This is a genomic window from Mycobacterium sp. PS03-16, from assembly GCF_004570325.1.
Taxonomy (GTDB): Bacteria; Actinomycetota; Actinomycetes; order Mycobacteriales; family Mycobacteriaceae; genus Mycobacterium.
In genome coordinates this window covers 1-55,874 of the sequence record NZ_SPQO01000024.1, presented here as the reverse complement: position 1 = coordinate 55,874, position 55,874 = coordinate 1, and the positions used below count along the sequence as shown (strand labels likewise).

56 protein-coding genes (1 of these 56 running past the window's edge) are annotated in these 55,874 nt (G+C 71.7%); 21 read left to right on the top strand and 35 right to left on the bottom strand.

Features of this window, described 5'->3' with window-relative positions:
* On the top strand, positions 1–1,481 hold the 3' portion of the coding sequence (locus tag E4P42_RS19130) for an N-acetylglutaminylglutamine amidotransferase (RefSeq protein ID WP_135127649.1). 325 nt of this gene lie to the left of the window's left edge; only the last 1,481 of its 1,806 coding nucleotides appear in the window; its start codon lies beyond the left edge, outside the window; it ends in the stop codon at positions 1,479–1,481.
* Complete coding sequence (gene ngg, locus E4P42_RS19125; protein WP_135127648.1) at positions 1,478–3,259, top strand: N-acetylglutaminylglutamine synthetase; 1,782 nt, start codon at positions 1,478–1,480, stop codon at positions 3,257–3,259. The genes E4P42_RS19130 and ngg overlap by 4 nt, the downstream gene beginning before the upstream one ends.
* Before the next feature lie 6 nt (positions 3,260–3,265).
* Here ngg and E4P42_RS19120 read toward each other — a convergent pair whose 3' ends face one another.
* From E4P42_RS19120 to map, 3 genes are all read right to left on the bottom strand, one after another.
* Positions 3,266–3,829, bottom strand: a complete 564-nt coding sequence (locus E4P42_RS19120; protein WP_135127647.1) for an alpha/beta fold hydrolase — start codon at positions 3,827–3,829, stop codon at positions 3,266–3,268.
* Positions 3,830–3,890: 61 nt separating this feature from the next.
* Entirely contained in the window at positions 3,891–4,559 is a 669-nt protein-coding gene (locus tag E4P42_RS19115) for a hypothetical protein (RefSeq protein WP_135127646.1), read from the bottom strand.
* Complete coding sequence (gene map, locus E4P42_RS19110) at positions 4,556–5,413, bottom strand: type I methionyl aminopeptidase (RefSeq protein WP_135127645.1); 858 nt, start codon at positions 5,411–5,413, stop codon at positions 4,556–4,558. The genes E4P42_RS19115 and map overlap by 4 nt, the downstream gene beginning before the upstream one ends.
* Positions 5,414–5,473: 60 nt before the next feature.
* On the opposite strand from map, the gene E4P42_RS19105 reads away from it, so the two are divergent.
* Positions 5,474–5,881 carry a PaaI family thioesterase gene (locus E4P42_RS19105; RefSeq protein ID WP_135127644.1) on the top strand — a complete coding sequence of 136 codons (408 nt, stop codon included), beginning with the start codon at positions 5,474–5,476 and terminating at the stop codon, positions 5,879–5,881.
* 15 nt (positions 5,882–5,896) lie between these two features.
* On the opposite strand, the gene E4P42_RS19100 is transcribed toward E4P42_RS19105, so the two are convergent.
* The 3 genes from E4P42_RS19100 to E4P42_RS19090 form a co-directional block, all read right to left on the bottom strand.
* On the bottom strand, positions 5,897–6,502 hold the full coding sequence (locus E4P42_RS19100) for a DUF1707 domain-containing protein (RefSeq protein ID WP_135127643.1): 606 nt from the start codon (positions 6,500–6,502) through the stop codon (positions 5,897–5,899).
* A 16-nt stretch (positions 6,503–6,518) separates the two neighbouring features.
* The gene (locus E4P42_RS19095; RefSeq protein ID WP_135127642.1) at positions 6,519–8,339 is read right to left on the bottom strand and encodes a penicillin-binding transpeptidase domain-containing protein; all 1,821 of its coding nucleotides are present in this window, start codon (positions 8,337–8,339) and stop codon (positions 6,519–6,521) included.
* Between the two features lie 82 nt (positions 8,340–8,421).
* Positions 8,422–9,030 carry a TetR/AcrR family transcriptional regulator gene (locus E4P42_RS19090; protein ID WP_135127641.1) on the bottom strand — a complete coding sequence of 203 codons (609 nt, stop codon included), beginning with the start codon at positions 9,028–9,030 and terminating at the stop codon, positions 8,422–8,424.
* A 78-nt stretch (positions 9,031–9,108) separates the two neighbouring features.
* Here E4P42_RS19090 and E4P42_RS19085 point away from each other — a divergent pair, with 78 nt between their 5' ends.
* Positions 9,109–9,672, top strand: a complete 564-nt coding sequence (locus E4P42_RS19085) for a peroxiredoxin-like family protein (protein ID WP_135127640.1) — start codon at positions 9,109–9,111, stop codon at positions 9,670–9,672.
* Positions 9,673–9,682: 10 nt separating this feature from the next.
* Here the strand turns inward: E4P42_RS19085 and E4P42_RS19080 are convergent, their stop codons facing one another.
* Genes E4P42_RS19080 through dxr form a run of 5 tightly spaced genes read right to left on the bottom strand, consistent with a single transcriptional unit; the run spans position 9,683 to position 14,881 of the window.
* Complete coding sequence (locus tag E4P42_RS19080) at positions 9,683–10,354, bottom strand: GNAT family N-acetyltransferase (protein WP_135127639.1); 672 nt, start codon at positions 10,352–10,354, stop codon at positions 9,683–9,685.
* 34 nt (positions 10,355–10,388) lie between these two features.
* Positions 10,389–11,243: a GNAT family N-acetyltransferase gene (locus E4P42_RS19075; RefSeq protein ID WP_135127638.1), complete on the bottom strand. Its 855-nt coding sequence runs from the start codon at positions 11,241–11,243 to the stop codon at positions 10,389–10,391.
* Between the two features lie 52 nt (positions 11,244–11,295).
* Positions 11,296–12,477, bottom strand: coding sequence for a flavodoxin-dependent (E)-4-hydroxy-3-methylbut-2-enyl-diphosphate synthase (gene ispG / locus E4P42_RS19070; protein WP_135127637.1), 1,182 nt, complete (start codon positions 12,475–12,477; stop codon positions 11,296–11,298).
* 8 nt (positions 12,478–12,485) lie between these two features.
* Positions 12,486–13,700 carry an RIP metalloprotease gene (locus tag E4P42_RS19065; protein WP_135127636.1) on the bottom strand — a complete coding sequence of 405 codons (1,215 nt, stop codon included), beginning with the start codon at positions 13,698–13,700 and terminating at the stop codon, positions 12,486–12,488.
* Positions 13,697–14,881 carry a 1-deoxy-D-xylulose-5-phosphate reductoisomerase gene (gene dxr, locus E4P42_RS19060; RefSeq protein ID WP_135127635.1) on the bottom strand — a complete coding sequence of 395 codons (1,185 nt, stop codon included), beginning with the start codon at positions 14,879–14,881 and terminating at the stop codon, positions 13,697–13,699. The genes E4P42_RS19065 and dxr overlap by 4 nt, the downstream gene beginning before the upstream one ends.
* 189 nt (positions 14,882–15,070) lie before the next feature.
* Here dxr and E4P42_RS19055 point away from each other — a divergent pair, with 189 nt between their 5' ends.
* The 4 genes from E4P42_RS19055 to E4P42_RS19040 all read left to right on the top strand — a co-directional run bounded on the left by E4P42_RS19055 (position 15,071) and on the right by E4P42_RS19040 (position 18,339).
* Positions 15,071–15,754, top strand: coding sequence for a fasciclin domain-containing protein (locus tag E4P42_RS19055; protein ID WP_135127670.1), 684 nt, complete (start codon positions 15,071–15,073; stop codon positions 15,752–15,754).
* A 205-nt stretch (positions 15,755–15,959) separates the two neighbouring features.
* Positions 15,960–16,556 carry a fasciclin domain-containing protein gene (locus tag E4P42_RS19050; protein ID WP_135127634.1) on the top strand — a complete coding sequence of 199 codons (597 nt, stop codon included), beginning with the start codon at positions 15,960–15,962 and terminating at the stop codon, positions 16,554–16,556.
* 129 nt (positions 16,557–16,685) lie between these two features.
* Positions 16,686–18,014 (top strand): deoxyribodipyrimidine photo-lyase, encoded by a 1,329-nt coding sequence (locus E4P42_RS19045; RefSeq protein ID WP_135127633.1) that lies wholly within the window; start codon positions 16,686–16,688, stop codon positions 18,012–18,014.
* 70 nt (positions 18,015–18,084) lie between these two features.
* Complete coding sequence (locus E4P42_RS19040) at positions 18,085–18,339, top strand: DUF2631 domain-containing protein (RefSeq protein ID WP_135127632.1); 255 nt, start codon at positions 18,085–18,087, stop codon at positions 18,337–18,339.
* 2 nt (positions 18,340–18,341) lie between these two features.
* On the opposite strand, the gene E4P42_RS19035 is transcribed toward E4P42_RS19040, so the two are convergent.
* A complete protein-coding gene (locus E4P42_RS19035; RefSeq protein WP_135127631.1) occupies positions 18,342–19,703 on the bottom strand; it encodes an FAD-binding oxidoreductase in 1,362 nt (453 codons plus the stop codon).
* Between the two features lie 48 nt (positions 19,704–19,751).
* A complete protein-coding gene (locus E4P42_RS19030) occupies positions 19,752–21,188 on the bottom strand; it encodes a wax ester/triacylglycerol synthase family O-acyltransferase (RefSeq protein ID WP_135127630.1) in 1,437 nt (478 codons plus the stop codon).
* A gap of 178 nt (positions 21,189–21,366) precedes the next feature.
* On the opposite strand from E4P42_RS19030, the gene E4P42_RS19025 reads away from it, so the two are divergent.
* On the top strand, positions 21,367–22,056 hold the full coding sequence (locus tag E4P42_RS19025; protein WP_135127629.1) for a DUF427 domain-containing protein: 690 nt from the start codon (positions 21,367–21,369) through the stop codon (positions 22,054–22,056).
* On the opposite strand, the gene E4P42_RS19020 is transcribed toward E4P42_RS19025, so the two are convergent.
* Positions 22,040–22,960 carry an LLM class F420-dependent oxidoreductase gene (locus E4P42_RS19020; protein WP_209305814.1) on the bottom strand — a complete coding sequence of 307 codons (921 nt, stop codon included), beginning with the start codon at positions 22,958–22,960 and terminating at the stop codon, positions 22,040–22,042. The genes E4P42_RS19025 and E4P42_RS19020 overlap by 17 nt on opposite strands.
* A 112-nt stretch (positions 22,961–23,072) precedes the next feature.
* Here E4P42_RS19020 and E4P42_RS19015 point away from each other — a divergent pair, with 112 nt between their 5' ends.
* Both E4P42_RS19015 and E4P42_RS19010 read left to right on the top strand, forming a co-directional pair.
* Complete coding sequence (locus tag E4P42_RS19015) at positions 23,073–23,999, top strand: LLM class flavin-dependent oxidoreductase (RefSeq protein WP_135127628.1); 927 nt, start codon at positions 23,073–23,075, stop codon at positions 23,997–23,999.
* Between the two features lie 49 nt (positions 24,000–24,048).
* Positions 24,049–24,423 carry an NYN domain-containing protein gene (locus E4P42_RS19010; RefSeq protein WP_135127627.1) on the top strand — a complete coding sequence of 125 codons (375 nt, stop codon included), beginning with the start codon at positions 24,049–24,051 and terminating at the stop codon, positions 24,421–24,423.
* A 15-nt stretch (positions 24,424–24,438) separates the two neighbouring features.
* On the opposite strand, the gene E4P42_RS19005 is transcribed toward E4P42_RS19010, so the two are convergent.
* On the bottom strand, positions 24,439–25,620 hold the full coding sequence (locus E4P42_RS19005; protein WP_135127626.1) for a CaiB/BaiF CoA-transferase family protein: 1,182 nt from the start codon (positions 25,618–25,620) through the stop codon (positions 24,439–24,441).
* 132 nt (positions 25,621–25,752) lie between these two features.
* Between E4P42_RS19005 and E4P42_RS19000 the strand changes: the two genes are divergently transcribed.
* The 3 genes from E4P42_RS19000 to E4P42_RS18990 all read left to right on the top strand — a co-directional run bounded on the left by E4P42_RS19000 (position 25,753) and on the right by E4P42_RS18990 (position 28,101).
* Complete coding sequence (locus E4P42_RS19000; RefSeq protein WP_135127625.1) at positions 25,753–26,871, top strand: phosphotransferase; 1,119 nt, start codon at positions 25,753–25,755, stop codon at positions 26,869–26,871.
* A gap of 91 nt (positions 26,872–26,962) precedes the next feature.
* Positions 26,963–27,517, top strand: a complete 555-nt coding sequence (locus E4P42_RS18995; protein ID WP_135127624.1) for a TetR/AcrR family transcriptional regulator — start codon at positions 26,963–26,965, stop codon at positions 27,515–27,517.
* A gap of 38 nt (positions 27,518–27,555) precedes the next feature.
* Entirely contained in the window at positions 27,556–28,101 is a 546-nt protein-coding gene (locus tag E4P42_RS18990; RefSeq protein WP_135127623.1) for a putative immunity protein, read from the top strand.
* Between the two features lie 16 nt (positions 28,102–28,117).
* Here E4P42_RS18990 and rlmN read toward each other — a convergent pair whose 3' ends face one another.
* The 4 genes from rlmN to pyrH are packed head-to-tail and all read right to left on the bottom strand — an operon-like array spanning position 28,118 to position 31,551.
* On the bottom strand, positions 28,118–29,281 hold the full coding sequence (rlmN, locus tag E4P42_RS18985; RefSeq protein ID WP_135127622.1) for a 23S rRNA (adenine(2503)-C(2))-methyltransferase RlmN: 1,164 nt from the start codon (positions 29,279–29,281) through the stop codon (positions 28,118–28,120).
* A gap of 25 nt (positions 29,282–29,306) precedes the next feature.
* On the bottom strand, positions 29,307–30,185 hold the full coding sequence (locus E4P42_RS18980; RefSeq protein WP_135127621.1) for a phosphatidate cytidylyltransferase: 879 nt from the start codon (positions 30,183–30,185) through the stop codon (positions 29,307–29,309).
* Entirely contained in the window at positions 30,185–30,742 is a 558-nt protein-coding gene (frr, locus tag E4P42_RS18975) for a ribosome recycling factor (protein ID WP_135127620.1), read from the bottom strand. Before frr ends, E4P42_RS18980 begins: the two co-directional genes overlap by 1 nt.
* A gap of 44 nt (positions 30,743–30,786) precedes the next feature.
* Positions 30,787–31,551, bottom strand: a complete 765-nt coding sequence (gene pyrH, locus E4P42_RS18970; protein WP_135127619.1) for a UMP kinase — start codon at positions 31,549–31,551, stop codon at positions 30,787–30,789.
* 179 nt (positions 31,552–31,730) lie between these two features.
* Between pyrH and E4P42_RS18965 the strand changes: the two genes are divergently transcribed.
* Together E4P42_RS18965 and E4P42_RS18960 are read left to right on the top strand one after the other, a co-directional pair.
* On the top strand, positions 31,731–32,693 hold the full coding sequence (locus E4P42_RS18965; RefSeq protein WP_135127618.1) for a D-glycerate dehydrogenase: 963 nt from the start codon (positions 31,731–31,733) through the stop codon (positions 32,691–32,693).
* Positions 32,690–33,808 carry a glycerate kinase gene (locus E4P42_RS18960; protein WP_135127617.1) on the top strand — a complete coding sequence of 373 codons (1,119 nt, stop codon included), beginning with the start codon at positions 32,690–32,692 and terminating at the stop codon, positions 33,806–33,808. The genes E4P42_RS18965 and E4P42_RS18960 overlap by 4 nt, the downstream gene beginning before the upstream one ends.
* Positions 33,809–33,877: 69 nt before the next feature.
* Here the strand turns inward: E4P42_RS18960 and E4P42_RS18955 are convergent, their stop codons facing one another.
* The 3 genes from E4P42_RS18955 to rpsB all read right to left on the bottom strand — a co-directional run bounded on the left by E4P42_RS18955 (position 33,878) and on the right by rpsB (position 37,070).
* A complete protein-coding gene (locus E4P42_RS18955) occupies positions 33,878–35,281 on the bottom strand; it encodes an amidase (protein ID WP_135127616.1) in 1,404 nt (467 codons plus the stop codon).
* Between the two features lie 98 nt (positions 35,282–35,379).
* A complete protein-coding gene (tsf, locus tag E4P42_RS18950) occupies positions 35,380–36,195 on the bottom strand; it encodes a translation elongation factor Ts (RefSeq protein WP_135127615.1) in 816 nt (271 codons plus the stop codon).
* 11 nt (positions 36,196–36,206) lie between these two features.
* Positions 36,207–37,070 (bottom strand): 30S ribosomal protein S2, encoded by an 864-nt coding sequence (rpsB, locus tag E4P42_RS18945; protein ID WP_135127614.1) that lies wholly within the window; start codon positions 37,068–37,070, stop codon positions 36,207–36,209.
* A 289-nt stretch (positions 37,071–37,359) separates the two neighbouring features.
* On the opposite strand from rpsB, the gene E4P42_RS18940 reads away from it, so the two are divergent.
* Positions 37,360–37,881, top strand: coding sequence for a murein hydrolase activator EnvC (locus tag E4P42_RS18940; RefSeq protein WP_135127613.1), 522 nt, complete (start codon positions 37,360–37,362; stop codon positions 37,879–37,881).
* Between the two features lie 48 nt (positions 37,882–37,929).
* Positions 37,930–38,925, top strand: coding sequence for a TIGR03621 family F420-dependent LLM class oxidoreductase (locus tag E4P42_RS18935; protein ID WP_245234115.1), 996 nt, complete (start codon positions 37,930–37,932; stop codon positions 38,923–38,925).
* A gap of 54 nt (positions 38,926–38,979) precedes the next feature.
* Here E4P42_RS18935 and E4P42_RS18930 read toward each other — a convergent pair whose 3' ends face one another.
* The 3 genes from E4P42_RS18930 to E4P42_RS18920 all read right to left on the bottom strand — a co-directional run bounded on the left by E4P42_RS18930 (position 38,980) and on the right by E4P42_RS18920 (position 42,036).
* Positions 38,980–39,882 (bottom strand): tyrosine recombinase XerC, encoded by a 903-nt coding sequence (locus E4P42_RS18930; RefSeq protein ID WP_135127667.1) that lies wholly within the window; start codon positions 39,880–39,882, stop codon positions 38,980–38,982.
* A 59-nt stretch (positions 39,883–39,941) separates the two neighbouring features.
* On the bottom strand, positions 39,942–41,102 hold the full coding sequence (locus tag E4P42_RS18925) for an alpha-hydroxy-acid oxidizing protein (RefSeq protein WP_135127612.1): 1,161 nt from the start codon (positions 41,100–41,102) through the stop codon (positions 39,942–39,944).
* A 76-nt stretch (positions 41,103–41,178) separates the two neighbouring features.
* On the bottom strand, positions 41,179–42,036 hold the full coding sequence (locus tag E4P42_RS18920; protein WP_135127611.1) for a siderophore-interacting protein: 858 nt from the start codon (positions 42,034–42,036) through the stop codon (positions 41,179–41,181).
* Positions 42,037–42,232: 196 nt separating this feature from the next.
* On the opposite strand from E4P42_RS18920, the gene E4P42_RS18915 reads away from it, so the two are divergent.
* Complete coding sequence (locus E4P42_RS18915; RefSeq protein ID WP_135127666.1) at positions 42,233–43,147, top strand: zinc-binding dehydrogenase; 915 nt, start codon at positions 42,233–42,235, stop codon at positions 43,145–43,147.
* Between the two features lie 8 nt (positions 43,148–43,155).
* Here the strand turns inward: E4P42_RS18915 and dprA are convergent, their stop codons facing one another.
* The 3 genes from dprA to E4P42_RS18900 are packed head-to-tail and all read right to left on the bottom strand — an operon-like array spanning position 43,156 to position 46,156.
* Positions 43,156–44,280, bottom strand: a complete 1,125-nt coding sequence (gene dprA, locus E4P42_RS18910) for a DNA-processing protein DprA (RefSeq protein ID WP_135127610.1) — start codon at positions 44,278–44,280, stop codon at positions 43,156–43,158.
* Positions 44,277–45,788, bottom strand: a complete 1,512-nt coding sequence (locus tag E4P42_RS18905; RefSeq protein WP_135127609.1) for a YifB family Mg chelatase-like AAA ATPase — start codon at positions 45,786–45,788, stop codon at positions 44,277–44,279. Before E4P42_RS18905 ends, dprA begins: the two co-directional genes overlap by 4 nt.
* The gene (locus tag E4P42_RS18900; RefSeq protein WP_135127608.1) at positions 45,788–46,156 is read right to left on the bottom strand and encodes a YraN family protein; all 369 of its coding nucleotides are present in this window, start codon (positions 46,154–46,156) and stop codon (positions 45,788–45,790) included. Before E4P42_RS18900 ends, E4P42_RS18905 begins: the two co-directional genes overlap by 1 nt.
* Positions 46,157–46,386: 230 nt before the next feature.
* Here E4P42_RS18900 and E4P42_RS18895 point away from each other — a divergent pair, with 230 nt between their 5' ends.
* Together E4P42_RS18895 and E4P42_RS18890 are read left to right on the top strand one after the other, a co-directional pair.
* Entirely contained in the window at positions 46,387–46,791 is a 405-nt protein-coding gene (locus E4P42_RS18895; RefSeq protein ID WP_135127607.1) for a hypothetical protein, read from the top strand.
* 190 nt (positions 46,792–46,981) lie between these two features.
* Complete coding sequence (locus E4P42_RS18890) at positions 46,982–47,806, top strand: DUF1206 domain-containing protein (protein ID WP_135127665.1); 825 nt, start codon at positions 46,982–46,984, stop codon at positions 47,804–47,806.
* A 62-nt stretch (positions 47,807–47,868) separates the two neighbouring features.
* On the opposite strand, the gene E4P42_RS18885 is transcribed toward E4P42_RS18890, so the two are convergent.
* The 7 genes from E4P42_RS18885 to E4P42_RS18855 form a co-directional block, all read right to left on the bottom strand.
* Entirely contained in the window at positions 47,869–48,264 is a 396-nt protein-coding gene (locus tag E4P42_RS18885; protein ID WP_135127606.1) for a heme-binding protein, read from the bottom strand.
* Positions 48,265–48,362: 98 nt separating this feature from the next.
* Complete coding sequence (locus tag E4P42_RS18880) at positions 48,363–49,169, bottom strand: acyl-CoA thioesterase II (protein WP_135127605.1); 807 nt, start codon at positions 49,167–49,169, stop codon at positions 48,363–48,365.
* On the bottom strand, positions 49,166–50,386 hold the full coding sequence (locus E4P42_RS18875) for a CoA transferase (RefSeq protein WP_135127604.1): 1,221 nt from the start codon (positions 50,384–50,386) through the stop codon (positions 49,166–49,168). Before E4P42_RS18875 ends, E4P42_RS18880 begins: the two co-directional genes overlap by 4 nt.
* A gap of 20 nt (positions 50,387–50,406) precedes the next feature.
* Positions 50,407–52,608 carry a thiamine pyrophosphate-dependent enzyme gene (locus E4P42_RS18870; protein WP_135127603.1) on the bottom strand — a complete coding sequence of 734 codons (2,202 nt, stop codon included), beginning with the start codon at positions 52,606–52,608 and terminating at the stop codon, positions 50,407–50,409.
* Positions 52,609–52,625: 17 nt separating this feature from the next.
* On the bottom strand, positions 52,626–53,810 hold the full coding sequence (locus tag E4P42_RS18865) for an acyl-CoA dehydrogenase family protein (RefSeq protein ID WP_135127602.1): 1,185 nt from the start codon (positions 53,808–53,810) through the stop codon (positions 52,626–52,628).
* Between the two features lie 20 nt (positions 53,811–53,830).
* Positions 53,831–55,060, bottom strand: a complete 1,230-nt coding sequence (locus tag E4P42_RS18860) for an amidohydrolase family protein (protein ID WP_135127601.1) — start codon at positions 55,058–55,060, stop codon at positions 53,831–53,833.
* The coding region (locus tag E4P42_RS18855) for an FUSC family protein (RefSeq protein ID WP_167759544.1) at positions 55,057–55,874 on the bottom strand (818 nt) is incomplete at its 5' end. The genes E4P42_RS18855 and E4P42_RS18860, both read right to left, overlap by 4 nt.

Here is a 55,874-nt window from a genome sequence, read left to right as displayed (position 1 = left end):
ACCACTGGGGCGACCGCTTCGTCGACCACCTGTACGGCATGTTCGCGTTCGCGATCGTCGAGCGCGACACCGGCCGGGTGCTGCTGGGCCGCGACCGGCTCGGCATCAAACCGCTCTACATCGCCGAGGACGCGCACCGCATCCGGTTCGCCTCCTCGCTGCCCGCGCTGGTCGCCGGCGGCGGCGTCGACACCCGCATCGACCCGGTCGCGTTGCACCACTACCTGAGCTTCCACTCCGTCGTGCCGGCACCGCTGACCATCCTGCGCGGGGTGAAGAAGGTCCCGCCGGGGTCGCTGGTGGCCGTCGAGCCGAACGGCCGCGTCACCACCACCACGTACTGGTCGCCCGAGTTCACCCGGCACGCCGACCGCGCCGACTGGTCCGAGCGCGACTGGGAGGACGCGGTGCTGACCGCGCTCCGCACCGCGGTGGAACGGCGCCTGGTCGCCGACGTGCCCGTGGGTTGCCTGCTGTCCGGCGGCGTGGACTCCAGCCTGATCGTCGGCCTGCTCGCCGAGGCCGGCCAGACCGGGCTGCAGACCTTCTCGATCGGCTTCGAGGCCGTCAACGGGGTGGCCGGCGACGAGTTCCGGTACTCCGACATCGTGGCGGAGCGCTTCGGCACCGATCACCACCAGATCCGCATCGACACCGCCCGCATGCTGCCCGCACTGGACGGCGCGATCGGTGCGATGAGCGAGCCGATGGTCAGCCACGACTGCGTGGCGTTCTACCTGCTCAGCGAGGAGGTCTCCAAGTACGTCAAGGTGGTGCAGTCCGGGCAGGGCGCCGACGAGGTGTTCGCCGGCTACCACTGGTATCCCCCGATGGCCGAGCCCGGCGCGGCGTCGCTGGACGGCGCGGTGGCCAGCTACCGGGCGGCGTTCTTCGACCGCCATCCCGACGCGGTGCGCGGGCTGATCACCGACCCGTACTTCGCCGCAGGTGACCCGAGCGGTGCGTTCGTCACCGAGCATTTCGCGCGGGCGGGTGCGGAGACCGGCGTGGACCGCGCGCTGCGGCTCGACACCACGGTCATGCTGGTCGACGACCCGGTCAAACGCGTCGACAACATGACGATGGCGTGGGGCTTGGAAGGCCGCGTCCCCTTCCTCGACCACGAACTCGTCGAACTCGCCGCGACCTGCCCGCCCGCCTACAAGACCGCCCAGGGCGGCAAGGGCGTGCTCAAGGAGGCGGCGCGCCGGGTGATCCCCGCCGAGGTGATCGACCGGCCCAAGGGCTACTTCCCGGTCCCGGCGCTCACCCACCTGGAAGGCCCGTACCTCGACCTGGTGCGCGACGCGTTGTTCGCCCCGGCGGCCAAGGAGCGCGACCTGTTCCGTCCCGAGGCGGTCGAGCGGCTGCTGGCCGACCCGAACGGCCGGCTGACCCCGCTGCGCGGCAACGAACTGTGGCAGATCGCGCTGCTGGAACTGTGGCTGCAGCGCCACGGCATCACGGGGCCGGCCGCATGACCGACCTGGAGCCGCACACCGAGCGGATGTCCGACCACACCGAGGCCATCACCATGGGCCTGCACGACGCGTCGCCGCAGCACCTCGTCGACGCGATGGCCGACGACGTGGTCCTCGAACTCGGCTGGGGCCGGCTCATCTTCGGGCAGACCTTCGCCGATCCGGAGAAGCTGGCACAGGTGCTGCAGCACGAGGGCCCGGGGCGGCGGGACATCTGCATCTACGCCCGCGAGTCGCATGTGCTGGTGGCGCGGTCCCCGTCGGAGCTGTTCATCGACCCCAGCCACACCTACCGGCTGCGATTCACCGAGGACGACATCCCGGGACGCGAACCCATGGGGTTCACGGTCCGCACGCTGACCGAGCCGTCGGACGCCGACGCGATGAACCGGGTGTACGTGCAGTGCGGGATGGTGCCCGCCCCGACCGAGGTCATCTGGACCAACCACCGCGACACCGACGCCGTGGAGTACCTCGTCGCGGTGCGCGACGACGACGGCACCGTGGTCGGCACGGTCACCGGCGTCGACCACAAGCGGCTGTTCAACGATCCGGAGGACGGGTCGAGCCTGTGGACGCTGGCCGTCGACCCGACGTCGAGCCTGCCGGGGGTGGGCGCCGCGCTGACCCGCGCGCTGGCCGGCCTGTTCCGCGACCGCGGCCGCGCCTACATGGACCTGTCGGTGGCCCACGACAACGCCGCGGCGATCGGGCTCTACGAGAAGCTGGGTTTCCAGCGGGTGCCGGTGCTGGCCGTCAAGCGCAAGAACGCGATCAACGAACCGCTGTTCACCCATCCGCCGGAGACGGTCGACGACCTCAACCCGTATGCGCGCATCATCGCCGACGAGGCCATGCGCCGCGGGATCTGGGTCGAGGTGCTCGACGCGGGTGCCGGTGAGATGCGGCTGAGCCACGGGGGGCGCAGCGTCATCACCCGCGAATCGCTGTCGGAGTTCACCTCGGCGGTGGCGATGAGCCGCTGCGACGACAAGCGCCAGACCCGGCGCATCGTCTCCGACGCCGGCATCGTCGTGCCCAAGGGTCGGCTGGCCACCTTCGACGAGGAGGACCACGCGTTCCTCGCCGAGGTCGGCGACGTGGTGGTCAAACCCACCCGGGGCGAACAGGGCAAAGGCATCACGGTCGGCGTCGACGGCCCCGAGGAACTGGACGCCGCGCTGGCGCGGGCCCGCGAACAGCATCCTGACGTGCTGATCGAGCAGCGGGCCGAGGGTGACGATCTGCGGCTGGTGGTGATCGACGGCAAGGTGGTGGCCGCGGCGCTGCGCATGCCCGCCGAGATCCTGGGCACGGGCAAGCACACCATCCGCGAGCTCATCGAGACCCAGAGCCGGCGGCGCGCGGCCGCCACCGGCGGTGAGTCGCGCATCCCGATGGACGCGGTCACCGAGGGCACCGTCACCGAGGCCGGCTGGTCCTTCGACGACATCCTGCCCGAAGGGGAACGGCTGCGGGTCCGCCGGACGGCCAACCTGCATCAGGGCGGCACCATCCACGATGTGACCGCCGAGGTGAACCCGGAGCTGTGCCGGGTGGCGGTGGCCGCCGCCGAGGCGATCGGCATCCCGGTCACCGGGATCGACCTGCTGGTGCCCGACGTCCGGGGCTCCGACTACGTCTTCGTGGAGGCCAACGAGCGGCCCGGGCTGGCCAATCACGAACCTCAGCCCACCGCAGCGGCTTTCGTCGACTTCCTGTTCCCCAACCAGCCCGGGTTGCCGCAGGCGTGGACGCCGGAGGAATCCCCCTCCTAGCCCGGGCTACCAGGTGCTGGTGCGCATGACGATCTCGGCGGCCAGCTGCGCGGTCGCGTCGGCCGCATTGCGCCGGCCGAGCAGCTCGACGAGCCGGAAGTCGCCGTAGACGAAGCGCTGGCTGGCCTGAGCCACGGCCCGCGACGCGGGGCTGCTGACCAGCGCGGTGGTGTTCATCTCCACCGGCGGGCAGGTTTCGTCGCGGATCGCGCCGGACTGGTCGGCCACGCGCGGGTGTCCCCGGTCGATCACCACCAGCCCGATGAACCGGTCGAGCCGGGTGGCGGCCAGCTCCCAGGCGAGTTCCCCGCCCAGCCGGTCACCGACCAGCAACGCCCACCGGACGTCGAGCGCGTCGAGCACACCGATCACCGCCTTGCCGGTGAGCCGTGGATCGGGTCCGATCACCACCGTGCGCAACGAGGCGGTGTGCAGGCGCTGGCACACTCCGTTGTAGGCCGACGGCGCATGCTGGGCCGCCCCCAGAAGCACGACCGCGGAACCGTTTTCCGGGCCCGCCACGTCCACCGGTACGGGGAATCCGTCAACGGTGTTCATGGAGGAGAGCATTCGGCCACGCTACCGGCAACGGCGGCTGCGCGGGCCGGAATCCGCGGGTTGCGCCCGCGGTTCACCCGGCGCCGATCCGCTCGGCCTGGCGTCCGGAGATCTCCAGAAATGTTTGCGGCAGCGCACCTTTCGCGGCGATCGACGGGTTGGGTGTGGGGAACGCGATGCCGAAGACCGCCATGGTGCCGATGTTCTCGAAACTGAAGTAGACACTGCTCTCGGTGCCGCCCAGCGTCATGGTCTGCCGGTAGACCAGCGCATCGGGCCGCGGCGTCGGTATCCGCGTGGTGGTCATCGGGATGCCCTCATCGGCCGGGTCGAAGTACGTCTCGAACCGGGCGCACCGCTGGGCGGTGGCGGCGAGCCGGTCGAGGTCCAGTGACCAGGTGAGCACGGTCATCACGGTGCGCGCGCCGTCGTAGCCCACGACGTACTCGGCCGCGCTGCCCGGCCCGCGCACCGCGTTGTCCTCGATCACCTTGGTGAGGCCGTCCGCACAGCCCTCGGGGAACGAGAGCATGGGCGGCGCGCTGGTCGGGCCGCCGCGACCACTCGGTTCGTCGGGGATGCGGGCGTATTCGACGCCGTCGGGGAAGTCGGCGGCGGTCAGCAGCACCCTCTCCAGCCGGGCGCCGGGCCACGTCGCCGACCCGGTCACCGTGGTGGTGCAGCCTGTCGCCGCGGCGACCAGGACGACACCGACCAGGGCCCGGGCCCGTCGTGTGGTCACGGGAGAGTCAGGATCTCCGCGCCCGTGTCGGTGACCACCAGCGTGTGCTCGAATTGGGCGGTCCACTTGCGGTCCTTGGTGGCGACGGTCCAGCCGTCGTCCCAGATCTCGTAGTCCAGCGCGCCCAGATTGATCATCGGCTCGATGGTGAAGGTCATGCCCGGCTCGAGCACGGTCTCCACCGACGGCTGGTCGTAGTGCAGCACCACCAGCCCGTTGTGGAAGGTGGTGCCGATCCCGTGGCCGGTGAAGTCGCGAACCACGTTGTAGCCGAACCGGTTCGCATACGACTCGATCACCCGGCCGACCACCGACAGCGCGCGGCCCGGTTTGACCGCCTTGATGGCGCGCATCGTGGCCTCGTGGGTGCGTTCGACGAGCAGCCGATGCTCCTCGCTGACGTCCCCGGCCAGGAACGTGGCATTGGTGTCGCCGTGGACGCCGTCGATGTAGGCGGTCACGTCGATGTTGACGATGTCACCGTCCTCGATCACCGTCGAATCCGGGATGCCGTGGCAGATCACCTCATTGAGCGACGTGCAGCACGACTTGGGGAAACCCTTGTAGCCCAGCGTCGACGGGTAGGCGCCGTGGTCGACCATGTACTCGTGGGCGATGCGGTCCAGGTGATCGGTGGTCACACCCGGCGCCACGGCCTTCCCGGCCTCGGCGAGCGCCTGCGCGGCGATCCGGCCCGCGACGCGCATCTTCTCGATCACCTCGGGCGTCTGCACCCACGGTTCGTTGCCCTCGTCGGCGGTCGGCCGCCACGCGTACTCGGGGCGCGCGATCGTCTTGGGTACCGGCAGTGTCGGCGACAGCTCACCGGGCTGCAGGGCGGTGCGGACAGGCATGACATCCAGGATAGCCAGGAGAACATCACTCTCCGGTGCGGAGAATGTAGCGTCTGAGGGATGTTGACCGAGCCGAACTCCACCGACCGCGCCCGCGATCACCTGCTGGGGCGGATGGGGATGCGCGATGTGCTGGTGACCGACGACCGGCTGGTCATCGAGGTGGACAACCGCCCGGACATGACGAACATCCGCGGCGCGCTGCAGGGCGGGCTGGTCGCGACGCTGATCGACGTCGCCGCGGGACGGCTCGCCGGCCGGCACGTCGCCGCCGGGCAGGACGTCACCACCGCCGATATGACCGTGCACTACCTGGCGCCGGTGCTGGCCGGGCCGGCGCGGGCGGAGGCGACGATCGTGCGGGCCGGGCGGCGGCTGATCGTCACGGCCGTCGACGTCCACGACGTCGGCGGTGACCGGTTGGCGGCACGGGCGACGCTGAGCTTCGCGGTGCTCGGCCCGCGCTGACCGGGCGGAACCGGGTCAGGCCCGGTCGCCGAGGAACCGGGGCCGGCGCAGCCACCCGGTCTGCGGGCCGCGGATGTCGACCGAGCCCCACACCACCTTGCCGGTGAGCACCACGTGCGGCCGGCCCTCCGCCGGGGCGTCCCGGCGATGGTCGGTGGCACTGCCGACCACGACCTCGACGTCGTCGATGGAGGCGCTCGCCCCGTCGGGCAGGCGCAGGCTCAATCCGCCGAACCGCAGGTCGAGTTCGATGACGACCATCGGCCCGGCGAAGCGGGCCCGGGTGAGGTCCAGATCGATGGAGCCCATGCGGCGGTGCAGCGCCAGCCGGGTCGGCACGATCCACTCGCCGTGGCGTTTGAGCGATCCGAACACGCCCCGCAGCTCCACCCGGTCGGTGGCCGAGGTGACGATCGCGCCCGGCCCGGGCAGATCCTCGACCAGGGCGTCGAGGTCGGAGCGCAACCGCGCCGCGGACACCGCGGCCGAGCGTTCCTCGAACTCCTCGATGTCGATCAACCCGAGCGCGACGGCGTTGTGCAGCCGACGCAACGTGCCGTTGCGGTCGGCGTCCGAGATGCGCATCGGCGTCACGTCGCCGTTGTTGCCGGGGGTGGTCATCGCCTTCCCAGGCTACTCAGGCGAGGTAGTCGGGCGGCAAACCGTCGAGCATCCCCTTCAGCATCCGCACCGCATACTCCGAGCTGCCACCCCCGACGATCAGCGCGGCGAACGCGAGGTCGCCGCGGTATCCGGCGAACCACGAGTGCGAGCCGCCGGCGAACTCCGCCTCACCGGTCTTGCCGCGGACGTCACCGGCCCCGGCCAGGTCGTCGGCGGTGCCGTTGGTCACCACCAGCCGCATCATCGGGCGCAGGCCCTCGACCATCTTGGGGGTGATCGGCGACCGGTCTCCGGTGACGACGGTCTCGCTACCCTCGATCAGCCGGGGCACCGGGGTCTGACCGGCGGCCACGGTCGCGGCGACCAGCGCCATACCGAACGGGCTGACCAGCACCTTGCCCTGGCCGAACCCGTCCTCGGTGCGTTCGGCGAGGTTCACCGTCGGCGGCACCGATCCGGACACCGTCTTCATGCCCTCGATCCGGTAGTCCGGGCCGATGCCGTACTGCGCGGCCGCGGTGGTCAGGCCGCGCGGCGGCATCCGGCTGGCCAGTTCGGCGAAGGTGGTGTTGCACGAACTCGCGAAGGCGCGCGACAGCGGGACGGTGCCCAGGTCGAACCCGCCGTAGTTCGGCACGGTGCGGTGGCCGATGTCCATGTGACCCGGGCACCCGAGCAGCGTGTTCGGCGTGGCCATATCGCGTTCGATGGCCGCGCCCGCGGTGACGATCTTGAACGTGGACCCGGGCGGGTACAGACCCATGGTGGCCAGCGGGCCCTCGGCGTCGGCGGCGGCGTTCTGCGCGACGGCGAGGATCTCCCCCGTCGAGGCCTTGATGGCCACGATCATGGCCTGTTTGCCGGTGATGTTCACCGCGTTCTGCGCGGCGGACTGCACCGACCGGTCCAGGCTGATGGTGACCGATGGCGCCGGGTCGCCGGGCACCTCGGTGAGGACGTCCACGTCGACGCCGTTCTGGTTGACGGTGACCACGCGCCAGCCGGCGCGGCCGTCGAGCTCGTCGGCGACCTCCTGCCTGACCTGATCGATGATCGCGGGCGCGAACTGCGGGTCGGTGGGCAGCATCGCCGCATGCGGGGTGATGACCACCCCGGGACGCTGGTTGAGCAGACCCACCACGCGGTCGTGGTCGGCCTGGTTGAGGATGAGCAGGCTCATCGGCTCGGCCATGGAGCTGGCCTGCTCGGCGAGGCGCTGCGCGTCCAGCGCCGGGTCGAACGGCCGGAGCGCATCGGCCACCACCCGGGCCGTCGACATCAGCTCGGCGCCGGCGGCCTTGGCGTCCAGCGCGATGTGGTAGCGGTAGCCGGGCACCAGCACGTCGGTGCCGCCGCGTTCGTTGACCGACGCCCGCGGCGGCGGGTCGGCGCGCAACGCGAACGTCTGGTTCTCCCCCAGCCGCGGGTGCAGACCCGTTGCGCTCCACCGCACTTCCCACCGGCCCTCGTCACGCACCATGTTGAGCTGACCGTCGTAGGTCCAGGTGCGGTCCTTGGGCAGGTGCCAGGTGTAGCGGTAGGTGATGCTGCCGGTGTCCAGCGTGTACTTGCTGCCGATGATCTGGGCGTCGAGCCCGGTGGCCTGCAGCCCGGCCCACGCCTCGTTGAGCGCGGCCCGCGCGTCGGCGGGATGGTCGGCCAGTTCGGCCGCCGCGGCGGTGTCGCCGGTGGCCAGCGCCGCGAAGAACTCCTCGGCCGCGGGTTCGGGCCCGTCGGGCCGGGGCGTGCAGCCGGCCAGGCCGAGGCTGCCGAGCACGGTGGCCACGGCGAGTAGACCGGTGACCCGTGTTACTGCTGTGGTTTTCGTTGCCATTGGGGCTGATGTTAGGTAACTGTCGACGGCTTTCCCGGGAGGCGCACCGTGACGGCACCGTGACCGACCGGCACCCGTGCCGTTACAGCCCCAGACCGCGGAGCACGATGTCGATGCCGCGGCGGAACTCCTCGTCGGCGGTCAGCTGCGCCGCGTCGACGGCCGTCCGCGCGAGCAACGGAAAGTCCTCGTCGGACAGGCTCGCCAGCGCCCGGGTGCCGGCACCCGCCAACGACGCGAAGTGTTCGACCTCGAGGGCCCCGAAGACGTAGGCCAGGATCGCCCGGAAGGCCAGCACGCGGCGCCGGCCGGCGAAACCCGCGTCGGTGAGCACCGCGAGCACCGCCTCGCCCCACTGCAGTGATGCGGGCGTGCGGTGCCGGTGGATCAGCAACAGCGGGATCACCGCCGGATGCGCGGCCACCGCCGTGCGGACCCGCTCGGCGAGCGTGGCGACGCGCCGGCCGGGTGACCCGCGCGAAACCGTCAGATCGATGCCGGCGAGGACGCGGTCGACCACCAGCGCCTCGAGTTCGACCCGGTCGGCGACATACCGGTAGAGCGACATGGTGCCCACGCCGAGCCGGCGCGCGACCGTGCGCATCGACAGCGCCGCCAGACCGTCCCCGTCGGCGACGGCCAGTGCGGCGTCGGCGATCTGCTGCGGGGTCAGCGACCGGGGGCGGGGCATGGCGATTGACAGCGTACACCGTACGGTTATAGCGTGGGCCGTAGGCGTACACCGCACGCTCATATCTTGGGAGTCACCATGGCCACACCTCGACCGCCGGCGCGGGTACCGGCAGGCCCGCTGCACACCGTCACCGGCGCGACGGTCACGCTGTCCGACCCGGACCACCTGACGCACATCCAGTTCCGCCGGTTCGCCGGCTGCCCGATCTGCAACCTGCACCTGCAGTCCTTCGTCCGGCGCCACGACGAGGTGCGCGCCGCCGGCGTGCGGGAGATCGTGTTCTTCCACTCCCCAGCCGACGACCTACGGGCCCACACCGACGGTCTGCCGTTCGCGGTGATCGCCGATCCGGACCGGCGGCACTACCGGGCCTTCGGCGTGGAGTCGGGTGCCCGCGCGCTGGCCGACCCCCGCGCATGGGGCGCCATCGTCCGCGGGGTCGCCGCGACGGCGCGCGGCCGTTTCCGGGCTCCGGCCGCCCATCAGCCCGGCGGACGCCTCGGCCTGCCCGCGGACTTCCTCGTCGACCCGGCCGGGGCCGTCAGCGCCGCCTCGTACGGCGTCCACGCCGACGATCAGTGGTCGGTCGACGAGGTGCTGACCCTCGCGCGCGACACCCCCCGGCCGGGCGCGCGCTGAACCCGCCCGCTCAGGCGCCGGCGGCCGGCGCCCGGACCACCAGCGGCACCGCCGGGAAGTACGCGGCCATCTCCGTGCGGGACGCCCGCAGGGCCGCGGTGCCGTAACCGCGCTTGCGGTGGTCGGGGTGGATCCAGATGCGCACGTTGACCTCACCGCCGGCCAACTCGCCGAACACCATGCCGATCTTCTGCGGCCCCACGGTCGCGACCAGCCAGACCGCCTCCTCGGCCTCGACCCGCTCGACCGCGGCGCGGATCTCGTCGTCGAGCGCCCCGGCCGGCGCGCCTGAGCCGTCACCCGCGGCCCGCACGTCACCGGTGCGCGCGGCGAACACATCCCGGTCGTCGGCGGCCGAGAACGGTCGCAGCACAACAGATTCGGAGCGGTGAGACCGCTGCTCGTCGCCCATGGTGAAGCTCAGCTGGGTGTTGAGATCCTCCAGTTCGGCCGCGATGCGCCGCCGCGACACCTTGGTGAGCCGGTCGAACGACAACCGCAACACGGCCTCTCCGCCGATCGCCGACGTCCCCAGCAGCGCGGCGATGTTCTCGATCGCCGCGTCGTAGTCGTCGGACGCCACGATCACGTCGAGCACCTCATGACGACGTTCCAGCGCGCGCATCAGCGCATCGGCGATCTCGCGGCGGGCGACGCGGCGCTCGTGGTCGGCATCGGTCATGAGCGAAGCGTAGCCCCCGCCGCGGCGCCGCAACTCAGTCGAGCAGAACCGTCGCGAACGTCCCGACCTGGCGGAAGCCGATGCGGGCGTAGGTGGCCCGGGCCACCGTGTTGTAGCCGTTGACGTAGAGGCTGGCGGTGCGCCCACCCCGCACCACGGCCGAGGCCAGCGTCGCGGTGCCTGCGGTGCCCAGGCCCTGACCGCGCCAGTCGGGATGCACCCACACGCCCTGGATCTGACCGACCGCGGGCGACTGCGACCCGACCTCGGCCTTGAACACCACCTGTCCGCGTTCGAAGCGGGCCCAGGCCCGGCCCGCCGCGATCAGCCCGGCAACCCGGCGCCGGTATCCGCGACCGCCGTCGCCGAGGCGCGGATCGATACCGACCTCACCGATGAACATGTCGATGGCCGCGACCAGGTAAGCGTCGAGTTCCTCGATACGCACGGGCCGCACCGCCGGGTCGAGACGGCACTGCGGCGCCGTGTCGAGCGCCATCAGCGGTTGATCGTCGCGCACGTCGCGCGCCGGACCCCAGGCGTGTTCGAGCCGCTCCCACATCGGCAGGACCAGTTCGGCGCGGCCGACCAGCGACGAACAGCGCCGCGCGGAGCTCATCGCCTTGTCGGCGAATGCGGTCATGTCCGCGGCATCGCCGCGCAGCGGGATGAGATTCGCACCGGCGTAGCACAGGGAGTGGGCGGCGGTACGGCGCGTCCACAGTTCCCCGCCGATCGCGCTGGGCTCCACGCCGCTGTCGGCCACCCGGGAGGCGACCATGCACGAGCCGACGGGGTCGTCGTCGAGCACCCGCCGCACGGCGGCGACGTCACGGACCACCGACACCCGTCGGTCGTCGACGAGGCGGAAAAGCGGCGGAGCCGACATCGGGACTGCTTTCTGCTGAAGCGAGGCGGTGAGCCCACTCACCGCGTCATGTTCAGCTTACGGTCACAACCGGTGAACCGCTGGCACTTGCCTCGCCGTCGGCGCTGTCGGCCCCCATCTCCTCGGCGATGCGCATCGCCTCCTCGATCAGGGTCTCGACGATCTGCGCCTCCGGCACGGTCTTGATCACCTCGCCCTTGACGAAGATCTGGCCCTTGCCATTGCCGCTGGCCACACCGAGGTCGGCCTCGCGGGCCTCACCGGGTCCGTTCACCACGCAGCCCATCACCGCGACGCGCAGCGGCACCTCCATGCCCTCGAGCCCGGCGGTGACCTCGTTGGCCAACGTGTACACGTCGACCTGCGCGCGACCGCACGACGGGCAGGACACGATCTCCAGGCCACGGGGCCGCAGGTTGAGCGATTCGAGGATCTGGTTGCCGACCTTGACCTCCTCGGCGGGCGGCGCGGACAGCGAGACACGGATCGTGTCCCCGATGCCCTTGCTCAGCAGCGCCCCGAACGCGACGGCCGACTTGATCGTGCCCTGGAATGCCGGCCCGGCCTCGGTCACCCCGAGGTGCAGCGGATAGTCGGTCTTCGCCGCCAGCAGCTCGTAGGCGGCGACCATGACGACGGGGTCGTTGTGCTTGACGCTGATCTTGATGTCGCCGAAGCCGTGCTCCTCGAACAGCGACGCCTCCCACATCGCGGACTCCACCAGCGCCTCGGGCGTGGCCTTGCCGTACTTCTCGAGGAACCGCTTGTCCAGCGAGCCGGCGTTGACGCCGATGCGGATCGGGATGCCCGCGTCACCGGCGGCCTTGGCGACCTCCTTGACCCGGCCGTCGAACTCCTTGATGTTGCCGGGGTTCACCCGCACCGCTGCGCACCCGGCGTCGATCGCGGCGAAGATGTACTTGGGCTGGAAGTGAATGTCGGCGATCACCGGGATCTTCGACTTCTTCGCGATGATCGGCAGCGCGTCGGCGTCCTCCTGGCGCGGGCACGCCACGCGGACGATGTCGCAACCCGACGCGGTCAGCTCGGCGATCTGCTGCAGCGTGGCGTTGATGTCGTGGGTCTTGGTGGTGCACATCGACTGCACCGAGATCGGGTGGTCGCTACCGACGCCGACGTCGCGCACCATCAACTGGCGCGTCTTGCGCCGCGGGGCGAGGGTCGGGGCCGGGGCGGCCGGCATGCCGAGCCCGATGAGTGGGCCGGAGGTCATGAGGTCTCCTATTGGAACAACCTGATCGGGTTGACCAGGTCAGCGGTCACGGTCAGCAGCATGTAACCGGCCACCACGACCAGGACGACGTAGGTGGCGGGCATGAGCTTGAGGTAGTTCACCGGCGCCGCGGCCACCATGCCGCGGGCCGACCGGATCATGTTGCGGATCTTCTCGAACACGGCGATCGCGATGTGGCCGCCGTCGAACGGCAGCAGCGGCAGCAGGTTCACCGCGCCGAGGACGAAGTTCAGCTGGGCCAGGAAGAACCAGAACGCCACCCACAGGCCCGCATCGACGGTGTCGCCGCCGATGATCGATGCGCCGACCACCGAGATGGGCGTTTCGGGGTCCCGCTCGCCGCCGCCGATGGCATCGACCAGCGCACCGATCTTGGTGGGGATCTGGGCCAGCGCCTTGCCGAGCTCGACGGCGAGGTCCCCGGTGAACGCGAAGGTCGCCGGCACCGCGGACAACGCGTTGTACTGGGTGGGACCGAACTGGGCCGCGGCGATACCGATCGCGCCGACGGTGGTGGGCCGGCCGTCCGTGCCGGTGAAGCGCTGGGTGGCCTGGACGTCGACCGTCAGGGGCAGTCGCTGGCCGTCGCGTTCGACGACCACCGGGGTGGCCCCGGACGACTCCTGCAGTGCCGTGCGGGCCTCGTCGAACGTCGACACCGGGGTGTCGCCGACCTCGACGATCACGTCACCCGCCCGGATCCCGGCCTCCGCGGCCGGTCCGGGGCCGGTGCAGTCGGCGACTTCGTCGCGGCTGATCTGCGAGGCGACGCAACCGGTCTCGCCGACGATGGCCGCGGTCGGCGGGTTCAGGTTGGGCAGGCCCCAGATCACCGCGATGGCGTAGATCAGCACCAGGCCGATCACGAAGTTCATGCCCGGGCCGGCGAACAGCACCGCGACGCGCTTCCACACCTTCTGCCGGTACATCGCGTACGGCCGCTCGTCGGGGGCGAGTTCCTCGACCGACGTCATCCCCGCGATGTCGCAGAACCCGCCGAGCGGTAGCGCCTTGACGCCGTACTCGGTACTGCCGAGCTTGTTGGGCCTGCGGGTCGACCACAGGGTCGGGCCGAAGCCGACGAAGTAGCGGCGCACCTTCATCCCGGTGGCCCGGGCGACCCACATGTGGCCGCACTCGTGCAGCGCCACCGAAACCAGAATGGCGAGCGCGAACAGCACGATGCCGAGGACGAACATCATCTGGTGACTAACCCTTTATTCGGACGGTCTGGAGTTGCGGCGCGCGCGACGGCGTGCCCGGCCCGGTCCCGCGCCCAGCGCTGCGCGTCGAGGACCTCCTCCACGGTAGCGGGTTCTGTCGCCCACTGGTCGGCAGCGCGTAGGACCTCGGCCACAGTGTCGACGATCTCGGGGAACCGGATACGCCCGGCGAGGAACGCTTCGGCCGCCTCCTCGTTCGCGGCGTTGTAGACCGCGGTCAGGCAGCCGCCGCGCTGTCCGGCTTCCCGGGCGAGCGCCACGGCGGGGAACACCTCATCGTCCAGCGGCAGGAACTCCCAGGTCGAGGCGGTGCTGAAATCGCAGGGCAGGGCGGCACCCGGCACCCGGTCGGGCCAGCCGAGCGCCAGGGCGATGGGCAGCTTCATATCGGGTGGGCTGGCCTGGGCCAGGGTCGAACCGTCGGTGAAGGTGGCCATCGAGTGCACGATCGACTGCGGATGCACCACCACCTCGATGCGGTCGTAGTCGATACCGAACAGCAGGTGCGTCTCGATGAGTTCGAGTCCCTTGTTGACCAGGGTCGCGGAGTTGAGCGTGTTCATCGGGCCCATGGACCAGGTGGGGTGCTTACCGGCCTGCTCGGGGGTGACCGACTGCAGATCGTCGGCCGACCAGCCGAGGAAGGGCCCGCCGGAGGCGGTGAGCACGAGCTTGGCCACCTCGTCGGCACGGCCGCCGCGCAGGCACTGGGCCATCGCCGAGTGCTCGGAGTCGACCGGCACGATCTGGCCGGGTGCGGCGGCCTTGAGGACCAGCGGCCCGCCCGCGACCAGCGACTCCTTGTTCGCCAGCGCCAGCCGGGCGCCGGTGGCCAGCGCGGCCAGCGTGGGGTGCAGTCCGAGTGCCCCGACGAGCGCGTTGAGCACCACGTCGGCCGGAGTGTTCTCGACCAGGCGGGTGGCCGCATCGGGTCCGGTCCAGGTGACGTCACCGACGCGCTGCGCCGCGGCCGGATCGCAGACCGCGAGGTCGGTGACGCCGGTCTGCGCGCGCTGCCGGTTGAGCAGGTCGGGATTCGCGCCGCCGGCGGCCAGCCCGACCACCTCGAAGCGGTCGGGGTTGGCGGCGATGACGTCCAGTGCCTGCGTGCCGATCGACCCGGTACTGCCCAGGATCAGCACCCGAAGTCTTGTGCCCACCGGCCCATTGTGCCGCGTGTGAACACCTGGGGCCGAGCGCGGGGAATGTGACGCGACGGTGACGCGCCACCGGTGCGGCCATCCGCGGCGCGATCACGCGCGAATGCCTCGCGTCATCCGGCGGCGTGAGCCGCCATGGCGACCAACCATCGGCGGCGTCGGCCGCCCCTGACGATGAAGTGGGGACAGATGATGCACAGTCACCGGAAGACCGTTGCGGCCGCGGGCCTGAGCGCGCTCGCGATCTTCGGCGTCGCGGCGTGTTCGAGCGAGGAGGCGTCGGACACCGCGTCGTCGGCGTCGAGCGCCGCCTCGTCGGCCGTGGAGTCGGCGACCTCCGCGGTGTCACCGAGCCCGAGCGCGGCGGCCGACCCGGCCGCGAACCTGGTCGGCGCGGGATGTGCCGCCTATGCCGAGCAGGTGCCGAGCGGACCGGGTTCGGTGGCCGGTATGGCGATGGACCCGGTGACCGTGGCGGCGTCGAACAACCCGATGCTCACGACGCTCACGCAGGCGCTGTCCGGTCAGCTCAACCCGAACGTGAATCTGGTCGACACCCTCAACGGCGACGAGTTCACGGTCTTCGCCCCGACCAACGACGCGTTCGCCAAGATCGACCCGGCGACGCTCGAGACGCTCAAGACGGATTCGGACCTGTTGACCAGCATCCTGACCTATCACGTGGTGCCGGGGCAGGCCGCGCCCGATCAGGTGCCGGGCGACCACGCGACCGTGCAGGGTGCCAACGTGACGGTGACCGGCGAGGGTGAGGCGCTCAAGGTCAACGACGCCGGACTGGTTTGCGGCGGTGTGCAGACCGCGAATGCGACCGTCTACATGATCGACACCGTGCTGATGCCGCCGGCCGCCTGAATTCCGTAGCCGCGCCGCTGGTTTCGCGCGAGCAGACGCAGAAGTGCCCCAAAACCCTTGTTTTGGGGCACTTTTGCGTCTGCTCGGCAGAAATTGGGGACCCATCCGGGCCGGGCACTGCTCCGAATCACCGGTGTAGTGACAACCGAGGCGGCTTGGCCTCGTGCAGGGCAGTCCGTCCGAACTGACGAAGGAGCGCACGTCGATGAAGGTCAACACGAATCGGGTCATGGGCACGGGGGTCGCGGCGGTCGCCGCGGCCGGACTGGCGCTGGGCAGCGCCGCCACCGCCGCGGCCGATCCGGCCGCCGGTCTGGTCGGCCCCGGATGCGCCGCCTACGCCCAGCAGGTTCCGACCGGGCCGGGCTCGGTCGCGGGGATGGCGATGGACCCGGTCGCCACCGCCGCGTCGAACAATCCGATGCTCACCACGCTGACCAAAGCGGTGTCGGGTCAACTCAATCCACAGGTGAACCTCGTCGACACGCTCAACGGCGGTCAGTTCACGGTGTTCGCGCCGACCGACGAGGCGTTCGCGAAGCTCGACCCGGCCACGGTCGCGCGGCTCACCACCGACGCGCCGCTGCTGACCAGCATCCTGACCTATCACGTGGTGCCGGGGCAGGCCCCCGCGGACGCGGTGGTGGGGACCCACAAGACCGTGCAGGGCGCGGATGTCACCGTCACCGGCGGAGGCAACGACCTCAAGGTCAACGACGCGTCGGTGGTGTGCGGTGGGGTCAAGACCGCCAACGCGACCGTCTACCTGATCGACTCCGTGCTCATGCCCCCGATGGGCTGAGCACGCCCCTGGGAGGGCAGCCCGCATCAGCCCCGGTGGGCTGCCCTCCCCCGCGCGGCGAATGCGTTCGCCCGCACCGGTCATCGTTCCGTCAGTTTCTCGCCCGCCCGATGTGGGCAGCAACAAACCATGCCGACTGTGCTGTGGTTCCGCCGCGACCTGCGCCTGCGGGATCTGCCCGCGCTGCTCGAGGCCGCGCAGGCCGACGGTGAGGTGCTCGCGTGCTACGTGCTCGACCCACGGCTGCACGCTTCGTCGGGTCCGCGCCGGCTGCAGTATCTGCACGATGCGCTGCGCGATCTGCGCGATCAACTCGACGGCCGCCTGCTGGTCACCGAGGGACGTCCGGAGCAGCGGATCCCCGCGCTGGTGCGCGAGGTGGGCGCCTCGGCCGTGCACGTCTCGGACGACTTCACACCATTCGGCCGCCGCCGCGACGACGCGGTGCGCGCCGCGCTCGGTGACGTCCCGCTCGAGGCGTCCGGGTCGCCATACCTGGTGTCGCCCGGGCGGGTGGCCAAGGGCGACGGCACTCCCTACCGGGTGTTCACCCCGTTCTTCGACGCCTGGCGCAAACACGGCTGGCGGGCGCCCGCGCAGACCGGTGCGGAGTCGGCGTCGTGGATCGACCCGGCCGATTTGCCCGGCGCCACCGAGATCCCCGATGAGTCGGTCGAACTCGACATCCCCGCCGGGGAGCGGGCCGCGTCGGCGCACTGGGCGAGGTTCGTCGAGGAGGACCTCGCCGGCTACGCCGACGATCGCAACCGGCCCGATCTGGACGTCACCAGCCGCATGTCGGCGCACCTGAAGTTCGGCACCATCCATCCGCGCTCGATGGTGCCCGACCTCGGCCGCGGCCAAGGTGCCCAGGCCTACCTGCGGGAGCTGGCGTTCCGCGATTTCTACGCCTCGGTGCTCTACGAGTGGCCGCACAGCGTGTGGTGGAACTTCAACAAGGGTTTCGACACGATCGAGGTGGACGAGGGCCGCGCGGCCGAGGAGCGGTTCCGGGCCTGGAAGGAGGGCCGCACCGGTTTCCCGATCGTCGATGCGGGGATGCGCCAGCTCGCCACGATCGGCTGGATGCACAACCGGGTGCGGATGATCGTCGCCTCGTTCCTGGTCAAGGACCTGCACCTGCCGTGGCAGTGGGGTGCACGGTGGTTCCTCGACCAGCTCGTCGACGGCGACATGGCCAACAATCAGCACGGCTGGCAGTGGACGGCCGGCTGCGGCACCGACGCCGCCCCGTTCTTCCGGGTGTTCAACCCCACGACGCAGGGGGCGAAGTTCGACCCGGACGGCACGTACGTCAAACGCTGGGTGCCCGAACTGGCCGGGGTCGCCGACGTGCACAAGCTCGGCGACGATCGCCCGGACGGGTACCCGGCGCCGATCGTCGACCACGCCGCCGAACGCGCCGAGGCGCTGCGCCGCTACGCCCAGATCGGCTAGCCACGCCGGTTACGACGCAGCGTCGTATGCCAGAATGACCCCAGTTGCGATCCGACCGTGAGGAGCACCCGTGGCCAACACCGAGGTGGAACGACACACCGGCGTCGACGTCGAGGACGTGCCGTCCGCAGAGTGGGGCTGGAGCAAGGAGAGCCCCCGCGTCATCCACATCTCGCTGCTGCTAGGCGCGGCGTTCATCCTCGTCATGCTGCGCGGCAACCACGTGGGTCACGTCGAGGACTGGTTCCTGATCGGTTTCGCCGCGGTGCTGGTCGGCTGGGTCGTGCGCGACTGGTTCATGCGCCGCCGCGGCTGGACCCGCTGACCTCACGTCCCGAACAGCACCGCGCGGTTGAGGTAACCGTCCGGATCGAGCGCCGCCTTGACCGCGCGCATGGTCGCGATGTCGGCCTCGGTGCGCGACATCGTCAGATAGTCGCGTTTGCGGGTGCCCACGCCGTGTTCGGAGCTCACGTTCCCGCCGTGCGCGGCGATCAGCGCCATCATCGCGGCGTAGATCTCACCCTCGGCCTGCGCGCTGCAGCGCAGCACGTTGAGGTGCAGGTTGCCCTCGCCGATGTGGCCGAACAGCACGGGGACCGCGTCGGCGGCGTGCCGGGCGACCAGTTCGGCGGCCTGTTGCGCGAACCCGCCGATCCGGGCCAGCGGTAGCGACACATCGAATTTCAGCGGCGGACCGAACACCCCGACGACGTCGGCGACGGCTTCGCGAACCTGCCACAGCCGCGCGGCCGCCGCGGCGTCCGTGGCGACGGCCGGTTCGCCGCACAGCGGGGCACCGGCCAGCGCATCGGCCAGCGAGTCGGTGAGGTCGGTGTCGGCGGCCAGCTCGATCAACAGCAACCAATCGCCGTCGACGGGTACCGCGACGTCGAGATGCTCGGCGGCCAGCGCGGCGGCGCGGGCGTCGACCAGTTCGAGCGCCGCGATGCCGTACCGGTCGCGCAACGTCCGGCCCGCGTCGGCGACGGCGTCGAGGTCGGCGAATCCGCACAGCGCGGTGACCCGGTGCGCGGGCACCGGATGCAGCCGCAGCTCGAGTTCGGTGAGCACCCCGAGCGTGCCCTCCGCACCGACGAACAGCGCCGCGAGGTCGTAGCCGGTGTTGTCGCGCCGCACCTCGCTGTGGCGGTCGAGCACCGCGCCGTCGGGCAGCACCACCTGCAGACCCAGCACCTGCTCGCCCATGTTGCCGTAGCGCACGGTGCGCAGCCCACCGGCGTTGGTGGACGCCATCCCGCCGATCGTGGCCGTATCGCGGGCGGCGAGGTCGACCCCGAACTCCAGACCGGCCGCGGTGGCCGCGTGCTGCACCGCCGACAGCGGGGCGCCGGCGCCGGCGCGGATCCGCCGCTCGACGGTGTCCACCGGGCCGAGGCCGGTCAGCCGCTCGGTGGACAGCAGCACGTCGCGGTGCTCGGGGACGGCGCCGGCCACCAGCGAGGTGCGCCCACCCTGCACGGTCACGCACCGGCCGGCCTCGCGGCAGGCGATCAGTACCGCGGACACCTCCGCAGTGCAGCCGGGCCGCACCAGCAGTGCGGCGTCGCCGCGGTAACGCCCGGTGTAGTCGACGCACCGGCCGGCGAGCACGTCCGGATCGGCGATGACGTGCGCGCCGCCGACCAGCGCGGTCAGCCGCGCGGCCAGCTCCTCGTCGCCCGCCATCGGCGCTGCCCTCCCCTCAGCCGGTGTCGTCGCCGACAGTAACCCGCGCTACGGCGCGGCGGCGACGAGCGGCAGCGTGGCCTTCACCTCGGTGAGGGGTGCGGTGACGCCCGCGGCGGCGCGGATCTCGGCGAACGCGCGCAGCATCGCGTCGGTGGCCTCGTGCGGATCGTCGAGCGTCCGGTCGTCGGTGAGCACCGAGATGCTCAGCTGGTCGACGTAGCTCCAGACGGTGATGTTCATCCCGCTGCCGACGACCAGCGGCCCCACCGAGTAGATCTCGTTGACCGCGGCCCCGGCGACCAGCCCGGCCTGGCGTGGACCCGGCACGTTGGAGACGGTCAGGTTCATGATCATGCTCGACGAGAGCCGCCGCGACTGCCACCGGAACACCGGCGGCACGATGCGCGGAGGCATGTAGTTCAGCCACGACGCGATCACCGTCTCCCCCAGCAGCCGGTGGTTCTCCTTGGCGATCGCGGTGGCCACCGACGTCAGCCGCACCCGCTCGAGCGGGTCGGCCACGTGCACCGGCAGCGACGGAGTCATGTAGCTGAACCGGTTGCCCGACAGGCGATCCGGCGAGGTGTCGAAGGCCACCGGGACACCGGCGATCAACGGTGCGTCGGCGTGGCCGTCGTAGCGCAGCAGCAGTTCCCGCAGCGCACCCGCGGCGGTGGCCAGCACGATGTCGTTGAGCGTCACCTGCAGCCGGCGAGCGAGGTCCTTCGCGTCGGCGAGCGCCAGCGGTGCGGTGGCGAACCGCCGCACGGGGCTGACGACGTGATTGATGAAGGTCTTGGGCGGGGCGAAGTTGCGCGCCAGGTCGGGGTTCGCGCCGCGTTCCCGGCTGCGGCGCCGAATGTTCACGACTCCGGCTGCGGTCTCGCGCAGCAGCCCCGGCAGCGACACCGCCTGTCGCACATGATCGGTGCCCGCCGCGTACAGCAGGCTGTGCGGGGTGGGCGCCGACGCGGCCGCCGGCACGGCGTGTTCGGCCGGGTCGGGGTCGGCCGGCGAGATGGCCCGGGCCATCTGATTCGCCGAGGCGACGCCGTCGGCCAGCACGTGGTGCACCTTGTGCACGATCGCGATCCGGTCGTCGGCGAGACCCTCGACCACGTACATCTCCCACAGCGGACGGGATCGGTCGAGCGGCGTACTGGCGATGTCGCCGATCAGTTCGTCGAGTTCGCGGCGGCCGCCCGGGGCGGCGACCTCGACATGGCGCAGGTGATAGTCGAAGTCGATGTCCGGATCCTCCACCCACATCGGGTGGTGCACCCGGCCCGGGATGTCGACGAGGCGGCGGCGCAGCGGCGGCAGCGCGAGCAGCCGGGGCCCGGCCACCCGCAGCAAGAGCTCGCGGCTGTATCCGCCGGCCACCTCCGACACGTCGAGCACACCCACCTTGAGCGTGTGCATGTGTATCTCGGGCGTCTCGCTGTAGAGCATCAGCGCGTCCACGCCGTTGAGTCGTTCCACACCCCACCCCGTCTCTTCACCGATCGCCCTTCGGATGCCCCCACCCCGGCGATCCCACACACCCTGACACGTCCGGCGCCGCGGCGGGGGCTGCGGTCGGGCCCCGGCGCGGCCACCCGACGTGACACACGGACGGTACTTTGTCACTGCGCGTGTACGCCGATCCGAGGAGCCGCCGATGACGCTGACCGCCGGACACGGGCCGCTGAGCGCCGACCCCGCGGGCTGGTTCGTCCCGGCCGGGTCGGCGCCGGCCGGCTACGCCGAACCGCACCCCCGCCGCGTCGTGGCCGTGCTGGCCGGACGCACCGTGATCGACACCGACGACGTCATGCTGGTGCACCGCCGCGGACATCCGCTCAGTTACGCATTCCCGGTGGAGGTACTCGGCGGGATACCGAACACACCGGCGGCGGAGGCCCCCGGCTACGCCTATGTCGCGTGGGACACCGTGGACACGTGGTTCGAGGAGGGCCGCGAACTCGTCCACTACCCGCCGAACCCGTACCACCGGGTGGACTGCCTGCCCACGCACCGGCGGCTGCGGGTGACGGTCGCGGGCATCGTCCTGGTCGACAGCACCGACACCGTCGCGGTGTTCGAGACAGCGCTCGCGCCGGTGCTCTACGTCGGCGCCGACCAGGTCCGCACCGACCTGCTGCACGAGAGCCGCACCACCAGCTACTGCAACTACAAGGGCTGGGCGACGTACTGGTCGGCGACCGTCGGGGACACCGTGGTCGACGACGTCGCCTGGTCGTATCGCTGCCCGCTCGCCGAAAGCGCCGTGCTCGCCGGGTGTTTCGCCTTCGACACCACCCGCGCCGACGTGCTGGCCGAGCTGCCCGGCCTCACTGCCGGGCGATGACCTGCGTGCCGAACCGCTCGATCGCCTCCTGCGCGCGGGCGAGGCTGTCGCCGGGGATGGTCACCTGCAGGCAGGTGACCCCGCAGCGGGCGAACGCGGCGGCGCCCTCGAGATAGCGGTCGGCGTCGAAGTCGTCGTCGCCGGGTTCGCCGCCGCCCACGTTGGTGAACGTGACGTCGACGGTGTGCGGGTCGCGGCCGTGCGCGGCCAGCCGCCGATGCAGGTCGGCGATGGCCGCGCCGAGCCGCTCGCGGGACTCCAGCGCCGCGGTGCGCGCGGTCTGCGCGAGTGCCGCGGTGGCCGGGAACGGACACCATCCGGCGCCGAACGTCGCGACCCGTTCGCGGGCGGCGCCGGTGTTGCCGCCGATCCAGATCGGGGGGTGCGGTCGGGCCGACGGCCGCGGATGCGCGGTGATGCCGTGTGCGCTGAAGTGGCGGCCCTCGAACGACAGGTCGTCGGTGGTCCACACGGCGCGGATCGCGGCCAGCGCCTCCTCGAACACCTCGGCACGCTCGTCGAAATCGACACCGAGCGCAGCGAACTCGCGTTTGAGGTAGCCGACTCCGACGGCGAGCGTGAACCGCCCCCCGGACAGCAGGTCGAGCGTGGCGCCGGCCTTGGCGACCAGGAACGGGTTGCGGTACGGCAGCACGACGATGTTGGGGATCAGCCGCAGCGTGGTGGTGTGGGCGGCGGCGAAGCCCATGGCGACGAACGGGTCGAGCGCATCGTGGCCGCCCGCGGCCAGCCAGCGCGCACTGGGCGCCGGGTGGTCGGTGAATCCGAACCCGTGGAAGCCGGCCGCCTCGGCCGTGCGGGCGACGGCGGCGACCCCCGCGCCACCGGCCAGTTCGGGGTTGTAGGGATGGGTGTGCATGGGGTGGGTGATCGTGAACTGCACCTGCGCGCCTCTCGTCCGCTTCCGGCGCATTGCCGTCCGCGCCCCTTCGAGAATATAGTTCTCCTAATTCGCGAACAGGACTTCTGCGCGATCCCTCGACCTCGGCGGTGAGATGACGGCTCCTGACGTCGGCGTGTTCGTGCCCCAACTGGGGCTGACCTATCCCGAGCTGCTGCACCGCGCGCGGCGGTGCGAGGAACTCGGCATCGGGTCGCTATGGCTGTATGACCACCTGTACGGCCCGGGCGCCGAAGACCACCCGTCGCTGGAGGCGTGGACCGTGGCCGCCGCCCTGCTCGCGTGCACCGAGCGGCTGCGGGTCGGACACCTGGTGCTGTGCAACCAATTCCGCCACCCGGCGCTGCTGGCCAAAATGGCCACCACGCTCGACCACATCAGCGGCGGGCGGCTCGAGCTGGGTCTGGGCAGCGGTTCGATCGAGGAGGAGCACCGGCGGGCCGGGTTGCCGTGGGGATCGTTCGCGCAGCGGTCCGCCCGCCTGGGCGAGACGCTGGAGATCCTCACGCAGGCGTTCGCCACCGGGACGATCGACTTCGCCGGGGAGCACTACCGCGTCGAGGACTTCCCGGTCCGGCCCGCACCGGAGCGCCGGCCACCGATCGTGGTCGGCGGCGTGGGCGAGAAGTACACGATGCCGCTGGTCGCCCGGTACGCCGATGTGTGGAATGTCCCGACGTACGCGCTGGGCGAACTCGACCACAAGGTGCGCGTGCTGCACCGGCTGTGCGAGGACATCGGGCGCGACCCCGCTTCGATCGTGATGTCCGTCGAGGCGGTGATGGCGCTGGCGCCCGACGACGGGGAGCTGCCGCAGGTCCGGGCGCGCGCCGAGAAGCACTTCGGGGCACCGGCGTTCGGCCTGCACGACGGCGGCCTGATCGGCACGCCGTCGGCAATCGTCGATCGGCTCGGCGAGCTGGCGGACCTCGGGTTCGGACAGATCGTCCTGTTCACCCACGACCGGGCCTCCGACCAGACCCTGGACCTGCTCGCGTCCTCGGTGCTGAGCCGGCTCTGAGCCCGGCGAGCCGTGGCGCCGGGTCCACAACCGGGCCTAAGCTGGGAAGATGCGGTGGATCGTCGACGCGATGAACGTCATCGGGTCCCGCCCCGACGGATGGTGGCGGGATCGCCGCGCGGCCACCGCGCGCCTGGTCGAATGCCTCGAACAGTGGGCGGCGCGCGAGGGCGCGGACGTCACCGTGGTGCTGGAGCGGCCGCCGACCCCCGCGCTCACCTCCCAGGCCGTGCGGATCGCCTATGCGCCCGCGCCGGCGGCGGACTCGGCCGACGACGAGATCGTGCGGCTGGTCCACCGCGACGCCCATCCCGAGCACGTCCGGGTCGCCACCTCCGACCGCGCCCTGGCCGAGCGGGTGACGGCGGCGGGCGCGTCCGTCTACCCGGCGCAGCGCCTGCGCGACGAGATCGACCCGCGGTGACGGCGGCGCCGACCGTCAACCGCTACGGCGTTGCGCCAGTTCTTTTTTGATCTCGTCGGTGTGCTGACCGAGCGCCGGGGCGGGACCGCGCGGCCGCCACGGGGTGCCGTGGAAGTCGGCGGGGCTCGCCACCATCGGCACGGCGCCGTCACCGTCGGGGACGTCCACCAGACCGCCGGCCTCGTGGAACTGCGGATCGGCCAGCACGTCGTCGAGCGTGTTGACCGGTGACCAGAAGAAGTCCGGTTCGGCGGAGAAGCGCTCCGCCCAGGCGTCGAGCGGTGCGGTCGCGAACAGCGCGTCGAGTTCGGCGATGAGGACCGTCGCGTTCTCGGACCGGGCGCGCGCGGTGGCGAACCGGTCGTCGGTCAGCCACTCCGGACGGCCGACCACCCGGCACAACGGCGGCCAGTGCCGGTCGCCCTGCAGACCCACCACCCAGAACCGGCGGCCGTCGCCCGCGGTGTAGTTGTTCATACAGGGATTGCCCATCGATTCGCGGCGGCCGATCGCGATCGGGTGGCCGGTCAGCACGAAGGTGTTGAGGTCGAAACTCGCCGTGTACGCGCCCTGGCGGTACAGCGACGTGGTGACCAATTGGCCGCTGCCCGTGCGGTGGCGCGCCAGCAGCGCCGCACACACCGCACCCGCCATGGCCATCCCCGCCGTGTGGTCTCCCATGCCGCCACGCTGGAACGGAGGCGTGTCACCGGGACGGGTCAGCAGGTGCGCCAGGCCGGCGCGGGCCCAGAACGCCGCCACGTCGTAGGCCGCCCGGTCGGCGTCCGGGCCACTGAGCCCATAGCCGGTGATCAACCCGTACACCAGGCGCGGGTTTGCAGCGGCCACGGTGCCGAAGTCCAGGCCCAGCCGGGACAGCGCGCCCGGGCGCACGTTGGTGACGAAGACGTCCGCGCCGCCGACCAGTTCGCGCGCGGTGGCCCGGTCGTCATCCGTCGTCAGATCCAGCACCACACTGCGTTTCGAGCGATTGTCCATCTCGAACGGCGGGTTGGCGTCCACCTCGCCGGTCTGCGGCAGCCCCAGCATCCGGCCGAACGTCCGCGCCGGATCCCCGGTGGGCGGTTCGATCTTGACCACGTCGGCGCCCCAGTCGGCGAGGATGCCACCGGCCGCGGGGGCCGCCACCCACACGCCCAGTTCGACCACGGTGATGCCCTCGAGCGGTCCGGCCACGCTGACCCCTTCTGCCGATATCCCATTACACATCGTCGAAGAAATGTAATCTGTGCCCGCGACGTCGAGCAGTGTGGAGGCTAGTGCAGGATGGCACCGACGCAGGGATTTCCGGGTCGGGTCTCCGTCCGCATGCGTGACGCCGCGGGTCTGGCCGGGCATCTCGGACGCGGCGCCGGGCGCATCGCCACCGACGCCGTGATCGGCGACCGGCGGAGGTTCCCGCGCGCCGCGACCGACCTCGACCCGGCGCTGCTGACGCGGCTGATGGGCCGCACCGTGACGGCGGTGTCGGTGATCGACGGCGCGGCGGGCACCTCATCGCGGGCCCGGCTCTCCCTGGCCGGGGAGGGCGTCCCGGCCAGCGTGTTCGTCAAGCTGCCCGCGCGGACGGCGACGACCCGGCTGATGGGTGAGCTCTGGCGCCTCGCGCACACCGAAGTGCTGTTCTACGAACGTCTCTCACCGATCATCCGTGGTGCGCCGCGGTGCTACGGTTCCGCGTACGACCCGGTGACCGGCCGCTACGTGCTGGTCCTCGAGGACCTCGCGGCCGCGGGGTGCGAGTTCGCCGACACGCTGCATCCGCTGAACCCCGACCGCGCGGCGCAGATCGTCGAGCTGCTCGCCGCGCTGCACGCCGCGTTCTGGCTGCGGCTGCCGACGCGGTCGGGGCGGGGCGCGCTCGGCTGGGTGTACTCGAACTCCGAGGACCGCACCTCGATGCTGACCGGCGCGCTGCTGCGGGCGTCGGCGCGCCGGCTGGCCGGCCGCACGGACATCGCCGTGGACGCCGGGCGGTTCATCGACGAGCACTACCGCGCGATCGCCCGCGTGGTCGACCGGCCGCCGCACACCGTCGTGCACGGCGACGCCCATCCGGGCAACGTGTACTTCCACGACGGCGCCGCCGGGCTGCTCGACTGGCAGGCGGTCCGGCGCGGCCACCCGGCGCGGGAGCTGGCCTACACGCTCATCACCGGGATGGCGCCCGAGGACCGGCGCACCCACGAAGCAGGGCTGCTCGACGGGTACCGGCGGGCCCTGGCCACCCACGGCGGACCCGTCCTCGACGCGGATGAGCTGTGGGAGCGCTACCGGCAGGGCGCGATGTACGCCTATGCCGCCGCGTCGATCACCGCGGGGATGGGCGGCATGCAGGACGAGGGGATCGCGTTGGAGGGGTTGCGCCGCGCCGTCATCGCGCTCGGGGACCTGGACACCGTGGCGGCGCTGCGGGCGGCCCTGTGAGCGAGATCCCCCGCGGGTTGGGCGTGGCGCACCGCCACACCGCTTACCATCGGATGTGACAGTCTCCCGGCACTTCGTTAAGGCATCGCACGTGAACGATCCCCTGACCACGCGGCGCGAACCCGCGGCGTTCGACGATTCGTCGACGCAGCACCGGATCCTCGCGGCGACGGCAGAGGTGCTCACCCGCAGCGGCCAGACGAAGCTCAGCCTTTCTGAGGTCGCGCTGCAGGCCGGCGTCTCCCGGCCCACGCTGTACCGCTGGTTCGCCTCCAAGCAGGAACTGCTCGACGCGTTCGGCCGCTACGAGCGCGAGATGTTCGACCGCGGGATCAGCAAGGCCACCCACGGCCTGCGGGGCAACGAGAAGCTGGACGCCGCACTGCGTTTCATCGTGTCCTACCAGCAGTCCTTCTCGGGCGTCCGGCTCGTCGACATCGAGCCGGAGGTGGTGATCGCCCAGTTGACCCGCATCATCCCCCAGATGCGGGCGCGGCTGGAGAAGCTGCTGTCCGGCCCGAACGCCGCGGTCAAGGCCGCCACCGCGATCCGGGTCGCGATGTGCCACTACATCGTCCGCAGCGACGACGAGGACCAGTTCCTGGCGCAGTTGCGCCACGCGGTGGGCCTCAAGAACCCCGACTGACTCGCCGGGCGCCGGACCACCCGGCCATCGGAGCGACAATGGTTGACGCACTGGGGAATTCCACACAGGAGCAGGAGCTGCTCCGCGCGATCGCGCTGTGGGCCGCCGACTGCGCCGAGCAGGCGGTGCGGATCTTCGAAGGCCGCGTCCCCGACGATCCGCGCCCCCGCGCCGCGGTGGAGGCGGCTCGCGCGTTCGGACGCGGCGCCAGACGCGACCAGCAGCTGCGCATCGTCGCGCTGGCGGCGATGCGGGCGGGCCGCGGCACCGACGACCCCTGCCGGCACGCCGCGCGCGCGGCCACGCTGACCGCCGCGGTGGCCTACACCCACACCGATCTGCAGACCGGGCTGCCCGGTGTCCGCCAGGCCCGGCACGTCCTCGGGCCCGTCGTCCACACCGCCCTGGCCTGCCGGAGCGCCGACGGCCCGGACGTCGGCGACGACGTCATGTCGCGTGCCGTGCAGACCGCGCCCGAGGCGGTGAGCCGGGTCCTGGCATACCTGCCGCGCCAACCCGCTGGCCACAATCCGGTCGACCGCCGGTTCGCCGAACTCGACGCGGCGTTGCGCGCCCCGCGCTGACCGCGGCGCGGGCGGGTCAGCCCTGTGCGGCCAACTGCCCGCAGGCGGCGGCGATCTCCCGCCCGCGGGTGTCACGCACCGTGCACGACACCCCGCGTTCGCGGACCCGCCGGACGAACTCGCGCTCGACGGGTTTGGGGCTGGCGTCCCACTTGCTGCCCGGGGTCGGGTTGAGCGGGATGAGGTTGACGTGCACCAGCGGGCCGAGTGCCCCGTGCAGCTTCTTGCCCAGCAGGTCGGCCCGCCACGGCTGATCGTTGACGTCGCGGATCAGCGCGTATTCGATCGACACCCGCCGGCCGGTGACATCGGCGTAGTAGCGGGCGGCGTCGAGGACCTCGGCGACCGGCCACCGGTTGTTGACCGGCACCAGCGTGTCGCGCAGCTCGTCGTCAGGGGTGTGCAGGGAGACCGCCAGCGTGACGTTGAGCCGCTCGTCGGCCAGTTTGCGGATCGCCGGGGCCAACCCGACGGTCGACACCGTCACCGACCGGGCCGAGATCCCGAAGCCGTTGGGCGGCGGCGCGACGATGCGGCGGACCGCGTCGAGCACGCGGTTGTAGTTGGCCAGCGGTTCGCCCATGCCCATGAACACGATGTTGGACAGGCGCCCGCCCGACTTCTTTCCCGAGTCACTGCGGTCCTGCCCTGCGCGCATGGCGGGGGCGATGCCGTCGCCGTCGCGGTCGCGCAGCTCGACCGCGGCCGCGCGCACCTGTTCGAGGATTTCCGCGGTCGACAGGTTGCGCTTGAGTCCGCCCTGACCGGTCGCGCAGAACGGGCACGCCATCCCGCAGCCGGCCTGTGACGAGATGCACACGGTGTTGCGGTCCGAGTAGCGCATCAGCACCGACTCGAACGTCGTCCCGTCCACCGCGCGCCACAGCATCTTGCGGGTCTCGCCCGCATCGGTCTCGATCTCGCGGACCGCGGTGAGCAACGTCGGGAACAGCGCGTCGGCGACCTTCTCCCGGGCTCCGGCGGGCAGGTCGGTCATCTGGTGCGGATCGGCGCTGAACCGGCCGTAATAGTGGTTGGCCAGCTGTTTCGCCCGAAACGGCGGCAGGCCGAGATCGGTGACGGCGGCGGCGCGGGCGGTCTCGTCGAGGTCGGCGAGGTGCCGCGGCGGCTTGGCGCGGCGCGGGGCGTCGAAGACGAGCGGCAGAGAGGTTTCAGCCATGACTGCACCCAGTATCCCACCCGGCTCAGGCCAGCAGCGTCAGCACGATCCAGGTGGCGACGGCCGAGGGCAGCATCGCATCGATCCGGTCCATGACGCCGCCGTGGCCGGGCAGCAGATTGCTCATGTCCTTGATGCCGAGGTCGCGCTTGAACTGCGACTCGACCAGGTCGCCGAGCGTGCCGGTGATCACCAGCATGACGCCGAGTGCGACGCCCGCCCACCACGGCTTGTCGAGCAGGTACACCACGGCGAGCACCGAGGCCGTCACCCCGAACAGCAGCGAGCCGCCCAGCCCCTCCCACGACTTCTTGGGGCTGATGGCCGGCGCCATCGTGTGCCTGCCGAACAGCACCCCCGCCACGTAGCCGCCGATGTCGGAGAACACCACGCCGAGCATCAGGCTGAAGACCCGGTTGGCCCCGTCGTCGGGATAGATCAGCAGCGCGCCGAAGCTCGCGAACAGCGGCACCCAGGTGACCAGGAACACCGTCGCGGCGATGTCGCGGGAGTAGTTCTGCGGCGCGTGATTGAGGCCCTGGCCCACCAGACGCCAGATCATGCACACCACGACGGTGCCGGCGAACCCGCCCAGCGCGCCGGTGGCGCCGAACGGCCACGTCAGCCACAGGGTGGCCTGCCCGCCGATGAGCAGCGGGACGACGGGCATCCGGTAGCCGGCCTCACCGAGGCGCTGGCACACCTCCCAGGTGCCGGCGGCCACGGCCGCCGCGACCAGCGCCAGCCACAGATACGGCGCGAACAACAGGATCGCGATCAGCCCACCGCCGAGCAGGACACCCACCGCGATCGCGGCGGGCAGGTTGCGACCGGCGCGCGACGACTTCTTCTGCGGCTCGCCCACCGGTGGATCTGCCACGGGACCCGCGTGCTGGTCGGCCACTAGACCTCCAGCAGCTCGCCTTCTTTGTGTTTGACGAGTTCGTCGATCTGCGCGGTGTAGGTGTGGGTGGTCTTGTCGAGGTCCTTCTCGGCACGGCTGACCTCGTCCTCGCCGGCCTCGCCGTCCTTCTTGATGCGCGCGAGCTCCTCCATCGCCTTGCGGCGGATGTTGCGCACCGAGACCTTGGCGTCCTCACCCTTGGACTTGGCCTGTTTGACCAGGTCGCGGCGGCGCTCCTCGGTCAGCTGCGGGATGGACACCCGGATGATGTTGCCGTCGTTGGTCGGGTTGACCCCGAGATCGGAGTTGCGGATCGCATCCTCGATGTTGCGCAGCTGGCTGGCCTCGTAGGGCTTGATCACCACCATCCGCGCCTCGGGCACGTTGATGCTCGACAGCTGGGTGATCGGCGTGGGCGCCCCGTAGTAGTCGACGTTGATGCGGGAGAACATGCCCGGGTTGGCCCGGCCGGTGCGGATCGACGACAGGTCGTCGCGCGCCACCGACACCGCCTTCTCCATCTTCTCCTCGGCGTCGAAGAGGGTCTCGTCGATCACTGTTTCATCTCCCGTCGCTGCGCGGCCCGGCATACCGGCCGCGTCTAGGTGGTGACAAGTGTTCCGATCTTCTCACCTGCGACCGCGCGGGCGATATTCCCGTCGACGAGCAGGTTGAAGACCAGGATCGGCATGCCGTTGTCCATGCACAGCGAGAACGCCGTCGCGTCGGCGACCCGCAGGCCCCGGTCGATGACTTCGCGGTGGGTGATGGCGGTCAGCAGCTGGGCGTGCGGATCCTCGCGCGGGTCGGCGGTGTAGACGCCGTCGACCGCCTTGGCCATCAGGACCACGTCGGCGCCGATCTCCAGGGCGCGCTGCGCGGCGGTGGTGTCGGTGGAGAAGTACGGCAGCCCCATGCCCGCGCCGAAGATGACGACGCGCCCCTTCTCGAGGTGGCGCACCGCGCGCAGCGGAATGTAGGGCTCGGCGACCTGACCCATCGTGATGGCCGTCTGGACGCGGGTGTCGATGCCCTCCTTCTCCAGGAAGTCCTGCAGCGCCAGACTGTTCATCACCGTGCCGAGCATGCCCATGTAGTCACTGCGGGTGCGTTCCATCCCGCGCTGCTGCAGCTGCGCACCGCGGAAGAAGTTGCCGCCACCGATGACGACCGCGACCTGCACCCCGCTGCGCACCACCTCGGCGATCTGGCGGGCGACCTGGTGCACGACGTCGGGATCGAGGCCGACGGCGCCGCCGCCGAACATCTCGCCGCCCAGTTTCAGCAGCACCCGCGAATGCCGGCGGCGCGGCTCTGCTGCCGCGCTGTCGTCCCCGTCGTTGCTGACCGGCTCCGGCTCCGACATGGGTCTGCTGCCCCTCCTCGCTGCGACGAACCGGACGGGACGCTCCCTCCAGGCGGCACACCCATCCTGCCTCATGACGGGCCGCCGACGTGGCGGGGGCGGCCTTATCCGCGGCGTGTTGCGGGCGATCGCGACGGCGCCGCCGGGGCGCCGGTGTGGGGCTGGTCGAGAATGCACCCATGACCGATGCGCCGATTTACCTGTCCCGGCGGCTCACCGACGGCGCCATGGCGCGGCTGGACGACCTCGGGCTGCCGGTGCGCGCCGGCGGCGAGGGTCCGCCCACCCGGGACGAACTCGAGGCCGGTATCGCGGGGGCCCGCGCGGCCATCGTGACGCTCACCGAACGGGTCGACGCCGCGCTGCTGGCCGCGGCCGGGGACAGCCTGCAGGTGGTGGCCAACGTCGCCGTCGGCTACGACAACATCGACCTCGAGGCGGCCGCCGCCGCGGGCGTCGTGGTGACCAACACCCCGGGCGTGCTCGACGAGGCGACCGCCGACCACACGTTCGCGCTGGTCCTCGCCGTCACCCGGCGGGTGGTCGAGGGCGACCGGTTCCTGCGGTCGGCGCAGCCGTGGATCTGGGGGCCGCGCATGCTGGTCGGCCTGGACGTGAGCGCCGGCGCCACACTCGGCATCCTCGGCTACGGCCGCATCGGGACCGCCGTGGCCCGGCGGGCCCGCGTCTTCGGGATGACGGTGCTGGCGACCTCGCGCCGCCGCACCTCCGGCACCGACCCGGACGGGGTGCGCCACGTCGACACCGACACCCTGCTGCGCGACAGCGACGTGGTGTGCGTGCTCACCCCGCTGACCTCGCAGACCCGCCACCTCGTCGACGCCGCGGCGATCGCCCGCATGAAACCGGGGGCATACCTGGTCAACACCGCACGCGGCGGCGTCGTCGACGAGGCCGCGCTGATCGACGCGCTGGAGAACGGACACCTCGGCGGCGCGGCGCTGGACGTGTTCGAGAATGAACCCCATGTCGATCCCGCGTTGCTCCGCGCCCCGAACCTGGTCCTCACCCCCCACATCGCCAGCGCCGGGGAGGCGACCCGCGACGCCATGGGCATCCTGGCCGTCGACAACGTCGCGGCCGTCCTGGCCGGCCGGCCCCCGCTGAGCCCGGTCCTATGAGATTCGTTCTCGCCCCGGACTCCTTCAAGGAGTCGATGAGCGCCGCGCAGGCGATCGCCGCGATGCGCGACGGTGTGCACACCGTCCTGCCCGACGCCGAGTGTGTGGGCGTGCCGATGGCCGACGGCGGGGAAGGCACCGTCGCCGCGGTGGTCGATGCACTCGACGGTGAGCGCGTCACCGTGCAGGTCGCCGACGCGCTGGGCCGCCCCGTGCCCGCCGCCTACGGGTACGTCGCCGACCGCCGCCTGGCCGTGATCGAGATGGCCGCCGCCGCCGGACTGGAACTGATCCCGCTGCACGAGCGGGATGTGTTGCGTGCCAGCACCTTCGGCGTCGGTCAGCTGATCGCCGACGCGCTGGACCGCGGCGCCGAGGAGTTCCTCGTCGGGCTCGGCGGTTCGGCCACCAACGACGGCGGCGCGGGCATGCTGACCGCGCTGGGCGTCCGCTTGCTCGACGCCGCGGGCGCACCGCTGCCGGCTGGCGGTGCCGCGCTGGCGAACCTCGACCGCATCGACCGCGACACACTCGATCCGCGACTGGCGGCGGCGCGGATCCAACTGGCCTGCGACGTCACCGCTCCCCTGCTGGGCCCGGGCGGCGCCAGCGCGGTGTTCGGTCCGCAGAAGGGCGCCACCGATGACGACGTCGCCCGGCTGGAGTCCGCGCTGGAGCGCTTCGCTCGGGTCGCCGAGTCGGCGCACGCCGACACACCGGGCGCCGGCGCGGCCGGCGGGTTGGGCTTCGCGCTGCTCGAATTCCTCGGCGCGACAAGCCGTCCCGGCGTCGAAGTGGTGGCCGAGACGGTCAGCCTGCACGAGGCGCTGACCGGCGCGGCGTGGGTGTTCACCGGCGAGGGCAGCGTCGACGCGCAGACCATGCTGGGCAAGACGCCGTTCGGGGTGGCCGAGGTCGCCGGGCGCACCGGCGCGAAGGTGGTCATCTTCGCCGGCCGGGTGGCGCCGGACGCGTCGGTGCTGCTCGACCACGGCGTGCACGAGATCGTCGGCATCACCGCGCCCGGCACACCGCTGGAGCAGGCGCTGCGGGAGGGCCCGCAGGCACTCGCCCGGGCCGCCGCCGACTTCGTCCGCCGAAACTACGGTAGTTGACCGAAATCGGGCGAAATGCGTCAACAACCGTAGTCTCGCGACGCGTCGCGGGCTGAGTCCCTGGCGGGTTCAGCCCAGCTTCGGCCAGGGCCGGGCTTCCTCCAGTTCGTAGGCCAGTTCGAGCAGCAGCGCCTCGCGGCCGACCGTCGAGGCGAACATCATGCCGATCGGCAGGCCGTCGGAGGACTCGCCGAGCGGTAGCGAGATGGCCGGATCGCCGGTCGCGTTCTGCAGCGGCGTGAACGCCACCCAGTCGACCAGCCGGTCGATGATCTGCTGGTAGTCCGCGCTGGGGTCGAGGTGGCCGATCCGCGGCGGCGGGTCGGCCAGCGTCGGCATCAACACGACGTCGTGGTCGCGCGACAGCCGCTCGGTGACGCGGCGGGTGCGCGCGAGGCGGGCGGTGGCCACCGGCAGCTTGTGCAGATTGCGGGCGGCGAACCTCTCCAGGCCCAGGGTGAGGTTGTCCAGGCGGGTGCGGTCGAAGCTGTCGCCGAAGGTGCGGCGGCCGCCGCGCACCAGCGCGAACGACAGGAACGACCAGTACAGCAGGAAGTCGCCCATGAACCGCTCGGGCACCGGGTTGTCGATCGTGGTGACCCGGTGGCCGAGCTCCTCGAGCAGCGCGGCGGTCTTGAGCGTCTGCTCGCGGACCTCACCGCTGGCCTCCCGGGCGATCGACTCGGTGCACACGGCGATCCGCAGCCGGCGCTCACCCGGGCCGGTCACGTCGCCGATCGGCGGCAGCTTCGGGTTGGCGTAGACACGTTCCATCTCGCGGTAGAACGCGGCGGTGTCGCGCACCGACCGGGTCACCACGCCGTTGGCGACGATGCGCAGCGGCATCTGGCGCATGTCGCGGTCCAAGGGCAGGCGGCCGCGTGACGGTTTGAGCCCGACCAGCCCGTTGCAGGACGCGGGGATGCGGATGGACCCGCCACCGTCGTTGGCGTGGGCGATCGGCACCACGCCTGCGGCGACGAACGCCCCGGACCCCGACGACGAGGCGCCCGCGGTGTGGTCGGGGTGCCACGGGTTGCGGACCGCGCCGAGCCGCGGGTGCTCGGCGGAGGCGGAGAAGCCGAACTCCGACAGCCGCGTCTTGCCCAGCGTCACCAGGCCGGTGGCGGTGTAGGCGCGGGCGAAGTCGCCGTCGGCCGCCGCGGGCCGCGGGTCCCACGCGTCGGTGCCCTGCATCGTCGGCATGTCACCGACCGCGACGTTGTCCTTGATGTAGGTCGGCACGCCGTCGAAGTAGCCGCCGTAGGGGCGCGGCGAGCGGGCCCGGGCCCGGGCGCGCTCGTAGGCCTCATAGGCCAGCCCGTTGAGCGCGGGGTTGACGGCCTCGGTGCGGGCGATCGCCGCCTCGACCAATTCGGCCTTGGACACCCGGCCCTCACGCAGGGCCTCGACGACGCCGACCGCGTCGAGGTCGCCGAGGGCGTCGTCGGTGAACGCTGAGACGTGAGCCATGCGCCTGACGGTACCAACACGTACCGCGGCCACCGGCGAGCAGACACGAAAGTGCCCCGGAACCGCAGTTCCGGGGCACTTCTGCGACTTGTCGCGGACTAGGCCTGGCCGACCTCGAACCGCACGAAGCGGGTCACGGTCACGCCGGCCTCGTCGAGCAGCGCCTTGACCGACTTCTTGCTGTCGGACACCGACGGCTGATCGAGCAGCACGACGTCCTTGTAGAACCCGGTGACCCGGCCTTCCACGATCTTCGGCAGCGCCTGCTCGGGCTTGCCCTCGTTGCGGGCGGTTTCCTCGGCGATGCGCCGCTCGTTGGCGACGACGTCCTCGGGCACGTCCTCACGGGTGAGGTAGCGGGCCTTGAGCGCGGCGATCTGCAGGGCCACGGCGTGCGCAGCGCTCTTGTCGTCACCGGTGTACTCCACCAGCACGCCCACGGCCGGCGGCAGATCCGCGGCCCGCTTGTGCAGGTAGGTCTCGACGTTGCCGTCGAAGTAGGCGACACGACGCAGTTCGAGCTTCTCGCCGATCTTCGCCGACAGGTCGGCGATGGTCTGCTCGACGGTGGTGTCACCGACTTTGGCAGCCTTGAGCGCGTCGACGTCCGAGGCCTTCGCCGCGGCGGCCGCGGCGACGATCTGCTCGGCCACCGACTGGAACTCGGCGTTCTTGGCGACGAAGTCGGTCTCGGAGTTGAGCTCGATCAGCGCGCCGTCCTTGGCGGCCACCAGGCCCTCGGCGGTCGCACGCTCGGCGCGCTTGCCGACGTCCTTGGCACCCTTGATGCGCAGCAGCTCGACGGCCTTGTCGAAGTCGCCGTCCGACTCGACGAGCGCGTTCTTGCTGTCGAGCATGCCGGCGCCGGTGAGCTCCCGAAGCCGCTTGACGTCGGCAGCGGTGTAGTTCGCCATGTAAGCCTTCCCTAGGGGTTCGCGGGGGTGGTGGGTTCGGTCTGGATCTCCGCCTCCGGGGTGCCCGGCGCGGCGCCCGCCGCGGTCGGCGAGGCGGTGGCCGTCGCACCCGCGAGCAGCTCCTGCTCCCACTCTGCGAGCGGCTCGGCGGCCGCAGAGTCAGACGCCTCGGACTTGGCGCCGGCGCCGGCGCGGGCCTGCAGGCCCTCGGCGACGGCGGCCGCGACGACCTTGGTCAGCAGGGCGGCCGACCGGATGGCGTCGTCGTTGCCCGGGATCGGGTAGTCGACGAGGTCGGGATCGCAGTTGGTGTCGAGGATCGCGATGACCGGGATGCCCAGCTTGCGGGCCTCACCGACGGCGATGTGCTCCTTGTTGGTGTCGACGACCCAGATCGCCGACGGCACCTTCTGCATGTCCCGGATACCGCCGAGGCTGCGCTCGAGCTTGTTCTTCTCGCGGGTCAGCATCAGGATTTCCTTCTTGGTGCGACCCTCGAAGCCACCGGTCTGCTCCATCGCCTCGAGCTCCTTGAGGCGCTGCAGCCGCTTGTGCACGGTGGAGAAGTTGGTGAGCATGCCGCCCAGCCAGCGCTGGTTGACGAAGGGCATGCCGACGCGCGTGGCCTCTTCGGCGATGGACTCCTGCGCCTGCTTCTTGGTGCCGACGAACATGATCGAGCCGCCGTGCGCGACGGTCTCCTTGACGAACTCGTACGCCTTGTCGATGTAGGTCAGCGTCTGCTGCAGATCGATGATGTAGATGCCGTTGCGGTCGGTGAAGATGAACCGCTTCATCTTGGGGTTCCAGCGCCGGGTCTGATGCCCGAAGTGGGTGCCGCTGTCCAGCAGCTGCTTCATGGTAACGACGGCCATAGTCAGCCATGTCCTTATGTGTTGTCGGTTGTCGCCCGGCGTCGGGTGAGGCCGGGCCCTGGTGACTGCTGGACGCCGGACCCGCCTCGTGAGGTGGGACCGCCGGCATCCGGGTACGGCACCTGAAACCAGGGACCGTGTGCAGACACGCGAAGTCAGCCCGCTCGGAGCGAACTGCAGGTAGGAGTTTACACCGTCGGAGCAGGTGCTTTGTCCACACAGCGCCCGTCATCCCCAGCCTCCGCCTTCGGGGTTGCCGTGACCATCGGCAAACCGCTGAACTGCATGGATGCGGGTGTTCGTGGCATGTGTCGTGCTCGCCGTCGCGTGGGCCGCGCCGGTGCGCGCCGATGACGGCCGCCTGGACTGGCCGCTGCGCCCGCGACCGGCGGTCCTGCGGACGTTCGACGCGCCCGCGCTGAAATGGCAGCCCGGTCACCGCGGCGTCGACCTGGCCGCACGGCCGGGCCAGGAGGTTCGGGCGGCCCGGGCCGGGACGGTGGTGTTCGCCGGTGAGCTGGCCGGCCGGCCGCTGGTGTCGGTGGCGCATCCCGGAGGCCTGCGCACCACCTATGAACCCGTCGCGCCGTCGGTCCGGGCCGGCCAGACCGTCGCGACCGGCGCGGTGCTCGGCGCGGTGGTCGACGGGCACGCGGGCTGCCCGGCCGCGGCGTGCCTGCACTGGGGTGCGATGTGGGGTCCGGCGTCGCGCACCGACTACGTCGATCCGCTGGGACTGCTGACGACGACCGAGATCCGGCTCAAACCGCTGGCCGCCGGGCCGTCACCCGCGGGGGCGATATCGCGCTGAGGGCGAAACGACGCGCCGCGCGTGGCGGTCTCGCGCAGACTCGTCGTCATGCCGGCCCACTCAACCGCCGCCTTCCCCGCAACGGATGCCCAGCGCCGCCGCCCGATGCGTTTCGGGCTGACGACCGCGCAGCCCAGGGCGGGGGCGCCGCAGCGTGAGTTCGCGCTCGCGGTGGAGGCGGCCGGTTTCGACGTGCTGACGTTCGCCGATCACCTGGTGCCGACGGTGCCGCCGTTCGCCGGGGCGGCCGCGGCGGCGGTGGCCACGCAGCGACTGCGGGTCGGCACCCTGGTGCTCAACAACGACTTTCGCCATCCGGTGGAGACGGCCAGGGAGTCGGCCGGGGTGGCGACGGTCTCCGACGGCCGCTTCGAACTCGGCCTCGGCGCCGGGCACATGAAGTCGGAATACGATGCCGCAGGAATCACGTTCGCGCACAGCGGAGTTCGGGTCAGCCGACTGGAGGAGTCCGCCCGTATCATCCGGGCACTGCTGGACGGCGAGGCCGTCGACGTCGCCGGTGCGCACTACCGCGTGCGCGCCGAGGCGGGTGCACTGGTGGCGCCGCCCGAGCACCGAGTGCCGATGCTGATCGGTGGCAACGGGGACCGGGTGCTGCGGCTGGCGGGCCGGCTCGCCGACATCGCCGGCTTCGCGGGCATCACCCACAACCACGACGCCACGGAGGTGACGCTGTCGCACTTCGGCCCCGACGGTCTGCGCGACCGCATCGCGGTGGTGCGCGACGCCGCCGGAGACCGGTTCGCCGACATCGAACTCAACGCGCTGATCCAGGCCGTGGTGGTGACCGACGACCGGACGGCCGCGGCGGCGGAGCTGGCCGCGACGATCGGCGGGGTGTCGGGCGACGAGTTGCTCGACTCACCGTTCGTGCTGCTGGGCACCCACGCCCAGATGGCCGACACGCTGGCCGAGCGCCGGCGGCAATTCGGCGTGAGCTACTGGACGGTGTTCGACGCGTGGGCGGGCCGCCCGTCGGCGATGCCCGACATGGCGAAAGTCATTGCGCTGCTCCGCTCTTAGCGATTTCGGCGTGGTTGGTCGCGCTGACCGCGACCGGCGACACCGAAATCGCGGCTACGCGCGCGGGTGGGCCTGGTCGTGGACCGCCCGCAGCCGCGCCACGGTGACGTGGGTGTAGAGCTGGGTGGTCGCCAGCGTCGAGTGGCCCAGCAGCTCCTGGACGATGCGCAGGTCGGCGCCGCCCTCGAGCAGATGCGTTGCGGCACTGTGCCGCAGCCCGTGCGGGCCGATGTCGGGGGCGCCGTCGACGGCGCCGACGGTCTGGTGCACGACGGTGCGGGCCTGGCGCGGGTCGAGTCGGCGGCCGCGGGCGCCGAGCAGCAGCGCCGGGCCGGACTGCGCGGTGGCCAGCGCAGGACGGCCGTCGGTCAGCCAGGCCCGCAACGCCTGGTCGGCGGGTTCGCCGAACGGGACGGTGCGTTGTTTGTCGCCCTTGCCCAGCACGCGCAGCAGCCGGCGGGCGGTGTCGACGTCGTCGACGTCGAGGCCGCACAGCTCGCTGACCCGGATCCCGGTGGCGTACAGCATCTCGACGATCAGCCGGTCGCGCAGCGCCAGTGGATCACCCTGCTGCGCACCGGATGCCGCGGCGGTCATCGCCTGTAGCGCCTGGTCCTGGCGGAGCACCGACGGCAGGGTGCGGCGGGCCTTGGGCATCTGCAGCCGGGCGGCGGGGTCGGTGTCCATCAGGCCACGCCGCGACGCCCAGGCGGTGAAGGTCTTGACCGCCGAGGTGCGGCGCGCCAGCGTGGTGCGCGCGACGCCCGCCCCGGCCTGCGCCGACAGCCAGCCACGCAGCAGCGGCAGGGTCAGCGCGGCCGGACCCGGGTCCGCGTCCCGCTCGGCGACGAACGCGAACAGCGACCGCAGATCGCCCCGGTAGGCCCGCCGGGTGTGCGCGGAGCGGCCGCGTTCGAGCGCCAGGTATGCGTCGAACTCGTCGAGAAGCGCCTCCACGGCGGGGGCGGTGCTGCCGTCGTCCACCGCCCCACCGTCGTCAGCGCGGCCGCCGTTGTCTAGCCGACCCGCCGCAGCGTGTCCGGGGTGAGATCGGCCAGCGTGGGATAGCCGTCGACGGCCATGATGAGGTCGGCCTCGGCGAGCAGCGAGCGCAGCACGTGGACGACGCCGTCGATGCCGCCGAGGGCCAGCCCGTAGGCGTACGGCCGGCCGATCCCGACCGCGGTGGAACCGAGCGCGAGCGCCTTGACGATGTCGGCGCCGTTGCGGATGCCGGAGTCGAACAGCACCGGCAGGCCGTCGGCGGCCTCGACGACTCCGGGCAGACAGTCGATGGCGGGCAGACCGCCGTTGGCCTGGCGGCCGCCGTGGGTGGAGACATAGATGCCGTCGACCCCGGCGTCCTTGGCGCGGCGGGCGTCGTCGGGGTGGCAGATGCCCTTGAGGATCAGCGGCAGCGAGGTCAGCGAGCGCAACCACGGCAGATCGTCCCAGGTGAGCGGGTTGCCGAACAGCGACACCCACTGCAGGATTGCGGCCTGCATGTTCTCCTCGGGCGGCTGGGCGAGCAGCCCGCGGAACACCGGGTCGCTCAGGTAGTTCGACAGGCACTTGCCGCGCAGCTGGGGGAAGTTCGACGTCGACAGGTCACGCGGGCGCCAGCCGGGGACCCAGGTGTCGAGCGTGACGACGATGCCTTGGTAGCCGGCCTTCTCGGCGCGCTGCACGAAGCTGGCCGCCAGGTCGCGGTCGGTCGGGGTGTACAGCTGGAAGAAGCCGGGCGTGTCGCCGAATTCGGCGGCGACGTCCTCCAGCGGGTCCTCGGTCAGCGTGGAGACCATCATCGGGACGCCGGTGCGGGCGGCGGCCCGGGCGGTGGCGAGGTCGCCGTGACCGTCCTGGGCGCAGATGCCGATGACGCCGATCGGCGCCATGAACACCGGCGACGGCAGCGTCAGTCCGAACAGGTCGATCGACAGGTCACGTTCGCGGGTGGCGCGCAGCATCCGCGGCACCAGGCCGTAGCTGTCGAACGCGGTGCGGTTGACCCGCTGGGTGCGCTCGTCGCCGGCGCCGCCGGCGACATAGGAGTACACCGACGGCGGCATCGCGGCCTCCGCGTTGGCCTCCCACTCCTCGAACGTCATCGGGAGTGTCGGCATGATGCCGGACAGGCCCTGCAGGTAGATCTCGAACTGGTAGTTGCTGAACGACATGCCCGTCAGCGTGCCAGCCCGGCGGCAACACGCCGTATGCGACGCGCGAAGACGCGTCGGGCGACGGCGCCGTGGGTCAGCCCTTCGACTCCGCCTTGGCCAGTTCGGCCTTCCACTGCCGGAACGTCTCCTCGGTGCGGCCGCGGCGCCAGTACCCGGAGATGGAGTTGGCCCACTTGGCCTCCACGCCGCGTTCCTTGCGGATGTAGGGCCGCAGGTTGTGCATGACGGCCTGGGCTTCGCCGTGGATGAACACCTGGACCTGTCCGGGCAGCCACGCCGTCTCCTTGACCGCGGCGATCAGCGGTGAGTGGTCGCCGGCCGCCTCCTCAGGAACCAGGTCGGCGCGCCCGCCGCGGTAGATCCAGCTCACCGAGACCCCCTCGGGCGCCGTCAGCGGCACCTCGTCATCGGGGCCGGCCACCTCGATGAACACCTTGCCGACGGCGTCGTCGGGCAGCGACTCCACCGCCGCGCTGATGGCCGGTAGGGCGGCCTCGTCGCCGGCGAACAGATGCCAGTCCGCGGCCGGATCCGGCGCGTACGCGCCACCCGGCCCCATCAGGTGGATCCGGTCACCGGGCTGGGCCGCCGCCGCCCACGGACCGGCGACACCGTGCTCCCCGTGGACGACGAAATCGATCGTGATCTCGCCGCGCTCGGGGTCGACGCGGCGGACGGTGTACGTGCGCACCACCGGCTGGTGTGCGGGTGGCAACTTCTTGAAGCTGTCCATGGTCAGCGGCTGGTCGAGCTCTGCGGTGTCGACGTGGTCGGGAACGAACACGAGCTTGACGTAGGCGTCGGTGAAGTTGTTGGGGCTGAAGGTGCCGAACCCGTTCTCCCCGTTGCCGCCGAGCACCACGCGGACCATGTGCGGTGCCAACTGCTCGGTGCGCACCACCTCGAACGCGTGCATCGGTCGTCCAGCCACGGGTCTCCTCCAGATCTTCATGTCGTCGTCGAGCCTACGAGCGCGGCGCGACGCGCGGTGGCCTACATCGGGTCGGCCCGTGCGCGCGTCGGTCACGGCTCCGGTACCCATTGTCCAGCGGTCGATGCGGTGCGCCACCGTGCCGCCGATCACGCGGGTGCGGAATAGCCGGCCGGTGGGCCCGGTTGGCGCCGATATGCGCGCGGTGATCTACGACCCCGATGCCCCGACCAACCTCGGCTTCGGCGAGGTCGCCGAACCGGTGCCCGCCCCCGATCAGGTGCTCGTCGACGTCACGGCGATCGCGCTGAACTTCGGCGAGATCCACTGGATCGAGAATGCCCGCCGCCCCGGCGAGGTGCCCGGGTGGGACGCCGCCGGGGTGGTCGCCCAGCCGGCCGCCGACGGCAGCGGCCCGCCGGTGGGTGCCCGGGTGGTCACCTTCGACTGGTCGGGCGGCTGGGCGCAACGCCGGGTCGCGGCGACCGGCAACGTCGCCGTGCTGCCCGACGCGGTCGACGTCGCGGATGCGGTCGCCCTTCCCGTCGCGGGAGTGACTGCGCTGCAGTCGCTTCGAGCGCTCGGACCGGTGGTGGGCAGGCGCGTGCTGATCACCGGGGCCTCCGGTGGGGTGGGCCGCTTCGCGGTGCAGCTGGCGGCCCGCGCGGGCGCTCACGTCATCGCCGCGGTCGGCAGCGCCGCGCGCGGGGACGGGCTGCGCGAGCTGGGTGCCGACGAGGTCGTGGTCGGCCTGGACGGTCTGTCCGGCCCCGTCGACGGCGTTCTCGACAGCGTCGGCGGGCCGCTGCTGACCCAGGCGTTCAGCCTGCTGGGCGAGGGCGGATCGCTGCAGTCCATCGGGATGGCCTCGGGTCAACCGTCGACCATCGACTTCGAGACCGAACGGCGGGCGGGGGTGCGCAAACGGCTGGAGCCGTTCAACGCCCGGCCGCCGTTCCGCGCCGATCTGGACTATCTGCTCGGCCTGGTGTCCCGGGGTGAACTCGACCCGCAGATCGGCCTGCGCGACTCTTGGGACAACGTGGCCACAGCCGCGGAGGCGCTGCTGAACCGCCAGGTCAAGGGCAAGGTCGTGCTGGACGTCGCCTAGCCGCCCGGTCACCGCGTCGGCCGTTTCGCGAGGCTCCAGCGGCCGCCGCGGTGGACCACCAGCCCGGCCAGCTCCAGCGCCGCGAGCGGGCCGAGCACCGCATACGCGGCGATCCCGGACGCGACGGCGATCTCATCGGCGGTGCGCGCGGCGCGCGGCGGCAGCGCGTCGTACACCCGCCGTTCGGTACCGGACAGATCGTCCAGCGGTGAGGCGGGCGTGATCTCGGCCTCGGCGAACTCCCCCATCCGGCCCACCACCTCCACGACCTCGTCAGCGCGCGTGACCAGCTGGGCGTTACCGCGCAGCAGCCGGTGACAGCCCACCGACGCCGCCGAGGTCACCGGCCCGGGCACCGCGCACACCACGCGGCCGAGCGCCTCGGCCCATCCCGCGGTGTTCGCCGCCCCGCTGCGCGCTCCCGCCTCCACCACCACCGTCGCCCCCGACAACGCGGCGACGAGCCGGTTGCGGGTGAGGAACCGCGACCGGGTGGGCCGCATCCCCGGTGGGTACTCGCTGACCACCAGACCGTCGGCGGCGATCCGCTCGAGCAGCGTGGTGTGCGCGGCCGGATACGGCACGTCGAGCCCGCCGGCCAGCACCGCCACCGTCACCCCGTCGGCGGCCAGGGTGGCGCGGTGCGCGGCGCCGTCGATGCCGAAGGCGCCGCCGGAGACCACCGCCACGTCCCGCAACGCCAGACCGGTCGCCAGCTCGCCCGCGACATGCTCGCCGTAGGCGGTGGCCGCCCGCGTGCCGACGATCGCCGCGGACCGCTCGGCCACGTCGTCCAATCGCACCGGACCCACCACCCACAGCACCAGCGGCGCCGACGCCTGCGGCCGGGTGGCGGCGTGGAACGCGAGGAAGCTCAGCGCCGGCCATTCGTCGTCGCCTGGGGTGACCAGCCGCCCACCCATCCGGGCCAGTGCGTCGAGGTCCTCTGGCACACAGTCGTATTCGCGCCGCGCCTCGGTGCGGCGACGCAACGCGTCACCGACGTCGCCGCGGCGCACCTTCTGCGCGGCCGCCACCGCACCGTGCTCGGCGACCAGCGCCGCCAGATCCGGGCACGGCGGTTCGGCCACCCGCGACAGATACGCCCACGCGCGCTGCTCGTCGGCACTCACCGCGCACCCGCCACGTTCCGGAAGCTCAACGCGGTGGTGACGTCGTCGCGGTCGGGCGTGGTGCGCCCGCCCAGATCCGCCAACGTCCACGCCACGCGCAGCGAGCGATCCAGCCCGCGGATACTGATCTGCCCGCGGTCGAGCGCTGTGTTGAGCGGTTCCATGACCTTGGTGGGCAACCGGAACCTGCGCCGCAGCAGCGGGCCGGCGACTTCGGCGTTCGTCCGTATTCCGTACGGCCGCCACCGGTCTCCCGACGCCGACCGTGCCTCGGCGACCCGGGCGCGCACCGCGTCGGTCGACTCCCCGGCCTCCGGCGCGTACGCCCCCGCACGCGCCGGGTGCATCTCGACCCGCAGATCGACCCGGTCGAGCAGCGGACCCGACAGCTTGCCGAGGTAGCGACGTTTGATGCCCCCCGGACACGTGCAATCCTTGGGGTCGGGTGGGGCGCACGGACACGGATTGGCGGCCAGCACCAACTGGAAGCGGGCGGGATAGCGCGCCACACCATCGCGTCGGGCCAGGCGGATCTCGCCGTCCTCCAGCGGTGTCCGCAGCGCCTCCAGCGCGCTGACCCGAATTTCGGCGAACTCGTCGAGGAACAGCACCCCGCGGTGGGCGCGGCTGACCGCGCCGGGCCGGGCCAGCCCGGCGCCGCCCCCGACCAGCGCCGCGACGCTTGACGTGTGGTGCGGCGCCACGAACGGCGGCCGGGTGATGAGCGGCGCGTCGCCGGTCAGCAGACCCGCCACCGAGTGGATCGCGGTCACCTCGAGCGACTCCTGCTCCGAGAGCGCCGGCAGCAGGCCGGGAAGGCGTTGGGCCAGCATCGTTTTGCCGACTCCCGGTGGGCCGGTCAGCATCAGGTGGTGCGCACCGGCGGCGGCCACCTCCACCGCGTACCGGGCGTGTGCCTGGCCGACCACATCGGCCAGATCGGCACCGACGCCGAATGCTGCCGGCGCCCCGGGAAGACGCGGATCCAGTGGCGCCTTGCCGCCGAGCCACGCCTGCAGATCCCCCAGCGTGCGTACCCCCCACACCTCGATGCCGTCGACGAGGCTGGCTTCGGCGAGGTTGTCGTACGGCACGACGACGGCCGGCCACCCTTCGCGTTTGGCCGCGACCACCGCGGGCAGCACCCCCTTGACCGGGCGCACCCGGCCGTCGAGCGCCAATTCGCCCAGGAGCACGCTCTTCTCGAGCCGTGCCCACTCCTTCTTGCCGTGGGCACACATCACCGCCGAAGCCAGCGCCAGGTCGTACACCGACCCCATCTTCGGCAGCGTCGCCGGGGACAGCGCCAGGGTGAGCTGGGCCTGCGGCCACTCGGCACCGCAGTTGTTGATCGCCGCGCGGACGCGGTCGCGGGATTCCTGCAGCGCCGCGTCGGGCAACCCGACCAGATGCACCCGGGGCAGCCCGTTGGTGATGTCGGCCTCGATCTCGACGATCACGCCGTCGAGGCCGACCACCGCCACGGAGAACGCTCTGGCCAGCGCCATCACGCCACCCCCGTCAGATGGGTGATCTCCGGGGTGCGCTGCCGGCCGATCCGGATGCCGATGACGTCGATCCGCACCGCCGGCCAGTGCTCCTCCTGAGCGGCCAGCCACAACCCGGCCAACCGGCGCAGCCGGCGCAGTTTCTGCGGCGTGACCGCCTGCGCGATCCCGCCGAAGCGGTCGGTGGTGCGGGTCTTCACCTCCACGAACACCACCGTGCGCGACGCGGAATCGACCGCGATGACGTCCAGTTCGCCGTAGCGGCAGCGCCAGTTGCGGCACAGCACCCGCATGCCCAGCGATTGCAGATGCTCGACGGCCATCTGCTCACCCAGCGCGCCGATCGAGGCGCGTGTCCACGAAGTCATGCCCCCACCCTGCGCGGAGCCACCGACACCGTTGCCGCCACCACGGCGGGTTATCCCCAAGGGCTGATTCATTCACAAGCCGCCCCATCCACGACACCGGCTCCGCGCCGGAGAAGGCGGATTCCCCGAGCCGCGGATCGGCGAATCCGCTGTGCCGCTGTCGGATCAGGCATACCGTTCCGGTAGGTGTCGCGCATTCGCGACCCCATCGCAATACAGGACGAACGATCATGTTGAAGAGATTCCTGGCTTCTGCGGTGGCCGCGGGGGCCCTCTCGGTGCCCCTCGGCGGGATCGCAGTGGCCGACCCAGACATCGACAACCCGGGCCTTCCCGGGAACATCGACGGCGTCAGTCCCGGCTCGGCGATCAGCGATCTCGCGCAGGTGCCGGGCCAGTCCACCCCGGAGACCGTGTACGAGGTGACAGCAGGCCGTGTCCGCACTCCTGGTGAGGAGGTGAGGAACTTCGCACCCAGCATCCCCGTCAGCATCGGCGGCGTCAGCCCGGGCTCGGTGATCAATGACTTCGCGCAGGAGCCGGACCAATCCACACCCGAAACCGTCCGCGCAGCGACGGGGGGCTCGGCTCAGACTCCCGGCGACGCCGTCAGCGACGTCGCGCACGACAAGTAGCCGACGAGCAAGTCGAGAGTTGGTGCCCGCCCGATCGGAGCGGACGCCGGCGGCGACGGACGATCCGCCGGCGAAGACAGCCGTGGGTCGGCGATCACGCCCGGCCAGCACCGTTTCACCCGCGTCAAAAAGGGGGTATACGCCCGCCATCGTCGCGGGGCGGACCGACAACGAGGAGGGTCACATGAGCATGAGCGCGAGACCGGGGTACGGCGGCGTGCACGGCGCCGTCGACCGGGCCACCAACAGCGACGCCTTCCAGAACGCCGCACGCGTCGGCTACGCCGCCAGCGGGGTGCTGCACCTGCTGGTCGGCTACATCGTCCTGCGCCTGGCGTTGGGCAGCGGCGGCAGCGCCGATCAGTCCGGCGCATTGGCCACTCTGGCGGGTCAGACCGGCGGCAAGGTGGTGCTGTGGATCGCCGCGGTCGGCCTGTTCGCGCTCGCGCTGTGGCACCTCGCCGAATCGGTCGTCGGCAGCAAGCCCGGTGAGCGCACGGGAGACGACGACTCACCGGCCTGGAAGCGCGCGAAGTCCATCGGCCTGGCGATCGCCAACGCGGCAATCGCGTTCTCGGCCATGCGGTTCGCGATGGGCAGCGGCCACTCCAGCGGTCAGCAGAACTCGAGCATGTCGGCCCAGCTGATGCAGTCGGGGTGGGGCAAGCTGCTGCTGATCCTGGTCGGCCTCGGTGTCGCCGCAGTCGGCGGCTACCACATCTACAAGGGCGCCACGAAGAAGTTCCTCAAGGATCTGCGGGTGTCCGGCGGCACCGGGATCACCGCGGTCGGCGTAAGCGGCTACGTCGCCAAGGGTGTGGTGCTCGGCGGCGCCGGGCTGCTGGTGATCGTCGCGACCCTGCAGGCCGATCCGGCCAAGGCGTCCGGCATCGACGCCGCGGTCAAGACGCTCGGTCAGGCCCCGTTCGGCAAGTTCCTGCTGATCGCCGCCGCGGTCGGCATCGCCGCCTACGGCGCTTACAGCTTCGTGCGCAGCCGCTACGGGCGGATGTAACCCACCCATACGACGACACCGCCGCCACGGTCAGACCGTGGCGGCGGTGTTCGTTGACGGGGCTACTGGGCCAGTTCGTCGAACAGCAGCGACAGCTGGCCGGGCGACACCGCGACGCCGCACTGGTTGCGCTGATCGATCAGCGGCCGGGCGATGTTGCGCAGGTCCAGGTATTCGTTCGGGTGCGCCTCGAAGTAGGCCCGCACCGACGCCTCGGCCTCACCGGCCGGCAGCGACGCCGCGCGGGTCAGCACGTCGTTGGCACCCGGATGGGAGTTCAGGTAGCCGCCGGCTGCGTTGAGCACACCGCTGGCCGTGGTGGCGAAGCTGCTCGCGGTGCACGCCGGCTGGGCGCTCGCGGTCGGCGCAGCGATCGTCGCCGCCGCGACTCCGCCGAGCAGGCAGGCGGCGAAGGTGCCGCCCAGTCCGCGGCGGGCGGTCGTTGCAGACAGTCTCATGGGGTGTCCGTCCTCGTCGGTGGTAGGGATCTCGGTCGCAAAGACCCCCGCCCCATACCCCGCAGTTTGCGAGATCAATCACTTGACGGCGCGTTCGGCTACCCCTCGCGGTCGGCGATCAGCCCCTCCTGGACCAGCGTGGCGGCGATCACGCCGTCGGCGCGCACCAGGCCGGCGGTGATCACGCCGCGCCCCCTGGCGGCGGCCGGGGACCGCGATTCCAGCAGGTTCCACTGCCCCGCGTCGAGCGGGTGATGGAACCACACCGACGAGTCGGTGGTGCCGCTGCGGTGGGTGCGGGCGCGCATCGAGTGTCCGTGCACGGCCAGCGCCGGGTCGATCATGTAGAGGTCGGTGACGTACACCGCGACCAGCGTGTGCAGCAGCGGGTCGTCGGGCAGCGCCACCGTGGCCCGCCACCACATGCGGCGCACGAACTCCCCGCCGGACCGGTCGTCGGCGATGCGGATGTCGAGTTCGTCGAGCGGCACTGACGGCGCCGGCCCGGGCGGACCGGTCGGCGCCAGCGCATCGGGGCCACGCGGCGGCAGCGGATGACGGCCGTGCTCGGGTCCGGCCATCGGCGCCGCGAACGACACGGTCGCGGTGGTGAGCAGCCGGCCCGCCTGGTGGGAGTCCACCCGCCGCGCGGCCGCGGTGCGCCCGTCGAAGGTCGGGACGACGGTGTAGTCGACCGGATCGCCGGCCTCCCCGCCGCGCAGGAACTGCAGGTGCATGTTGGCCGGCGGCCGGTCCGCGCCGACGGTGCGGGCGGCCGCGGCCAGGCTCTGCGCGGCGAACTGACCGCCGTAGGCACGCTTGCCCTCCGGACCACTGGCCCGCCCGATCCAGGCATGCTCGTCGGCGCCCGGGCGCAGCTCGAGCAGGTCGAGCAGCCGGCTCATGATGCGCCCGAACCCGTTGCCACCGCGCCGGATTCGCGCAGCCGGTCCACCTCGTCGGCGCTCATCCCGAGCCAGCCGGTCAGGACGGTGGCGGTGTCGTCACCGAGCGCGGGGGCGGACACCGCGGGCGCGTAGGCGCCGTCGACCGCAATCGGCAGGCCGGGGGCGAGGTGGCGGCCGATGCGCGGCTGGTCGAGCTCGGTGAACAGCGGATTGGCGGTGACGCGGTCGCCGGCGGCCGCCTCGGCGAAGCTGCGGTAGCGCTCCCACAGCACCGAGGTGCCCGACAGCGCCGCGGCGACCTCCTCGGCGGTGTGCGCCGAGAACCACACGGTGAACAGCCCGGTCAGCGCATCGCGGTGCCGGTAGCGCTCCCCCTCGTCGCTCAGGTCTGCGCCGAGCGCTTCACCCAGCGCGGCAACGGCTTTCGTGGTCCCGGTGAGCTCCGCAAGGTCGGTGAAGTGGCGGTTGGTCAGCACCACGACCATGAACGCGGCCCCGTCGCTGCTGACGAAGTTCTGCCCGTAGGTGCCGAACAGCGAGTTGCCCAGCCGCGGCCGCTCCCCGCCGGTCACCATCGGCTCGGTCAGGAACGCCAGGTTGCCCGCCGTGGCCAGCGCGACGTTCTCGAGCGGGATGCTTATCCGCGCGCCGGCGCCGGTGGTGTCGCGGTGGCGCAGCGCCGCGGTGACCGCGAGCGCGGTGTAGAGCCCGCATGACACATCCCACGCCGGCAGCACGTGGTTGACCGGGCCGGTCAGGTTCGCGGGCCCGGTCACCAGCGGGAAGCCGGTGGCGGCGTTGACCGTGTAGTCCACCGCGGTGCCGCCGTCGGCGCGCCCGGACACCTCGACGTGGATCAGGTCGGGCCGGTGTTCGCACAGCGTGTCATACGAATGCCACGGCCGCCCCGCGACGTTGGTGATGAACACCCCGGCGTCGGCGATCAACCGGGTGACCAGGTCGCGTCCCTCGGCCGCGCGCATGTCGACCGCCATCGAGCGTTTGCCCTTGTTCAGCCCGGCCCAGTAGATGCTCTCGCCGGCATCGGTCACCGGCCAGCGGCGGTAGTCGGCGGCCCCGCCGATCGGGTCCACCCGCACCACCTCGGCGCCGAGCTGGGTCAGCGTCATCCCGGCCAGCGGCACCGCCACGAAGCTGGAGATCTCGACGATGCGCACACCGGACAGCGGCCGGAACGGATCCGTGGCAGGCATCGGATCAAGTTAGCAAGGCGTCAGCCCGCCGCCGTGCGGGCCAGCTTGATCGCGGCCGTCTCGATGGTCTCCTCGCGCAGCAGCACCTGCAGCGCGGCATCGCCGAGGGGGATGAAGCTGTCGCGGCTGGCCACCCGGTCGACGCGGCCGGTGTAGCCGTGCGCCAGCAACGTCGCCAGCACCCCTTCACCGACGCCGCCGGTCTCCCGCGTCTCGTCGACGATCAGGACGCGGCCGGTGGCGCCGGCCTCGCGCAGCATGTCCTCGACGGGCAGCGGCGCGAGCCACCGCAGATCGACCACCCGCACGTCGATGTCCATGTCCCGCAGGCGGCGCGCCACCCGCAGGCTCATCCGCACCCCGTTGCCGAACGTCAGGATCGTCAGGTCGGCGCCGTCGCCGTAGGTGCGGGCGCGGCCGATCGGCGCCGCGGTCCGCGGATAGGGCGCCAGCCACTGCTCGTCGCCGTCGTCGTAGAGATCCTTGGTGTGGTACAGCGCGATCGGCTCGAGGAACAGGCACACCGCGCCTGCGGTGTGCGCCGCGGCCACACACGCGTGCATCATCGCCGCGGCGTCGTCGGGCCGGGCCGGGGACGCGATCACCACGCCGGGAATGTCGCGCATCGCGGCGATCGAGTTGTCGTTGTGGAAGTGCCCGCCGAAGCCCTTCTGGTAGCCGTAGCCGGCGACCCGCACGACCATCGGATTGCGGAACTGCCGATCGGCGAAGAACCCCAGAGTCGCGGCCTCCCCGCGGATCTGGTCGGCGGCGTTGTGGAAGTACGCGAGGTACTGGATCTCCGGGATCGGCAGCAGCCCCGAGACCCCGGCGCCGAGCGCGAGACCGAGGATGGCCTGCTCGTCGAGCAGCGTGTCGAACACCCGGGCCTGCCCGGCCTTGGCCTGCAGCCCGCGGGTGACGCCGTACACCCCGCCCTTGCGGGCGACGTCCTCGCCGAAGATCAGCACGTCGCGGTGTGCGGCCAGCACGTCGCCGAGCGCCCGGTTGATCGCCAGCGCCACCGTCAGCGGCGCGGACTCGGCCTGCGCCGCCGGGGGAAGCGGCGCACCTGATGCGGCCACCGCTTCGTCGAGGCCGTCGCGCAGCGGGCGCAGCACCGCGTCGGGACTGTCGAGTTGCGGCGCGTCCATCACCTCGGTGGCCATGCCCAGGACCGACTCGCGGGTGGCCTCGTACCGGTCGAGCACCTCGGCGGGCGTCAGGACACCCTGTGCGACAAGCATTCTCGCGGCGCACAGCACGGGATCGCGGTCGTAGTCGGCGAGGATCTCGTCGGGCCGGCGGTAGGCCGGTTCGTAGTCCGACCCGGCGTGGCCCATCAGCCGCACGGTGGACAGGTGCAGGAACGCCGGGCGGCGCTGGGCCCGCACCCAGTCCGCGGCGGCGCGCGTGACCTCCAGGGTGGCCACCAGATCCGAGCCGTCGGCAGCGAAGTACTCGAGGCCCTCGCGCTGGGCGTAGGTGCGGGCGATCCATCCCCGCGGCGTCCTGGTGGAGATGCCGATGCCGTTGTCCTCGCAGACGAACAGCAGCGGCATCGGCATGCCCTGATAGGCGGTGTGCATCGCGGTGTTCAGCGCGCCGACCGCGGTGGAGTGGTTGGCCGAGGCGTCACCGAAGCTGCACACCGTCACCGCGTCGTCGGCCCACGCACACGGCACGCCGAGCTTGCGGGCCCGCGCGACGGAGAACGCGACGCCGACCGCCCGCGGCAGGTGTGAGGCGATGGTGCTGGTCTGCGGGATGATGGCCAGATCGGCGCGGCCGAACACCTTGTGCCTGCCGCCGGAGATCGGCTCGTCGGTCGCGGCCACCAGTCCGAGCAGCACGTCGCGCAGTCCCGGGGTGAGCCCGCCGTCGACCTGCTGGGCCCGGGACAGGAAGAAGCCACCCGAACGGTAGTGCAACAGTGCGGGATCGGTCGGCCGCAGCGCCGCGGCCACCGCCGCGTTGGCCTCGTGGCCCGAGGAGCCGATGGTGTAATACCCGCGCCCGTGGGCGCGCAGCCAGCGCGCGGCCAGGTCCAGGTGCCGGCTGCCCACCGCGGCGTCGAAGAGCGCCAACGCCTCTGCCACCGTGACCGACGACCCGTCGCGCACCGGATCGGCGCCGGCGCGGCGCGGCGCCGCGGCAGGCGTCAGTGCGGAGACGGTCGTGGTGAAGTGGTCGTCGAGTGCTTCGCGTTTGGTGTCGGCCACCGAAGTCTCCTGTTGATTCAGCGGAACGCGGACATCCCCGTCAGTGCCTGGCCGATGACCAGGGTATGCATCTCGCTGGTGCCCTCGTAGGTGAGCACCGATTCGAGGTTGTTGGCGTGGCGCATCACCGGATACTCCGAGGTGATGCCGCTCGCGCCGAGGATGGTGCGGGCGGTGCGGGCGATGGTCAGCGCCTCGCGCACGCTGTTGAGCTTGCCGAGACTGACCTGGTGCGGGGCGATCTCGCCGGCGTCCTTGCGGCGGCCCAGGTGCAGGGCCAGCAGCACACCCTTGGCGTATTCGACCTCCATGTCGGCCAGCTTCTGCTGCGTGAGCTGGAATTCAGCGATCGGCTTGTCGAACTGCCGGCGCGAGCGCGAGTAGTCCAGCGCGGTCTCCAGGCAGTCGCGGGCGGCGCCCAGCGCGCCGAACACGATGCCGAACCGGGCCTCCCCGAGGCAGCTCAGCGGAGCCCGCAGGCTGGTGGCGCCGGGCAGCCGGGCCGACTCGGGCAGCCGGACGTCCTCGAGCACCAGCTCACTGGTCACCGAGGCGCGCAACGACATCTTCGAGTGCAGAGTGTGGGCGGTGAACCCGGGGGTGTCGGTGGGCACCGCGAAGCCGCGGATGCCCTCGTCGGTGCGGGCCCAGACGATCGCGACGTCGGCGACCGATCCGTTGGTGATCCACATCTTGGCGCCGTTGAGCACCCAGTCGTCGCCGGAACGCACCGCGCGGGTGCGCATGCCGGCCGGATCGGAGCCGTGGTCGGGTTCGGTCAGGCCGAAGCAGCCGATCGTGGTGCCGGCGGCCATACCGGGCAGCCACTGCTGCCTCTGTTCCTCACTGCCGAATGCGTGGATGGCGTACATCGCCAGGGAACCCTGCACGCTGACCAGCGAACGGATCCCGGAGTCACCGGCCTCCAGCTCGAGGCACGCCAGGCCGTAGGCGACCGCCGACGTGCCCGCGCACCCGTACCCCTCGAGGTGCATGCCGAGCAGCCCGAGCTCGCCGAGTTCGCGGGCGAGTTCGCGGGCGGGCAGTTCGCCGCGTTCGTACCAGGTGGCGATCTCGGGGGCGATGCGGCGTTTGACGGCCGAGCGCACGGTGTCGCGGATCTGGCGCTCCTCGTCGCTGAGCAGCGGGTCCAGTCCGAACAGGGTGTCGGGTGACAGCGGTTCGTTGATGGTGGCGGACAACGGTTCTCCTTGGCGGCGGGTCAGCAGCAGCCGGTGCTGCGGGCGGGGGGTGCGGGGGCGGGTGCCGGGTCGGTGACGGGGTGGCGCCAGCTCACCGCCCGGCTCGGGGGCGGGGTCTGGCGGCTGCGCGTGGGCACCAGCGCGACGCCGTCGACGAGCACAGTGGCGATACCGGGAAGGTCACCGAGCGCGAAGCACTCGAGGCCGTCGGACGCCGTCGATCCGGTGATGGGGCCGAGCACGAGCAGGTCGGCGGGCCGGCCTTCGGCCAGCACCCCCGTGTCGAGGCCGTGGGCGTGGGCGGTCTGACCGGTCGCGGCCGCGACCGCCGCGACGGGATCCACACCGCACACCGAGGCGAGATAGCAGATGTTGCGCAGCATCCCGCGCGGGATGACGCCGGTGCCGCCGGGAGTGTCGGTGCCGAGGGTGAGGCGGTGCAGTTCGTCACGCCGGATCAGGTGGTCGGCGACGACCTTGGTGGCGCGGTAGTTGTTGGAGCTGCACACCTCGACGTACGCCGACGGGAGTTCGGCGACGATGGTGGCGATGTCGGCGTCCGGTGCGGGGATCGGGCCGCCGGAGATGTGGCCGACGATGTCGGGCCGCACCGCCAGGACGACGTCGCTGCCCGCGACGCGGCTCGACCCGGACCGGGAGACGCCGCCGGAGTGCAGCTTGACGGTCATCCCGCGGTCGTGGGCCCACTCGACGTAGCGCTGGGCCTCACCGTCGCCGAGGCGGTTCCAGTCGTAGAAGATGAACTTGAGCTGATCGATGCCCTCGGCGTGGGCCCGGTCGAAGTGCTCTTCGGTCATCCCCGGTACCAGCAGCACGGTGCCGGCGTTGACCTTCACCCCGGACGGGCGCATGCGGCCGGTGGTGTGTTTCGAGGTGATCGCGATGGCCAGCACCAGTTCGGGGGTGAGCGCATCGAAGGCGAGGCCCGGGATGTGCAACTCGCCCGCGGACACCATCGACGTGGTGCCGCCGTGCAGATAGTTGCCGATCCAGCCGATCGCGTCCTGCGCCGGCGTCCACTCGCCGAAGGTGGGGTGGACGTGCCCGTCGACGAGGCCGGGGATGACGGTGAGCCCGCCCGCCGACAGCACCTGATCGGGTGCGGGATGGTCGGCGTCGATGCCGGTGATCACACCGTCCTCGATGACCAGCGAGGTGTCGCGCAGCGGTGCGACGGCGGCGTCGCCACACACCAGCAGCCCGATGTCCTGCACCAGCAACGTGCTCACCGCACCTCCTCACGTTGGATTTTGTATACACTATCCGATGCATCCGATCGGCGGAAGTGGCGGGCCGCCGCAGGCACCGCGAACACGACCAGGACGACGATCGCGGCGCCGGCGAGATTCATCGCGAGCCGGACACCGCCCTCGTACCACGGGAACCAGTGCGGGAATTCGCTGACCACAAGCAGCACCGGTGGCCCGGTCACCGCCCACCACGTGTAGTTCACCGGCCGCAACGCGAGCGCGAGGACGAACAGCGCCACGGTCACCGCGACCGCCACGGGGATCGCCGGATGCGCGCCGAGCAGACCCGCGGCCAGCACCGCTCCCACCGTGTTGCCGGAAAGCCGTTGCGCCAGCCGCGTTCTGGTGGCCGGCCGGCCGGGCTGGATCGTGAGCAGCACGCTGGTCACCAGCCAGTGGCCACCCACCAGGTCGTCGGGCAGGCAGGCCGCCAAGCCCACGGCGATCGCCACCGCCGACGCGACCCGCACGACATGCCCACGGTCCACCGCCCGTCGGCCCGGTTCGGGCGCCGGCCGGCTGGGACCGGAAACACGCAGTGCCACAGCGGTCCTCGCCAGCAACCACCACAGCGCCCACGCGCCGAACACGGTGGCCGCGCCGATCGCGTAGGGCACCGCTGCGGCGAGGCTCGGCCCGGCGCCGGCGTCGAGCGCGATCAGCACCACGGCCAGACCCGCGGTGGCGCCCACCCGCTCGATCAGGGCGCCGACCACGGCCGCGGCGACCGTGGACAGCGCCAGCGCCCACGGGTGTCCGGCGGTGGCCACCACCAGCGCCGCGCCGGCCAGCA

Bases quoted from the DNA above. Each gene is read 5' to 3' on its own strand.
- E4P42_RS19080 (WP_135127639.1), bottom strand. From the start codon at position 10,354: ATGACCGATGCCGACCACGAGCGCCGCGTCGCCCGCCGCGAGATCGCC.
- E4P42_RS18925 (WP_135127612.1), bottom strand. From the start codon at position 41,102: ATGTCGTTCAGCAACTACCAGTTCGAGATCTACCTGCAGGGCCTGTCC.
- E4P42_RS18935 (WP_245234115.1), top strand. From the start codon at position 37,930: ATGCCGGCCCACTCAACCGCCGCCTTCCCCGCAACGGATGCCCAGCGC.
- E4P42_RS19055 (WP_135127670.1), top strand. From the start codon at position 15,071: ATGATGCACAGTCACCGGAAGACCGTTGCGGCCGCGGGCCTGAGCGCG.
- tsf (WP_135127615.1), bottom strand. From the start codon at position 36,195: ATGGCGAACTACACCGCTGCCGACGTCAAGCGGCTTCGGGAGCTCACC.
- E4P42_RS18990 (WP_135127623.1), top strand. From the start codon at position 27,556: ATGGTTGACGCACTGGGGAATTCCACACAGGAGCAGGAGCTGCTCCGC.
- E4P42_RS18915 (WP_135127666.1), top strand. From the start codon at position 42,233: ATGCGCGCGGTGATCTACGACCCCGATGCCCCGACCAACCTCGGCTTC.
- ispG (WP_135127637.1), bottom strand. From the start codon at position 12,477: ATGACCTCCGGCCCACTCATCGGGCTCGGCATGCCGGCCGCCCCGGCC.
- E4P42_RS18875 (WP_135127604.1), bottom strand. From the start codon at position 50,386: ATGCCTGCCACGGATCCGTTCCGGCCGCTGTCCGGTGTGCGCATCGTC.
- ngg (WP_135127648.1), top strand. From the start codon at position 1,478: ATGACCGACCTGGAGCCGCACACCGAGCGGATGTCCGACCACACCGAG.
- E4P42_RS18885 (WP_135127606.1), bottom strand. From the start codon at position 48,264: ATGAGACTGTCTGCAACGACCGCCCGCCGCGGACTGGGCGGCACCTTC.
- E4P42_RS19085 (WP_135127640.1), top strand. From the start codon at position 9,109: ATGGCCACACCTCGACCGCCGGCGCGGGTACCGGCAGGCCCGCTGCAC.
- E4P42_RS19105 (WP_135127644.1), top strand. From the start codon at position 5,474: ATGTTGACCGAGCCGAACTCCACCGACCGCGCCCGCGATCACCTGCTG.
- rpsB (WP_135127614.1), bottom strand. From the start codon at position 37,070: ATGGCCGTCGTTACCATGAAGCAGCTGCTGGACAGCGGCACCCACTTC.
- E4P42_RS19015 (WP_135127628.1), top strand. From the start codon at position 23,073: ATGACGGCTCCTGACGTCGGCGTGTTCGTGCCCCAACTGGGGCTGACC.
- E4P42_RS19035 (WP_135127631.1), bottom strand. From the start codon at position 19,703: ATGGCGGGCGACGAGGAGCTGGCCGCGCGGCTGACCGCGCTGGTCGGC.
- E4P42_RS19065 (WP_135127636.1), bottom strand. From the start codon at position 13,700: ATGATGTTCGTCCTCGGCATCGTGCTGTTCGCGCTCGCCATTCTGGTT.
- rlmN (WP_135127622.1), bottom strand. From the start codon at position 29,281: ATGGCTGAAACCTCTCTGCCGCTCGTCTTCGACGCCCCGCGCCGCGCC.
- E4P42_RS19025 (WP_135127629.1), top strand. From the start codon at position 21,367: ATGACGCTGACCGCCGGACACGGGCCGCTGAGCGCCGACCCCGCGGGC.
- E4P42_RS18965 (WP_135127618.1), top strand. From the start codon at position 31,731: ATGACCGATGCGCCGATTTACCTGTCCCGGCGGCTCACCGACGGCGCC.
- E4P42_RS19010 (WP_135127627.1), top strand. From the start codon at position 24,049: ATGCGGTGGATCGTCGACGCGATGAACGTCATCGGGTCCCGCCCCGAC.
- E4P42_RS19045 (WP_135127633.1), top strand. From the start codon at position 16,686: ATGCCGACTGTGCTGTGGTTCCGCCGCGACCTGCGCCTGCGGGATCTG.
- E4P42_RS18955 (WP_135127616.1), bottom strand. From the start codon at position 35,281: ATGGCTCACGTCTCAGCGTTCACCGACGACGCCCTCGGCGACCTCGAC.
- E4P42_RS18900 (WP_135127608.1), bottom strand. From the start codon at position 46,156: ATGACTTCGTGGACACGCGCCTCGATCGGCGCGCTGGGTGAGCAGATG.
- E4P42_RS18905 (WP_135127609.1), bottom strand. From the start codon at position 45,788: ATGGCGCTGGCCAGAGCGTTCTCCGTGGCGGTGGTCGGCCTCGACGGC.
- E4P42_RS19075 (WP_135127638.1), bottom strand. From the start codon at position 11,243: ATGTCGGCTCCGCCGCTTTTCCGCCTCGTCGACGACCGACGGGTGTCG.
- E4P42_RS18960 (WP_135127617.1), top strand. From the start codon at position 32,690: ATGAGATTCGTTCTCGCCCCGGACTCCTTCAAGGAGTCGATGAGCGCC.
- E4P42_RS19100 (WP_135127643.1), bottom strand. From the start codon at position 6,502: ATGACCACCCCCGGCAACAACGGCGACGTGACGCCGATGCGCATCTCG.
- E4P42_RS18880 (WP_135127605.1), bottom strand. From the start codon at position 49,169: ATGAGCCGGCTGCTCGACCTGCTCGAGCTGCGCCCGGGCGCCGACGAG.
- map (WP_135127645.1), bottom strand. From the start codon at position 5,413: ATGCCTGTCCGCACCGCCCTGCAGCCCGGTGAGCTGTCGCCGACACTG.
- E4P42_RS19050 (WP_135127634.1), top strand. From the start codon at position 15,960: ATGAAGGTCAACACGAATCGGGTCATGGGCACGGGGGTCGCGGCGGTC.
- E4P42_RS19000 (WP_135127625.1), top strand. From the start codon at position 25,753: ATGCGTGACGCCGCGGGTCTGGCCGGGCATCTCGGACGCGGCGCCGGG.
- E4P42_RS19095 (WP_135127642.1), bottom strand. From the start codon at position 8,339: ATGGCAACGAAAACCACAGCAGTAACACGGGTCACCGGTCTACTCGCC.
- pyrH (WP_135127619.1), bottom strand. From the start codon at position 31,551: ATGTCGGAGCCGGAGCCGGTCAGCAACGACGGGGACGACAGCGCGGCA.
- E4P42_RS18890 (WP_135127665.1), top strand. From the start codon at position 46,982: ATGAGCGCGAGACCGGGGTACGGCGGCGTGCACGGCGCCGTCGACCGG.
- E4P42_RS18940 (WP_135127613.1), top strand. From the start codon at position 37,360: ATGCGGGTGTTCGTGGCATGTGTCGTGCTCGCCGTCGCGTGGGCCGCG.
- E4P42_RS19090 (WP_135127641.1), bottom strand. From the start codon at position 9,030: ATGCCCCGCCCCCGGTCGCTGACCCCGCAGCAGATCGCCGACGCCGCA.
- E4P42_RS18895 (WP_135127607.1), top strand. From the start codon at position 46,387: ATGTTGAAGAGATTCCTGGCTTCTGCGGTGGCCGCGGGGGCCCTCTCG.
- E4P42_RS19120 (WP_135127647.1), bottom strand. From the start codon at position 3,829: ATGCTCTCCTCCATGAACACCGTTGACGGATTCCCCGTACCGGTGGAC.